Annotated in this window: 55 protein-coding genes (2 of these 55 cut by a window edge); 51 read left to right on the forward strand and 4 right to left on the reverse strand. The window is 44.4% G+C overall.

Annotated features, from left to right (window positions below; all coding sequences use genetic code 11):
• From PGS38_RS09880 to PGS38_RS10010, 27 genes are all read left to right on the forward strand, one after another.
• Positions 1 to 172: the end of a ribonuclease J gene (locus PGS38_RS09880; RefSeq protein WP_055218756.1), read on the forward strand. The gene continues 1,493 nt to the left of window position 1, outside the view; only the last 172 of its 1,665 coding nucleotides appear in the window; its start codon lies off the left edge, out of view; it ends in the stop codon at positions 170 to 172.
• Positions 173 to 177: 5 nt separating this feature from the next.
• Positions 178 to 513, forward strand: coding sequence for a YlbF/YmcA family competence regulator (locus PGS38_RS09885; RefSeq protein WP_158568317.1), 336 nt, complete (start codon positions 178 to 180; stop codon positions 511 to 513).
• 26 nt (positions 514 to 539) lie between these two features.
• Complete coding sequence (locus tag PGS38_RS09890) at positions 540 to 953, forward strand: hypothetical protein (protein WP_022461074.1); 414 nt, start codon at positions 540 to 542, stop codon at positions 951 to 953.
• 30 nt (positions 954 to 983) lie between these two features.
• Positions 984 to 1,649, forward strand: a complete 666-nt coding sequence (locus PGS38_RS09895; protein ID WP_022461075.1) for an O-methyltransferase — start codon at positions 984 to 986, stop codon at positions 1,647 to 1,649.
• Positions 1,646 to 2,875, forward strand: a complete 1,230-nt coding sequence (locus tag PGS38_RS09900) for a peptidase U32 family protein (protein ID WP_270476207.1) — start codon at positions 1,646 to 1,648, stop codon at positions 2,873 to 2,875. The genes PGS38_RS09895 and PGS38_RS09900 overlap by 4 nt, the downstream gene beginning before the upstream one ends.
• A 915-nt stretch (positions 2,876 to 3,790) precedes the next feature.
• Positions 3,791 to 5,059, forward strand: a complete 1,269-nt coding sequence (locus PGS38_RS09905) for a glycosyltransferase family 4 protein (protein WP_119188668.1) — start codon at positions 3,791 to 3,793, stop codon at positions 5,057 to 5,059.
• Between the two features lie 14 nt (positions 5,060 to 5,073).
• Positions 5,074 to 5,646 carry an acyltransferase gene (locus PGS38_RS09910; RefSeq protein ID WP_270476211.1) on the forward strand — a complete coding sequence of 191 codons (573 nt, stop codon included), beginning with the start codon at positions 5,074 to 5,076 and terminating at the stop codon, positions 5,644 to 5,646.
• Between the two features lie 77 nt (positions 5,647 to 5,723).
• The gene (locus PGS38_RS09915) at positions 5,724 to 6,782 is read left to right on the forward strand and encodes a glycosyltransferase family protein (protein WP_119188666.1); all 1,059 of its coding nucleotides are present in this window, start codon (positions 5,724 to 5,726) and stop codon (positions 6,780 to 6,782) included.
• A 3-nt stretch (positions 6,783 to 6,785) separates the two neighbouring features.
• Positions 6,786 to 8,075 (forward strand): glycosyltransferase family 4 protein, encoded by a 1,290-nt coding sequence (locus tag PGS38_RS09920; protein ID WP_119188665.1) that lies wholly within the window; start codon positions 6,786 to 6,788, stop codon positions 8,073 to 8,075.
• The gene (locus PGS38_RS09925; RefSeq protein ID WP_119188664.1) at positions 8,072 to 8,857 is read left to right on the forward strand and encodes a glycosyltransferase; all 786 of its coding nucleotides are present in this window, start codon (positions 8,072 to 8,074) and stop codon (positions 8,855 to 8,857) included. The genes PGS38_RS09920 and PGS38_RS09925 overlap by 4 nt, the downstream gene beginning before the upstream one ends.
• Before the next feature lie 9 nt (positions 8,858 to 8,866).
• Positions 8,867 to 9,073, forward strand: a complete 207-nt coding sequence (locus PGS38_RS09930) for a PX domain-containing protein (protein ID WP_119188663.1) — start codon at positions 8,867 to 8,869, stop codon at positions 9,071 to 9,073.
• Between the two features lie 134 nt (positions 9,074 to 9,207).
• Entirely contained in the window at positions 9,208 to 9,888 is a 681-nt protein-coding gene (locus PGS38_RS09935; RefSeq protein ID WP_256372469.1) for a polysaccharide pyruvyl transferase family protein, read from the forward strand.
• Positions 9,889 to 11,187, forward strand: coding sequence for a glycosyltransferase family 4 protein (locus tag PGS38_RS09940; protein WP_119188661.1), 1,299 nt, complete (start codon positions 9,889 to 9,891; stop codon positions 11,185 to 11,187).
• The gene (locus tag PGS38_RS09945; protein WP_119188660.1) at positions 11,177 to 12,127 is read left to right on the forward strand and encodes a glycosyltransferase; all 951 of its coding nucleotides are present in this window, start codon (positions 11,177 to 11,179) and stop codon (positions 12,125 to 12,127) included. The genes PGS38_RS09940 and PGS38_RS09945 overlap by 11 nt, the downstream gene beginning before the upstream one ends.
• A 21-nt stretch (positions 12,128 to 12,148) precedes the next feature.
• On the forward strand, positions 12,149 to 13,255 hold the full coding sequence (locus PGS38_RS09950) for a polysaccharide pyruvyl transferase family protein (protein WP_119188659.1): 1,107 nt from the start codon (positions 12,149 to 12,151) through the stop codon (positions 13,253 to 13,255).
• A 2-nt stretch (positions 13,256 to 13,257) separates the two neighbouring features.
• A complete protein-coding gene (locus tag PGS38_RS09955) occupies positions 13,258 to 14,454 on the forward strand; it encodes an O-antigen ligase family protein (protein WP_270476213.1) in 1,197 nt (398 codons plus the stop codon).
• Positions 14,444 to 15,340: a hypothetical protein gene (locus tag PGS38_RS09960; protein WP_119188657.1), complete on the forward strand. Its 897-nt coding sequence runs from the start codon at positions 14,444 to 14,446 to the stop codon at positions 15,338 to 15,340. The genes PGS38_RS09955 and PGS38_RS09960 overlap by 11 nt, the downstream gene beginning before the upstream one ends.
• Positions 15,327 to 16,865 (forward strand): oligosaccharide flippase family protein, encoded by a 1,539-nt coding sequence (locus PGS38_RS09965; protein ID WP_119188656.1) that lies wholly within the window; start codon positions 15,327 to 15,329, stop codon positions 16,863 to 16,865. The genes PGS38_RS09960 and PGS38_RS09965 overlap by 14 nt, the downstream gene beginning before the upstream one ends.
• 43 nt (positions 16,866 to 16,908) lie before the next feature.
• Complete coding sequence (locus tag PGS38_RS09970; RefSeq protein WP_270476214.1) at positions 16,909 to 18,015, forward strand: Coenzyme F420 hydrogenase/dehydrogenase, beta subunit C-terminal domain; 1,107 nt, start codon at positions 16,909 to 16,911, stop codon at positions 18,013 to 18,015.
• A 217-nt stretch (positions 18,016 to 18,232) separates the two neighbouring features.
• The gene (locus PGS38_RS09975) at positions 18,233 to 19,135 is read left to right on the forward strand and encodes a sugar phosphate nucleotidyltransferase (protein ID WP_119188654.1); all 903 of its coding nucleotides are present in this window, start codon (positions 18,233 to 18,235) and stop codon (positions 19,133 to 19,135) included.
• Between the two features lie 66 nt (positions 19,136 to 19,201).
• Positions 19,202 to 19,381, forward strand: coding sequence for a helix-turn-helix domain-containing protein (locus PGS38_RS09980; RefSeq protein ID WP_119188653.1), 180 nt, complete (start codon positions 19,202 to 19,204; stop codon positions 19,379 to 19,381).
• 133 nt (positions 19,382 to 19,514) lie between these two features.
• Complete coding sequence (locus PGS38_RS09985; RefSeq protein ID WP_243110743.1) at positions 19,515 to 20,264, forward strand: AraC family transcriptional regulator; 750 nt, start codon at positions 19,515 to 19,517, stop codon at positions 20,262 to 20,264.
• Positions 20,265 to 20,402: 138 nt separating this feature from the next.
• Positions 20,403 to 20,804, forward strand: a complete 402-nt coding sequence (locus PGS38_RS09990) for a hypothetical protein (protein ID WP_009243735.1) — start codon at positions 20,403 to 20,405, stop codon at positions 20,802 to 20,804.
• Entirely contained in the window at positions 20,794 to 21,162 is a 369-nt protein-coding gene (gene tnpB, locus PGS38_RS09995; RefSeq protein ID WP_009243734.1) for an IS66 family insertion sequence element accessory protein TnpB, read from the forward strand. The genes PGS38_RS09990 and tnpB overlap by 11 nt, the downstream gene beginning before the upstream one ends.
• Positions 21,163 to 21,441: 279 nt before the next feature.
• Positions 21,442 to 23,085: an IS66 family transposase gene (gene tnpC, locus PGS38_RS10000; RefSeq protein WP_270476217.1), complete on the forward strand. Its 1,644-nt coding sequence runs from the start codon at positions 21,442 to 21,444 to the stop codon at positions 23,083 to 23,085.
• A 142-nt stretch (positions 23,086 to 23,227) separates the two neighbouring features.
• Positions 23,228 to 23,791, forward strand: a complete 564-nt coding sequence (locus PGS38_RS10005; RefSeq protein WP_243030617.1) for a glutathione S-transferase family protein — start codon at positions 23,228 to 23,230, stop codon at positions 23,789 to 23,791.
• A 72-nt stretch (positions 23,792 to 23,863) separates the two neighbouring features.
• Entirely contained in the window at positions 23,864 to 24,376 is a 513-nt protein-coding gene (locus PGS38_RS10010) for a glutathione S-transferase C-terminal domain-containing protein (protein ID WP_243030619.1), read from the forward strand.
• A 122-nt stretch (positions 24,377 to 24,498) separates the two neighbouring features.
• Here PGS38_RS10010 and PGS38_RS10015 read toward each other — a convergent pair whose 3' ends face one another.
• Positions 24,499 to 24,753, reverse strand: a complete 255-nt coding sequence (locus PGS38_RS10015; RefSeq protein WP_022461058.1) for a heavy-metal-associated domain-containing protein — start codon at positions 24,751 to 24,753, stop codon at positions 24,499 to 24,501.
• Positions 24,754 to 25,042: 289 nt separating this feature from the next.
• Here PGS38_RS10015 and PGS38_RS10020 point away from each other — a divergent pair, with 289 nt between their 5' ends.
• Entirely contained in the window at positions 25,043 to 25,945 is a 903-nt protein-coding gene (locus tag PGS38_RS10020; RefSeq protein WP_055228413.1) for an AraC family transcriptional regulator, read from the forward strand.
• Positions 25,946 to 25,955: 10 nt separating this feature from the next.
• On the opposite strand, the gene PGS38_RS10025 is transcribed toward PGS38_RS10020, so the two are convergent.
• Complete coding sequence (locus PGS38_RS10025) at positions 25,956 to 27,290, reverse strand: MATE family efflux transporter (RefSeq protein ID WP_022461056.1); 1,335 nt, start codon at positions 27,288 to 27,290, stop codon at positions 25,956 to 25,958.
• Positions 27,291 to 27,604: 314 nt separating this feature from the next.
• Here PGS38_RS10025 and pckA point away from each other — a divergent pair, with 314 nt between their 5' ends.
• The gene (pckA, locus tag PGS38_RS10030; RefSeq protein WP_118641209.1) at positions 27,605 to 29,209 is read left to right on the forward strand and encodes a phosphoenolpyruvate carboxykinase (ATP); all 1,605 of its coding nucleotides are present in this window, start codon (positions 27,605 to 27,607) and stop codon (positions 29,207 to 29,209) included.
• Between the two features lie 240 nt (positions 29,210 to 29,449).
• On the opposite strand, the gene PGS38_RS10035 is transcribed toward pckA, so the two are convergent.
• Positions 29,450 to 30,940 (reverse strand): AAA family ATPase, encoded by a 1,491-nt coding sequence (locus PGS38_RS10035; RefSeq protein ID WP_118641211.1) that lies wholly within the window; start codon positions 30,938 to 30,940, stop codon positions 29,450 to 29,452.
• 303 nt (positions 30,941 to 31,243) lie between these two features.
• Complete coding sequence (locus PGS38_RS10040) at positions 31,244 to 32,170, reverse strand: DMT family transporter (RefSeq protein WP_118641213.1); 927 nt, start codon at positions 32,168 to 32,170, stop codon at positions 31,244 to 31,246.
• Between the two features lie 315 nt (positions 32,171 to 32,485).
• Between PGS38_RS10040 and PGS38_RS10045 the strand changes: the two genes are divergently transcribed.
• From PGS38_RS10045 to PGS38_RS10150, 22 genes are all read left to right on the forward strand, one after another.
• The gene (locus PGS38_RS10045) at positions 32,486 to 34,414 is read left to right on the forward strand and encodes an ABC transporter substrate-binding protein (protein WP_158580993.1); all 1,929 of its coding nucleotides are present in this window, start codon (positions 32,486 to 32,488) and stop codon (positions 34,412 to 34,414) included.
• A gap of 99 nt (positions 34,415 to 34,513) precedes the next feature.
• Complete coding sequence (locus tag PGS38_RS10050; RefSeq protein WP_022462698.1) at positions 34,514 to 35,518, forward strand: ABC transporter permease; 1,005 nt, start codon at positions 34,514 to 34,516, stop codon at positions 35,516 to 35,518.
• Between the two features lie 15 nt (positions 35,519 to 35,533).
• Positions 35,534 to 36,787, forward strand: coding sequence for an ABC transporter permease (locus PGS38_RS10055; RefSeq protein WP_055228407.1), 1,254 nt, complete (start codon positions 35,534 to 35,536; stop codon positions 36,785 to 36,787).
• Between the two features lie 10 nt (positions 36,788 to 36,797).
• Positions 36,798 to 37,805 carry an ABC transporter ATP-binding protein gene (locus tag PGS38_RS10060; protein ID WP_022462700.1) on the forward strand — a complete coding sequence of 336 codons (1,008 nt, stop codon included), beginning with the start codon at positions 36,798 to 36,800 and terminating at the stop codon, positions 37,803 to 37,805.
• On the forward strand, positions 37,798 to 38,616 hold the full coding sequence (locus tag PGS38_RS10065; protein WP_022462701.1) for an ABC transporter ATP-binding protein: 819 nt from the start codon (positions 37,798 to 37,800) through the stop codon (positions 38,614 to 38,616). Before PGS38_RS10060 ends, PGS38_RS10065 begins: the two co-directional genes overlap by 8 nt.
• A gap of 198 nt (positions 38,617 to 38,814) precedes the next feature.
• Positions 38,815 to 40,680, forward strand: coding sequence for a sensor histidine kinase (locus PGS38_RS10070; protein WP_022462702.1), 1,866 nt, complete (start codon positions 38,815 to 38,817; stop codon positions 40,678 to 40,680).
• A complete protein-coding gene (locus PGS38_RS10075; protein ID WP_055218831.1) occupies positions 40,652 to 42,100 on the forward strand; it encodes a response regulator in 1,449 nt (482 codons plus the stop codon). Before PGS38_RS10070 ends, PGS38_RS10075 begins: the two co-directional genes overlap by 29 nt.
• On the forward strand, positions 42,093 to 43,850 hold the full coding sequence (locus tag PGS38_RS10080) for an ABC transporter ATP-binding protein (RefSeq protein ID WP_022462704.1): 1,758 nt from the start codon (positions 42,093 to 42,095) through the stop codon (positions 43,848 to 43,850). Before PGS38_RS10075 ends, PGS38_RS10080 begins: the two co-directional genes overlap by 8 nt.
• A 115-nt stretch (positions 43,851 to 43,965) precedes the next feature.
• Entirely contained in the window at positions 43,966 to 44,235 is a 270-nt protein-coding gene (locus PGS38_RS10085) for a spore coat associated protein CotJA (RefSeq protein WP_022462705.1), read from the forward strand.
• On the forward strand, positions 44,232 to 44,513 hold the full coding sequence (locus PGS38_RS10090; RefSeq protein WP_022462706.1) for a spore coat protein CotJB: 282 nt from the start codon (positions 44,232 to 44,234) through the stop codon (positions 44,511 to 44,513). Before PGS38_RS10085 ends, PGS38_RS10090 begins: the two co-directional genes overlap by 4 nt.
• Positions 44,514 to 44,516: 3 nt before the next feature.
• Positions 44,517 to 45,170, forward strand: a complete 654-nt coding sequence (locus tag PGS38_RS10095) for a manganese catalase family protein (protein ID WP_055218834.1) — start codon at positions 44,517 to 44,519, stop codon at positions 45,168 to 45,170.
• Between the two features lie 165 nt (positions 45,171 to 45,335).
• Positions 45,336 to 45,506, forward strand: coding sequence for a hypothetical protein (locus PGS38_RS10100; RefSeq protein ID WP_156327612.1), 171 nt, complete (start codon positions 45,336 to 45,338; stop codon positions 45,504 to 45,506).
• A gap of 186 nt (positions 45,507 to 45,692) precedes the next feature.
• Positions 45,693 to 47,540 (forward strand): glycerophosphodiester phosphodiesterase, encoded by a 1,848-nt coding sequence (locus PGS38_RS10105; protein WP_118594904.1) that lies wholly within the window; start codon positions 45,693 to 45,695, stop codon positions 47,538 to 47,540.
• 30 nt (positions 47,541 to 47,570) lie between these two features.
• Positions 47,571 to 48,803: an FtsW/RodA/SpoVE family cell cycle protein gene (locus tag PGS38_RS10110; protein WP_226906412.1), complete on the forward strand. Its 1,233-nt coding sequence runs from the start codon at positions 47,571 to 47,573 to the stop codon at positions 48,801 to 48,803.
• A gap of 95 nt (positions 48,804 to 48,898) precedes the next feature.
• Entirely contained in the window at positions 48,899 to 49,132 is a 234-nt protein-coding gene (gene acpP, locus PGS38_RS10115; protein WP_022462712.1) for an acyl carrier protein, read from the forward strand.
• Positions 49,133 to 49,274: 142 nt separating this feature from the next.
• The gene (gltX, locus tag PGS38_RS10120; protein WP_022462713.1) at positions 49,275 to 50,726 is read left to right on the forward strand and encodes a glutamate--tRNA ligase; all 1,452 of its coding nucleotides are present in this window, start codon (positions 49,275 to 49,277) and stop codon (positions 50,724 to 50,726) included.
• Positions 50,723 to 52,543 (forward strand): ATP-dependent helicase, encoded by a 1,821-nt coding sequence (locus PGS38_RS10125; RefSeq protein WP_118594903.1) that lies wholly within the window; start codon positions 50,723 to 50,725, stop codon positions 52,541 to 52,543. The genes gltX and PGS38_RS10125 overlap by 4 nt, the downstream gene beginning before the upstream one ends.
• 150 nt (positions 52,544 to 52,693) lie before the next feature.
• Positions 52,694 to 53,686 carry a 2-hydroxyacid dehydrogenase gene (locus PGS38_RS10130; protein WP_022462715.1) on the forward strand — a complete coding sequence of 331 codons (993 nt, stop codon included), beginning with the start codon at positions 52,694 to 52,696 and terminating at the stop codon, positions 53,684 to 53,686.
• Between the two features lie 163 nt (positions 53,687 to 53,849).
• Entirely contained in the window at positions 53,850 to 54,209 is a 360-nt protein-coding gene (locus PGS38_RS10135) for a zf-HC2 domain-containing protein (RefSeq protein WP_022462716.1), read from the forward strand.
• A complete protein-coding gene (gene polA, locus PGS38_RS10140; protein WP_118594902.1) occupies positions 54,206 to 56,881 on the forward strand; it encodes a DNA polymerase I in 2,676 nt (891 codons plus the stop codon). The genes PGS38_RS10135 and polA overlap by 4 nt, the downstream gene beginning before the upstream one ends.
• A 34-nt stretch (positions 56,882 to 56,915) precedes the next feature.
• Entirely contained in the window at positions 56,916 to 57,515 is a 600-nt protein-coding gene (coaE, locus tag PGS38_RS10145; protein WP_118594901.1) for a dephospho-CoA kinase, read from the forward strand.
• Positions 57,502 to 57,671, forward strand: partial view of an MBL fold metallo-hydrolase gene (locus PGS38_RS10150; RefSeq protein ID WP_055218850.1) — the start only. It continues 628 nt past the right edge of the window; the window shows 170 of its 798 coding nt (coding positions 1-170); the start codon lies at positions 57,502 to 57,504; the stop codon falls past the right edge of the window. Before coaE ends, PGS38_RS10150 begins: the two co-directional genes overlap by 14 nt.

Raw genomic sequence — 57,671 nt, forward strand, 5'->3', positions numbered from 1 at the left:
TTTGATGGGCGAGGCAAGAGAAGTTGTAGAAGAGGCGCTGGATGGCTGCCTTTCCAAAAATATCTCCGACTGGGGCAAGATCAAATCCACGATCAAAGATGCCCTCGGCGATTATGTATGGAAGAAAACAAAGAGAAGACCGATGATCCTTCCGATCATCATGGAGGCATAAATACCATGGACAAAGTAACAGAATGTCTGGATGCGCTCATCGAAGAAATGAGGGAGAGCAGGGCATATCAGAATTACTTGTGGATGGAAGAGGAACTTGAAAAAGACCCGGACTTAAAAAGCCGGGTCGACGACTATCGAATCCGCAACTACCGACTGCAGCAGTCCGAAAACGTAGACCTTTACGATGCGGTAGATTCCCTGGAGCGGGATTCCTACGCACTCCGCAAAAGCGAGAAAGCAAACGCCTATCTTGAAGCGGAACTCGAGGTCTGTAAGATGGTACAGAAGGTGCAGGACTGCATTTCAGAGGCAATCCGCATCGGAGTACCGGAAATCTAAAACCGAAAATCAAAAGGAGAGCGCCCATGTCCGAAAAGAAAAGGGATGCCGGATACCGCGCAGCGCTGACAGGTGCGAAAGGAACCGTGCGCCTGCTCATTTACGTCTGCGTGATTCTTGTGATCATTCTGGCAGCGAAAACTTCATATCAGTTTGGACATGACGTGTTTGCCGAGGAGCCAGTCGCATCCAGAGGAAAAGGAAAGGAAGTCACCGTACAGGTGCGTTCCGGCATGGAGGCGAAAGAACTTGGCGAACTCCTGAAAGACAACGGACTGATCGACGAAAGCCTTCTGGTTTTCGAAGTCCAGTACCGCCTGTCCGGCTACTACGGCGGCATCAAGGACGGTTCCTACGTGCTGAACACCGCACAGACCGTCGATGAAATGCTGGAAATTCTGGCGGGCGTCAACACCGAAGGACAGCCGTCCGCGGAATAACGCACGTTTGCAAAACAAGAGGAATCTTACATGATAATAGACGAACGAATGGTAACCTACATCAATTCCCTGGACACCGGCCACACCCCGTTTCTGGAAAATCTGGAGCGGACGGCCAAACAGACAAAAGTGCCGATCATTCGCCGTGAAATGCAGAGCTTTTTAAAAGTATTCTTAAAGATGAAACAGCCAAAGAGAATCCTGGAGGTAGGAACTGCCGTAGGATTCTCTGCTGTTTTCATGGCACAGTACGGCGAACCGGACGCAGAGATTACCACAATAGAAAATTACGAAAAACGCATCCCGATCGCACGGGAGAACTTCGAAAAATCCGGCTTCGCCGACCGCATCACGCTGATCCCGGGAGACGCTGCAGAAGTCTTAAAAACCCTGGATGGTCCGTACGATTTTATCTTTATGGACGCCGCTAAGGGACAGTACATCCACTTCCTGCCGGAAGTCCTGCGTGTCCTTGATAAGAACGGCGTACTGATCACCGACAACGTGCTGCAGGACGGCGACGTCATCGAATCCCGCTTCGCCGTGGAACGCCGGAACCGCACGATCCACAAACGGATGCGGGAATACTTATTTGAACTGACACACAATGAAGGGCTGCTGACATCGGTCGTGCCGCTGGGAGATGGAATCGCGATCACGATGAAAAGCCATGAGAAGAGAGAGGAAACAACATGAGAAAACCGGAATTACTGGTTCCAGCCAGCAGTCTGGAAGTATTAAAAGTAGCAGTGATCTTCGGCGCAGATGCCGTATATATCGGCGGAGAAGTCTTCGGACTCCGCGCGAAGGCGAAGAACTTTTCGATGGAAGATATGAAAGAAGGCGTGGAGTTTGCGCATGCGCATGGAGTGAAAGTGTATGTCACCGCGAATATTCTGGCACATAATCAGGATCTGGAGGGTGTGCGGGCTTACTTTGCCGAATTGAAAGAGATTGGACCGGATGCACTCATTATTTCGGATCCGGGAGTGTATCGCATCGCCATGGAAGTGTGCCCGGAGATTGAGCGGCATATCAGTACACAGGCGAATAATACGAACTATGGAACGTATCAGTTCTGGTATGAACAGGGGGCGAAGCGCGTCGTGACAGCGCGGGAGCTGTCTCTGGCAGAGATCAAAGAGATTCGGGAGCACATTCCGGAGGAGATGGAGATTGAGACGTTTATTCATGGGGCGATGTGTATTTCGTACTCGGGAAGATGTCTGCTGTCCAATTATTTCACGGGAAGAGATGCGAACCAGGGGGCTTGTACACATCCGTGCCGGTGGAAGTATGCGGTCATGGAAGAGTCCAGACCGGGGGAGTATCTGCCGGTGTATGAGAATGAGAGAGGGACGTATATCTTTAACTCGAAAGATCTTTGTATGATTGAGCATATCCCGGATTTGCTGGATGCGGGGATTGACAGTTATAAGATTGAAGGAAGAATGAAGACGGCGCTGTATGTGGCGACGGTGGCAAGGACGTATCGGAAGGCGATTGATGATTATCTGGAGAGCCCTAAGAAGTATGAGGAGAATATGGAGTGGTATCGGGATCAGATCTCGAACTGTACGTACAGGCAGTTTACTACGGGATTTTTCTATGGGAAGCCGGATCATGAGAGCCAGATTTATGATAGTAATACGTATGTGAAGGAGTATACGTATCTGGGGATTGTTGGGGAGAAGAATGAAAAAAGCAGATATGCGATTGAGCAGAGGAATAAGTTTTCGGTTGGGGAAGAAATTGAAGTGATGAAACCGGATGGGGAGAATGTCCGCGTTACGGTGAAGGGGATCTGGGATGATGAAGGGAACCAGATGGAGAGTGCGCCGCATCCGAAGCAGAAATTGTGGATTGATCTTGGCGTGGAATTGGATAGGTTTGATATTTTGAGAAGGAAAGAAATGGAATAGGATAGGAAAATAAAAGGGGATTAGGAACGTGTCATTTTCGAAAGGTTGCTAATCCTTTTTTGTGCGAATAGATATTATGTAAAATAATGGTAATGATAAAAGAAACAAATAGGAAAAAGTTCGACATTCTGTGAAGAAAGTTGCTTCATAATGTTTACAAACTGGAGCAAATAAGCTAGAATGTACATGATATTGTTGGGCTAAGACTAAATGCTGTTTTAATAGGCCATAAGTCACAAAAATATGTTAAGTATCATTACAAACGGAATGTATATAACTGGCAATGTCTACCTCAAACTTTCAGTGGCGGCATGATGGTCTACGGTGGCGTATAAAACTCATGCAAAATACCCCTACTGCGAGCCTGTTTTATTGCAGAGCAAGGGACGGACATGATACCTTCATTTTTCCGAAGAATTAGAGGTGGAGGTTGAAAGTGTTGAAAAGTCCAAAATCTATTTTTCTGGAAAAGTTTATTGCAGACAAAAGCAGGACATGATAACTGCATTTTTCCGGGGAATTAGAGGTAGTGAGGGGTAGATGATTGTTCATGTTGCAACAAAGATGGAATATGAACTTGTACAGTTTTAACAAAGTAAGTTGATATGAAGGTTATGACAATAAAGGTCAACACTTTGAAAAATGGAAAAGTGCGACTGCGAGTTATGACAATAAGACCTAACACTTTGTTGGTGAGTTGGTATGAAGGTGTCTACCTTAAAGTTTCAGTTGAAGCGAAATGAGTGAGTAGCCCATGGCAGGTCTACATAAAAGATTCAGTGGTGGTCGGATGATACCCACTGTGAGAAAAATGATAGCTACAGTGTGATGAACACACTGTTTGATATAGATAAGGTCCGCCGGTGTACTGCATCGGTGGTTAGATGTAAAAACTTGTGAGAGGAATATAGCGGAATGTCAAATAAGAAGAATCTCCTGATCTACGCTCATTACTATATTCCAGATACTGCGTCAACGGGGCAGATCCTCCGTGAATTGGCGGAGGGTATGCTGGACAAATTCAATATTACGGTCATCTGCGTGGTACCGAGTTACTTAGGAATCATTGAAGATAAGTATAAGACACAGAAATACTACGAAGAAGAAATCAACGGCGTGAAGGTACTGCGAATCCGGGTGCCGGAGTTCAGCAAGACCAATAAGAAGAGCCGTGTGAAGAACATTGTTTCCTATTTCTTTGGAGCAATGGGTGCGACCTTTAAGGTTGGTAAGATGGACTATGTGTTCTCCATTTCTCAGCCTCCGATTCTTGGCGGTTTGTTGGGCGTCTGGGGCAAGTGGGTAAAACATGCCAAGTACATTTATAACATTCAGGACTTCAATCCGGAACAGGTGCTAGCTGTTGGCTACACCAAGAGCAAGTTTATCACCGATGCCATGATGTGGTTCGATAAATTCAGCTGCAAGCGCAGTGATCTTGTGATCACGGTCGGCCGTGATCTGGTGGAGACAGTCGAGAAACGTTTCGAGGGAAAGAAAGTTCCAAAGACCGTTATGATCAACAACTGGATTGATGAGAATGAGATATATCCGCTGGATGAAAACAATGAGAGAGTTGTTGCTTTCAAGAAGAAGTATGGTCTTGATGGCAAATTTGTCATCATGTACTCTGGCAATATTGGTTTGTACTATGACCTTGAGAATTTGATTAAGGTTGTGGAGAAAATCAAGGCTGGAACGAGGACGGCAGATGGTCGGGAGGTCGTATTCGCATTTGTTGGTGCAGGCTCCGTGCTGGACAAGTTGGTGCTCTATGTAAAGCAGCATCACATGGACAATGTGGTTTTCATTCCGTACCAAGATAAGGCTGACCTGATTTATAGCTTGAACGCTGGTGACGTTCACTGGTGTGTGAATGCGAAAGGCATTAAAGGTGTGAGCTGCCCATCGAAGGCATACGGAATAATGGCCGCTTCGAAACCCATTTTAGGGGTCCTAGAGTCTGGCTCAGAGGTTCGTTGCCTGATTGAAGATACACATGGTGGTCTCTGCTGTGAGCCGGGTGAGTATGACAAGGTGGAGGAGAATATCCGCTGGTTTATTGAGAATGCTGGAAACAGTGAGTTGAAGGCAATGGGAGCCAGAGGACGTGAGAATCTGGAGAAGAATCTTACCAGAAATGTGTCGGTGAGAAAGTACGCAGAAGAGATTCTGAAGCTGTAAAGGAGGCGAGAGGTATGAACAGTAACTGGTTTAAGCTGGTTATGAAGATGGCGAAAGTTGAATATGGGAAAAACCTCTTGCTGAAGGGTGTGCCGATCATCTTCAACAAGGACGGTGCCAAGCTAAAGATTGGTGAGAACGTCACAATCAAGAGTAGCTTTCTGAGTAATTTAGTTGGACTTTACAGCCGGACAATCATTGTCACTCGTGCTCCGGGAGCAGAGATTGAAATTGGAGACAATGTCGGGATAAGTGGAGCAACGATTTACGCCCGGAAAAAGATCACGATTGGTGAAAACACTTGCATTGGTGGAAACTGCAAGATTCTGGACAATGACTTTCATCCGATAGAGGTAGAGGCTAGAAACAAGCTCCTGCGAGATGAAAACGGCGGCGATAGCAATCTGGTGCCGAGCAGAGAAATTATGATTGGCAAGAACTGCTTTATCGGATGCAACAGCATAATCCTGAAAGGCACAGTGCTGGGGGATGGCTGTGTTGTCGGTGCCGGTGCAGTTGTGTGCGGTAAGTTTGAGGATAATTGTGTGATTGCTGGAAACCCGGCAAGGATTATTAAGAAGTTATAAAATATCTTGGAAAATCTACAGAGATCAACCATGATGAAACCTCAGTATTGATTTGAGAGAAAGGCCTTTGGGAAAGTATGAATAAAATAGCAATTGTAGGTTTTCATAATTTGCATCTGATGCAATTTCTATATAAATATACTGATATTTTTGACAAAAATAATATTCCATATGACGTATTATACTGGGACCGAGATATGGATTCCAATATTAAATGTAAAACATTTAAGGGTAATAGCATTTCATATCGTTATAAAATGAGCAACTATCAGCCCAAGGCGAAAAAAATTCACGGCTTTGTTGGGTGCATGCGGTATTTTTGCAAGATAATTAAAAAGAACAAGTATGATCATATTATTTTATTGACAACGCAAACAGCATTACCTTTATATATGCTGAGTGGAATCGTCAGAAAATCAAAATTTGTTTTTGATTATCGAGATTTGACATATGAAAAAAATAGCATTTGCAGAAAAATTATAAAAGGTATTATTGAAAAATCTGAATTTACAGCTATTTCCTCGATGGGATTTAAAAAGGTTCTTGGTGAGAGCAATAAATTTGTAATGTCTCACAATGTAAGCAATTTAAAAATGGAATGCTTACCTAAGAAAAGTAGTAGGAACCTCAGAGTCGTTTTTTGGGGAATGATACGGCAAATCGAATGGAATAAAAAAATTTGTGATTTATTTGGAAATGTACCTGGTATAGAACTACGCTATTGTGGGGAAGGCAATACAGAAGAACTCAAACAATATTGTGAGAAGTATCATAATATTGTTTTCACAGGTAGATATACAGTTGACCAAATTCCCTTTTTTGTAGAACAAACAGATGTATTACTCAATCTTTATGAGAATGATGAGCAGCAGAAACTGGCAATGACAGTCAAACTTTATGATGGGATTCGCTATGGCTTGCCGATGCTGATATCAAAAGGATCTTATATGGGAGAGCTGATGCAGACCAATGATTTCGTTTATGTCACAGATGTAGATGAATTTGATATTGAGGCATTTAAGAGCTGGTATCAAAGCTTGAATAAAGAGTGCTATCCATATTCAAGCGAATATCTTAAAATTCAAAAAGATGATGAGCGATTTGAAAGTAGATTGCTTGCTTTTGCAAAGGAATAAAAAATGCATATTGGAATTTATATAAATAATGAAAATATATCAAGTGTTGATTGTAAGAATTTATTGGCGGGAAATCCGGGAATAGGCGGAACGGAATATTGTGTTTTGCTGTTAGCCCAAGTATATAAAATGTATTATTCAAATAATAAGGTTACATTATTTGTGGCTAAACAAGGTATCCTGCCTGAAGTTGATAACTATGTAGTTGTTAATGGTATTGATGACTTACCAGCAAAGGCCCAAAAAGAGGACGTTGATGTCCTTGTTGTTAGTGCAGTTTATAATGGTATTCCGCTTCCACAGAGCTTTTTCGATGATATAAGTGCGAAAAAGATTAAAACAATTCTGTGGGGGCATAACTTTTATTTGAACGATTTCTGTAATAAAATTTGCAAATGCGAATATGCAAAGGCTAATGTATTTGTTGGAAGGCAGCAATATGATCGTTATATTGATCACGCTGTTATTAATAAGTCTACATACATATATAATATGTATCCGGAAACGGACGAATTGCACCGAGATAAGATACAAAACCATGCGGTTACCTATATTGGTTCATTAGTTCCGACAAAAGGGTTCCATGTACTTGCTGCTGTTTGGAAAACTATTCTAAAAGAAGTTCCAGACGCAGCGCTTAATGTTGTAGGAAATGGAAAGTTATATGGCCGAAATTCAAAGTTGGGAAAATACAATATTGCAGAAGATTCTTATGAGAAACAGTTTATGTCTGGCTTAACGGACGATGAAGGAAATATTTTGCCGTCTGTACATTTTTGGGGCGTTCTTGGAGTCGAAAAGAATGATGTGATTCGTAATACTTGTGTAGGTGTCGTTAATCCTACGGGAAGAACTGAGACATTTGGAATTAGTGCACTCGATTTTGAAAGCATGAGTGTGCCAGTGGTTACCATTGCAAAAGGTGGATTTTTAGATACTGTTTTGAATGAAGAAACCGGACTGCTTTATGGACATACAGATGATTTTGCAAAAGACATTATAATGCTATTGAAGAACGATAAACTTAATGAGCAATACGGGAGAGACGGCGTTCAGCTATGCAAAAAATTCACGCCAGATAAGATAATCAAGGAATGGAATCGCTTATTTTTGAAAGTTCTGAACGATGAAAAAATGGAATACATAGAACCTGATAGTTTTATGGAAACAAATCTAAAAAAATATCGATGCCTTAATCGGAAAATCAAAAATGCCATTGGGGTAGAATATCCGATATCTGTAATTGGCGCGGAAAGCTTTGCAAGAAATGTTTTGCGGAGGATGGGGAAATGATTAAATTTAGTATCATAACAGTGTGCCTAAACGCTGGAAATGATTTATTGGAAACTGTTGAGAGTACATTGAAACAGTCATATAGTGAGTTTGAAATCATTGTAAAAGATGGCTTTTCAAAGGATGAATCGATTTGCAAGTTACCACAAGATAAAAGAATTCATCTTGTACAAAAAAAAGACACCGGCATATATGATGCAATGAATCAGGGAATTGAAGTTGCACAAGGGGATTATATGATCTTTATGAATGCCGGTGATAAGTTTTATGATTCCGAGGTTCTTAAGCGTATTGCCGATGGAATTGAGGAGACATCGGGGGATTTGTATTATGGAAGATGCTATAATCAAATATTAGATGTGGTAGATCCCGCTCCCAAAAAGCTGACGAAATATTTTTGCTATAGATCAATGATTTGTCACCAAGCGACAATTTATAAAACTAGTATGCTGAAAAAACGTGGGTATGATGTTTCATACACGGTAAGTGCGGACAGAGAACGAATGTTATATGCTGTTATAAAGGAAAAAGCCAGATGTGTTTACCTTCCGGTTGTTGTTGTTGCTTTTCAAGGCGGAGGATTTTGTACAACGGACAAGGCAAAGAGACTGTTGGCAAATGAGAAAGAAAGACTGACAAAAACATATTTTTCAGCAGCAGAGCGTTTGAAATATGGAATCCAGCACAAGTTGACTTTTCCCGCCCTTAGAAAAAAAGTATTGAATAATGAGTCTGCTGTGCGTATATATCGAAAATTTATCAGCAAAATTTATGGAAATTGAGGAAAATTTATGGGGGTTATTATTATAAATCAAGGCTGGACTGATAACTTAGGAGATGTAGCAATTGGAAAGACGTTAAAGAAAGAACTGAAAGACTTTCACCCACTTGAGTTGCAGTTTGCTCCAATTATGGCAAAACCAGCACAGACTACTGCCTCAAAAATCCTTGAACTGATTAAACTTGACTGTAGATATAGAAGGTGGATAAAGAAGTAGCTAAATGAGATTAGTGAACCTATTAGCGCGGCTATTATTGGAGGCGGAGAGCTTTTAGCTACAAATATGAACTTTAATTCTGCTATGAAAATTTGGATAGAGCAGTTACATAAAAGAAAAATCCCTGTGTTCCTTTGGGGAATCGGGGGGGGTATACGAACCCAATTTATCGCATGAGGTATAAATCAGCACTGGCAAAAGCCGATGAGATTTGCGTGAGGGATGCTTATTCAAAGCAGGTTGTAGAGAAATGTTATGCCAGAACGCCTTTGAGTTATCCGGATGTTGTATTTTTGTATGGAAAAGAGAAAAAAACACACGATAAAAATAGTAAGGGAAAGAAAGTGTGTTGCAATGTTTTATCGTACGATTATTACAAGAATGCAGGCGGCAGCAAATCGAAAGAAGAGTATTTTGATGAGTGGAAAGAAATTCTAGATTCCTATACTGATTCAGATACTATTATTCTGTTTAGTTCAACTACAATAGAAGATAGAAAGACAACAGAAGAATTTTCAAAGAAATATGTCTGGCAGAAAAGTTGTGTATCTTTTCCTGATACTGTGGATGAGTATTGGAGCCAATTAGAAGATGTAGACTATGTCATTTCTGGAAGAATGCATGCTATGATTTTAGCAATGCAACAGGGATGCATTTGCGTGCCATATGAATGGAAAGATAAATTGGAAGTCTTCAAACGGGAGTATTGTGATTCTGGTATAGAGCTGGCAAAAGTTAGAAGAAATGTTGAACTTGGGTTCGCTGCGTTGAAGAAAGGCATAAGTGGATTAGAAGAAGATGAAAGGAAAGCATAAATGAATGTTGTGATTTTTAGTAATGCACCAATAAAAAGAATAACGGATGCATTAAATTTACCGTTTTCGCCTAAGGAAGGTTGGGTAAGTGCAGCGATAGCGATGTTGCAAACTGTAGAATGCAATATATTCTATGTTTTTCCACAAAGAAAAACTAAAGAAGTTATAAAGGGAAAAATTGAAAATATTCAATATTATGGATACCCAAAGACAAAAAGATATGATTGGGAGTTTGAAGAATCACACCAGCGTATCTTTGAAGAAATTTTAAATGAAATCCCACAAATTGATGTTATACACATAATGGGGACAGAGTATGGACACAGTTTGTCAGCAGTTTTGGCGGCAGAAAGCTGTGGCGAAATAAATAAAGTTGTTATTTCAATTCAGGGAATGGTATCTGTATATGCAGAACATACCTATGCAAATCTTCCCATTAGCGTTTTAAAGTCGTGGACCATTCGTGATATTATCCGCATGAATAATCCGATTAAAGCTAAACAAACGATGGAATTACGTGGAACATATGAGGTTCAGGCAATCCAAAAAGTCCATCATATTATGGGAAGAACAGATTGGGATAGAGCTTGTACAATGGAGATTAATCCATCTGCGGAATACCACTTTTGCAATGAAACTCTTCGACCGGAGTTTTACGTAGGAGAATGGAATTATGAAAAATGCAGAAAGCATAGCATTTTCATGAGTCAAGGGTACAACAGTATTAAGGGAATGCATTATATGCTAGAAGCCTTAAATATAATTAAAAGATTCTATCCAGATGTGAAACTATATGTAACAGGGACAAGCCCACTGAGTAGAAATTGGATTGAAAAACAAAAAAGATCTGTATATGTTAATTATTTAGAGAAACTTATAAGACAGTATAGTCTGGAAAATAGCATTGTGTTTTTGGGAAGTTTAAATGCCGAAGAAATGAAGGAACAGTATTTATTGGCAAATGTATTTGCTTCTCCTTCATCAATTGAAAATTCCCCAAATTCTGTAGGGGAAGCAATGATTTTAGGAACTCCTGTTGTCAGTTCTGATGTTGGTGGAGTGAAAAACATGTTGACGCATAATGAAGAAGGGTTTTTGTACCAACATGACGCACCATATATGTTAGCTTTTTATGCGATGGAGCTATTTGAAAATAAGGAAAAATGTTTTGAATTTTCAAAAAATGCAAAACAACATGCAAAAACAACTCATGATGCGAATCAGAATCTGAGAGCTTTAATCGATATTTATAGATCAATTGCGCAAAAAAATAGAGAGGTAGATAAGGATGGAAAATAAGCCGCTGATTAGCGTTATTGTTCCAGTATATAATGTACAGAAATATGTTAGAAAGTCAGTTGAAAGTATTTTACAGCAGACTTATAAAAATCTTGAAATTATATTGGTGGATGATGGCTCGACGGATGAAAGTGGTAAGATTTGTGATATGTTAGCGCGCTCGGATAATCGAGTAACCGTTATACATAAGAAAAATGGTGGACTTTCTGATGCACGAAATGCCGGATTGGATAGAGCAACGGGTGAACTTATAGGTTTTGTTGACAGCGATGATTACATTGAAAAAAATATGTATGAGGTTCTTGAGGAAAGAATGCGCATAAACGAGGCGGATATTTCATGCTGCGGAAGGTACGTGGTTCAAGAAAGTGATGGCACAAAAACGCCATATTTTATCTTGGATAGAGAACAAATATTATCACCTTGTCAAGCGATAGGAAAACTACTTGTATGGGATAGTTGTGATTCGGCAGCGTGGGATAAACTTTATAAGGTGAAACTGTTCAAAGGGCGTAGATATCCATTTGGGGTACTTCATGAAGATTTGAACTTTACGTCTAAACTATTTAGTGAAAGTGATAAGATTGTTCTAACAGGAATGCCTTTATATAATTACTTGATTCGAGAAAATAGTATATGCAATAAACCATTTACTACACAAAAGTTTGATATTTATGAACAGGCAAAATTGAATTGTCAGTTTGTTAGAGATACATACAAGGAACTTGAGGAAAAAGCAAAATATTTTTTATTTAGGTGTACATGTACTTTATTGCGGAGCGCTTCAGATGCTGCACAGATAAGTGAAAAAGATTTAAAACGGGTAAAAGAACTAGCTCGTACGCAGTTAAGTACAGCTATATTAAATAGATTTGTGCCATTGGGAGAAAGAAAATACTATTTTGAATTACTGTATAAGGTGTGTATAAAAAAGAAATAGTTGTATGAAGAGGAGAAAATCATGTTAGTAGGCATCCTTTCAATGCAAAGAATTGTGAATTATGGATCATTTATGCAAGCATATTCACTGAAAAAGATGGTTGAATCGTTAGGTCACAGAGTGGTTTTTGTTGACTATAAACCTAATGTCTTAATTGAAGATCGAAACGATAAAACAAAAAGACAAGAATTACTTTATCAGGAAATTAAAGATGGCATAAAATTCCACATCTTGAAAAAATATGGAGAACAGCAGAAAAAATTTATTGAATGTTATCCTATATTAGGAATTTCAAAGTTTAAAGCATACCATACGAAAGTTGATGTTCTTATAGTAGGAAGCGATGAGGTCTTTAACTGTACTCAAAGAAATCCTAAAGTTGGATTTGCTTTAGACTTTTTTGGTGAGAATAATAGAGCACGTAGACTAATAACATACGCGGCATCTTTTGGAAGTACAACTTATGAAAAACTTTGTTCTTATAAAGTTGACGCACAAATTAAAAAAGACTTGAAAATGTTTGATGCGATATCTGTAAGAGACAATAATTCATACAGTATAGTGGAAAAACTTTGTGGTGTAAAATCTAATATGAATCTTGATCCTGTTTTAGTTTCAGGAATAGAAAATGAACCTTGGAAAGAAGCTAATATAGAGAACTATATTATTGTATACGGCTATGCGGGTCGTTTTGCGGAAGAGGAAAAGCAAGCGATAGTTGAGTTTGCACATAAAAATAAATTAAAAACCATATCTTTGTGCGATTATCAAGATTTTTGTGATCAACATATTGTATGTCGCCCAGATGAAATTTTGGGCTATTTTAAGAAAGCGAATTATATTGTGACAGATACATTTCATGGAACTATTTTTTCTGTCATTTTTCATAAACAGTTTGGAACTTTTTGTAGATCAAAATCCAATACTGGGTCAACTAATCAAGAGAAACTCTTAGATTTACTGCATCGTTTACAATTAGAGAATCAATTAATAAAAGATGTAAGAAACCTTGAAACTGCTTTGACATCTGAAATTGATTACGAATCAGTGGATTTAATTCGCGAACAAGAAAAAGCTAAAAGCATAAACTATTTGCGTGCTAACATATCAATTCCAAAAGAGAGGTAACGATGAAAGTTAAATACATAGATTTGGAAATGGGATTACTAGCAGTAGTTATAGCCTTTACTGCGTTTATAAATATCAGTACATTTCATATTGCTAATTATAGAGAGATGAAAATTTTAATGCTCCTTCTAGGCGGGGTTATCATATTAAAATATGCACACGTGATAATGAAAAAAGAGTATCAGTTAATTAATGCTGGATTACTTTTTTTTGCGTGTGTAGCTGGAATGAGTTCATTCATAAATCGTGGGCTTCAAGGAACTGATTATGTCAGTGTGATCGTTTTTGTATTTACTATTCTTGAAACTTTTTCTTTTGTAGAAATTATTAGAGAAAATGAAAAAGTGCATATGGGATGTAAAATAATATACATCTGCTGTCTTGTGACTTGTATATTGAGTGATTTGTTAATGATTGTTTTTCCGTTTCGATTTTCATTTTTACTTCATAATGATGCGTATTTAGTAGGCAATAAATTTAATGTGTGCTATACACATTTATACTTACTTCTATTTTTTTGTGCAACGCATAATTTAAATCGAAAAAGAAATCGGATAGTTCTAATAGGGTTCTTGGTGGAATCTATTGCAGTTGCGCTTTCTGTAAACTGTACAACTGGTATGATTTCTTTCTTTATTTTTGCACTTTTAATGGTAACAAAGGATAGAATCTATAGCATAGTAGAGAAGCCGGCCTTTTTTGTCTTACTAACAATTGGATTGGATTTACTATTAGTGATCAATAGTGCGGTACTTAGCATACCGGTTATTAGTAACTTTATCACTAATACTTTAGGAAAAGATATAACCTTGACAGGTAGAATGGACGCATATGCGAGATTCTTTTTTATGATGAGTAGACATTATCTGCTAGGTTATGGGCTGGATCACAACTATTGGGTATGCTTGAAAGGATTGACGAGTAATAGTTTATTACCAATTTATAATGCGCAAAATGGTATATTTGATAGTATTGTGTCATATGGACTAATAGGTACTATTGTGATATTCCTTGTGTCGTGTGAAATGATTAAAAAGGGAAGAAAAAAAAGTGACTATGCATTTCTATGTGGAATATATGTTTTTTGCATGCTTTCAATGGTAGAAGTAACATTAAATCTTAAGTTTATTATTTTGCTTGCTTTTGTTGGCTTAGCATGGGAGAAAGAAAAGGTGCAGGACAATAACGATGAATGGTGATGTTTGGAAAACTCTGGATTGGAAAAATTCAGAGTTGCAAGGAAATTATAATAGTGAAACGGACAATATAAAGATTCGCCATGGAAAAAAAGATGGGATAGCATATATTTTTTGCTCATCGAATTCACTTTATAAAAAGGATGATAGACAGGATTTTGTATCTAAAGTAGTAAATAAAGACAAATTTGAATGGGAAAATATAACGCAGGATATAGATCATGAAAAAATAATTTATATAAGCGACATATGGTTGAGTTGGTATGTTGTAGGGGTAAATGCAAAATATAATACGATAGATGCACTTATTAAGAAAATGAGAGAGGAAACGGAAGGAATGCAGGTAATCACGGTTGGTGTTTCCTCTGGTGGGTTTATAGCTGCAATATTAGCTTCATCCCTTAAAGCAAGCTATTGCTTAGATTTTGCAGGTCAATTTTCATTACTGCATCATTGGACACATGTGGATACTAATCCATTTTTGAAGGAACTGTATTCAAAAAATGGACATTGCTTTGGAGAAGCATATATGTATTTGGGGGAGTCTCCAATATATTATTTTGAACCAGCCTTATGTGAGCAAGACATTGAACAGGCTAAATATGCAAAAATGTGCTCTAATGTTAAAATTCTTCGAGTCCGCTCAAAAACGCATGGATGTGCTATATCACCTGTTGCATTAAGGAAGGTGATGTCCTACGACGTGGAACAGATGGAAAAATTGTATCAGTCGTGTGAAAATAAGATGAAATCGTCTTTATGGTTTTCAGTGAAGACAGCGGGTGTTCAAAATACCCTTATTTATTTTGGTAAAAAAATATTGAAAAAATTAGAAGTTAAAATTAATTCTAAGAAAGGACTATTAATGAAAACATATGAAAAGCAATAATCGTGATTTTTTGATTAACCTAGTTGCACAAATGATGGTATTTGCAACAAACCTGATTATCAGTTTTTTCTTTACACCAATTGTACTAAATAAGTTGGGTAATGAAGCGTATGGATTTGTTGGGCTTGTTAATAATTTCGTGAGTTACATATCTGTTATTACGGTTGCACTAAACTCCTTGGCGGGTAGATTTATTACACTCTCGTATCACAGGCATGATGAAAAAAAGGTAAGAGAATATTTTTCATCAGTTTTTTTTGCGGATACAATTCTAGGTGTTCTTGTTCTGGGTGCAGCGGTAATATTGTGTGTTCGGATTGAGTACCTTATAAATATTCCAGATTACTTGGTTTCTGATGTACGAACAACTGTTATCCTCGCTTTTTTTAGCTCAACAATATCTTTAATTGGCGTTGTTTTTGGAGTTGCAGCATTTATAAAGAATAAATTGTACTTGAACTCATTAGCCCAAATGACGGCCAATATTGTTAGAGTGCTTGTTTTGGCGGCTACATTTTGGCTATTTGTACCCCATATGTGGTACTATTCGATCGCAGCAATATGTGCTGGTGGCGTTACAATTGCATTACAATATGTGTTCACCAAAAAGCTAATCCCTGAAATAACAATTAAGAAAGAATACTACAATCCTAAGCGTATTTTAGAAATACTTAAAAGCGGTGTTTGGCTGAGCTTAGAAAGTCTTAATAAAATGTTACAAACGGGACTGGATTTGCTTGTGACCAATCTGTTTGTAAACGCAAGCGCAATGGGACTGTTTTCTATTGCAAAACAGATACCAGTTATTTTGGCACAAATACCGCAGCTAATTGCAAATGTATTTAATCCGGAACTTGCAAAACTATATGCCGAAAATAAGCAAGAGGAACTAATTGAAAAATTTAAATTTACTATTCGCTTTTTAAGTTTTATGATGATAGTTCCGTTAATAGGTTTTGTGGTTTTTGGAAAAGAATTTTATACGTTATGGCTTGGAAATAAAACAGTAAATGAGATTAATACGATTCAGATACTTTCAATTTTAACGGTACTTCCGCTTTTGGTGAACGCTTATGTAGAGGGACTTTATTATGCTAATACACTTGCTAATAAAATCAAAGGATCTGTAATTATTACTACGATTTTCAGCGTTGCAAGTATTGGAACAGAATTTTTGCTTCTGAAAACAACAAATTTTAATCCGTTGATTATTATTGCTGGTACAAGTTCATGTTACATGATTGTTAGACATGCAGTGGTTACCCCTCTGTATTGTGCATATGTTCTTAAATTGCCTAAAATGACGTTTTATCCAGCCTTGGTTAAAAGCGTTGTAATTTCTTGTGTTATCTATGTATTGTTTGAGGGCGTAAGAAGAGTTATAGTCATAGGTTCTTGGTTTAAGTTTTTATTTGTCTGTGCCGGAGTAGGAATCTTAGGGTATGTACTTGTGCTGATATTGTTATTTAATAAGGACGAACGAAAAAAGGTGCTTCAAATGGTTTTGAAAAGAAAGTCAAAATGATTTATGTTTTCATCGTCCTGAGCAAACAAGAGGAGATTAAGCAATGAAAACAGTTTGTAAAATAAATCAATGTGCAGGATGTAAAGCCTGTGTGGATGTCTGTAAAAAAGAAGCTATTTCAGTAGAAGATACTTTGAATGCAATGAATGCAATTATTGATGAAAAACGGTGCATTCAGTGCGGTGCATGCGAAAGAGTTTGCCCGAACAATAGTATTGTTCAAAAGAGAAAACCGCAGGTTTGGTATCAAGGATGGAATAGAAATACCAGAAAAACATCTTCTTCTGGTGGAGCTGCTGCTGGATTAATTGAGGCATTTATACATTCTGGAGGGTATGTTGCGGCGTGCCTTTTTAAGGATGGAGAGTTTGTCTTTGATATTACAAATGATTTAGACTATGCAAAGAATTTTGCTGGGTCAAAGTATGTGAAAAGTAATCCAGTCAATATTTATTCAAAGGTTGCCAAGGAACTTAAAACTGGTAATAAGGTACTGTTTGTTGGGTTGCCTTGTCAAGTGGCGGCAGTAAAGAATTATGTAAAGAATACAGACAATCTATATACAATTGATTTGATTTGCCATGGATCTCCGTCGCCACAACTTTTGGAAAAGTTCTTGGAAGAAAATAAGGTTAATATCCACACAATCGAGAATTTGAAGTTCAGAAATAAAACAGCGTTTGGTTTGGAATCCGGCTATAAGAGAATTTCTTTTGATGCGCAGCAAGATTTGTATACATTCGCTTTTTTGACTTCTTTGGATTATACGGAAAACTGCTATTCGTGTCGTTACGCAACACTGGATAGAGTTTCAGACATTACACTAGGGGATTCTTGGGGAAGTGAACTTAGCAGGGAAGAGCAGAAAAAAGGTATCTCTTTAATACTATGTCAAACAGAGAAAGGAATAGAACTTGTTAAGTCGGCAGGATTTGAATTGGAAGAGGTAGACTTGGATAAAGCTGTAACAGCAAATCACCAGTTGCGTCATCCTTCAGAAATGCCGGATAAAAGAAATACTTTTTTTGAAAATATTGACAGGGGCTTTCATTATGCAATATCAAAGTGCTATCCCAAGATGTATTATAAACGTCGGCTGAAGACCTTCCTGCAGAAGACAAAAATTATTGGGGGGGGGGGCAAACCGTAATAAATGAGTATGACGTGTCTTTTAAAGAGTAAGAGATGTGATATGTGCTTCAGTTGGAAATGAAGAAACGGCCGTGTGAAAAATCACACGGTAGCTGCTCAAAACTTCACATACCTCTTCGTGGTGAGCAGCAGGCAACGATTTGTTATGATCGGCTGAGATGTGAAGAATGAAACCTATGGTAGAAGAATATTATCAGAAAAAGGTATAAAAAATCATGAATACAACATTACTTATCATGGCAGCCGGTATCGGTAGTCGTTTTGGAACAGGAATCAAACAGTTGGAGCCGGTGGATGCTTCAAATCATATCATCATGGATTACTCAATTCATGATGCAATTGAGGCAGGTTTTAACCATGTGGTATTTATTATCCGCAAGGATATTGAGAAAGAGTTCAAAGAGGTGATCGGTGATCGTATCGCAGCTATTTGCTCTGCTAATAATGTAACTGTAGACTATGCTTTCCAGGATATTAAGGATATTCCGGGAACTCTGCCGGAAGGTCGTACAAAGCCGTGGGGAACTGGTCAGGCAGTGCTTGCAGCAAAGAAGGTCATCAAGACTCCTTTTATTGTGATCAATGCAGACGATTATTATGGCAAGGAAGGCTTCAAGGCTGTTCATGAGTATCTGGTAAATGGCGGTAAGTCCTGTATGGCAGGTTTTGTACTGAAGAACACGTTGTCCGATAATGGTGGCGTGACCCGTGGTATCTGCAAGATGGATGAGAATGGGAATCTGACTGAAGTTGTAGAAACCAAGAACATTGTAAAGACGGTGAAGGGAGCCGAGGCAGACGGCGTGGCTGTTGATGTGAATTCTCTGGTTTCCATGAACATGTGGGGCTTGACTCTAGAGTTCTTGGATGTTCTGGATCGGGGCTTCCAAGAGTTTTTCGAGAAGGAAGTACCTGAAAATCCGCTGAAAGCAGAGTATCTGATCCCGATTTTCATTGGGGAACTGCTGAGTGAAGACAAGATGTCTGTGAAAGTTCTGAAGACCAATGACACCTGGTACGGCATGACCTACCACGAAGATGTCGCAGCGGTAAAGGACAGCTTCAGGAAGATGCTGGAGGACGGCGTGTACAAAGCTGATTTATTTGCAGATCTGTAATAGAAGAGTCTTGCTTGAAAGATTAATAGCGTAATATTTGACTGCATAGATTTGAGGACTACATAAATGAGTGAGGCAATAGGAACACGAGAATTTGCTGAAAAATACGGTGTGACACAGGCTACAGTTTCCAAGTGGTGCAGGGAAGGTAAAATTCCAAACTGCAATCAAGATGGAAAAGGATCACCGTGGCATATTCCAAAGGATGCAGTCCCGCCGTTTGGATATAAGCAAAGGAAAAAATGATGTTGGAAAGGAGCAGCTTATGGACCAAGAACTATTCAATCCACAATCTTCTTCCGTAAGTTCCTCCCGAATCATTTACACCCCGTCAACCTTTGCCCGGACATCCTTGCTCCATCTGCAGGAGGTCGGTTCTTTGCAGGCTGTTCACCCACATGTATCCCAGAGAGAGGATTTAGTATCGTTCCTTTGCTTCATCGTTCTGTCTGGCGAAGGAGAACTTTCCTATGAGGAGAAGACATACCAGCTAGGCCAGGGAGACTGCGTGTTCATCGACTGCCGAAAAGCGTACAGTCATTCAACCTCCGACAATCTCTGGTCGCTCCAATGGTGTCACTTTTATGCACCATCCCTTCCGGCTGTGTATGAGAAGTACAAAGAGCGTGGCGGTCGGCCAGTGTGCCATCCAGATGATCTAGCTTCTTTTACATCAATCCTGACAGACCTTTATGACCTCGCTTCTTCGTCTGATTACATACGAGATATGCGAATCAATGAGAAGCTTGGAACTTTGCTCACATTGCTGATGGAGCAGTCCTGGCATCCAGAGAGTGTGACGGTGAGCCGAAAGAGAATGGAACTGGCGGTTGTAAAGGAGTATCTGGACGAGCATTATACGGAGAAGCTTACATTGGATGATTTGGCAGAGAAGTTCTTTATTAACAAGTTCTATCTGTCCAAAATCTTCAAAGAGACTTACGGAACAACGGTCAACAACTATCTGATCTCAAAGCGGATCACCAGAGCCAAGCAGCTGCTTTGCTTCACAGATATGACTGTGGATGAGATCGGCGTTGGCGTTGGCATGGGAGATGCAAACTACTTTAGCCGGATGTTCCGCAAGGTGGAAGGTATCAGTCCAAGGGAGTACAGAAAGCAATGGTGAACACAGGGTAAACGGTAGAATACGAGTACCTTTTTATTCACTTCAAGTTATGCCATAATCATACTCAACAAAATAACATAGTCAAAAAAGTTTAGTACTTAACTTTTTTAACTGACTATGATTCAGAGGAGGAATCTTATGGCTACGCAAACCAGCCTTGTAGCTCAGCAGGTGAGGATCAGACAATGGGCAGAACAGATCCGGAATTGTCAGAACCGTCCCAAAGGGATGGATGTTGAAACCTGGTGTACCCAAAATAATCTTACAAAAGCCAACTATTATTACCGTCTCCGGCGTGTCAGGCAGATATGCCTGGATCAGATGCAGGACACAGAAACCACTGCTTTTGTGGAACTGCCCGCACCTGCACCAGATCCAAAGAAAACAGATACTCCAAAAGAATCCGGTACATGCATTTCGGCAGGAACTCTGCCAATGATCCGTATTAAAAATACCAGGGGACTGTCAGCTGAGATATTTTCCGGTACTTCACCGGAAATGCTCTGCCATCTCATAAAGGCTTTTACCCATGCTGAATGATGCAGATGCTTCCGGATTTAAAAAGGTGTATCTGGCGATGGGATTTACGGATCTCCGTCGTGGGATCGATGGGCTGGCAACGATCGTACGCTTTCAGTTTAAGCTTGATCCTTACGACAAAAATACACTGTTTCTTTTCTGTGGAAGAAGATGTGACCGGATCAAAGCACTGCTCTGGGAAGGCGATGGTTTTCTCCTTATGTACAAGAGACTCGATAATGGTGCATTCCGGTGGCCCCGTTCGGCAGATGAGGCAATGGCGATCACAGACGACCAGTACCGTATGCTGATGCAGGGGCTGGAGATCGTTGCACGCCATCCGATCTCTGAGCTGAAAGAGACACCCCGCATTATGTAGCCTGTGCAAAATGCCGAAAATAAAAAAGTACCAAAACTGTAAAAATGATGTGTATCAACCGGATGAAAAAGGTTATCCACAAACAGTCTTTTCTCATTCCATTTGTTATCGTGTGAATAGAAAAACTGTTGTGGATAATACATCTGAAAAGCTGTAAAACAACGGCTTTCCAGATGTATTATCCACCGTCATTATGACGAAAGCCCATATCTGAAGGATTGGCGGAAATACAAAAATTCTGTTATAATCGGAATCAGTATAAAGACAGGAGTTCTGGTTATGACGATCAAGTACACAAAAGAACAACTGAATAAGTTTGATAAGGATCTGCTGATAGAGCTTTTTCTTGGGATGCAGGGACAGATGGAAGAATTGTCCAGGCAAACGCAGGCCTTAAATGACAGGATGCAGCTGATGATGGAACAGATGGTCCTTTTTCAGAAGAACCGTTTTGGCAGATCCAGCGAAAAAATGGCGGATTCTGAACAGATACGTTTCATGGAAGTGGACGGGACTATCGTATTCTTTAATGAAGCAGAGGCAGTCTGCGACCTGGATGCACCGGAACCTGATGACCTAGAATTGAAAGCACCCAAAAAGAAAAAACAGCCAGGGAAAAAAGCGGCTGATATAGCAGGGCTGACAGTAAAACGTATTGATCACTATCTGAAAGAGGAAGAACTGACGGCTGAGTTTGGTGAAAACGGATGGAAACAGCTTCCGGATGCCATTTCCCGATGTTATCAGTTCATTCCGGCCAGTGTCGTGATAGAGGAACATCATATCGGCGTTTATTCCAGTAAACTGGATGAACACATGATAAAGGCACCCCATCCCAGAAATCTGCTTCATGGAAGCCTTGTATCCCCGTCCCTTGCTGCGGCAGTCATAAATGGTAAGTATGTAAATGCGGTACCTCTCTACCGTCTTGAAAAAGAATTCGAAAGGTACGGGCTTGCCATTACCAGACAGAACATGGCGAACTGGATGATCCGTCTTGGGGAAGAATATCTGGGAACCATGTATGATTATCTGCATAAACTTCTGTATGATTATCATGTGATACAGGCAGATGAGACTCCTGTACTTGTAAATAAGGACGGGCGTCCTGCCGGCAGCCAGAGTTACATGTGGGTGTACCGGTCCGGCTTTATGTACCGGGATCGTCAGATCATCCTTTATGAATACCAGAAAACGCGTAATGCATCCCATCCCCGGGAATTCCTGAGGGATTACACCGGGATCTGTGTTACGGATGGGTACCAGGTATATCATACATTGGAAAAGGAGCGTGAAGATCTGAAGATCGCAGGCTGCTGGGTTCACTGCAGGCGCAGGTTTAACGATACACTGGAAGTGATACCAAAAGCACACCGAAAGGAATCGATCCTGCATCTGATCATGAAACAGATACAGGCCATTTACCGGGAAGAGGGAAAACTGTCTGATTTTTCTACGGAAGACAGGCTCATGCAGCGTCAGCTTGTGGTAAAACCACTGGTGGATGCTTTCTTTGCGTACCTGAAACAGAATGAACCTAAAATTCCAAAGAACGGTAAAATACGGGAAGCATTTACATATGCACTGAACCAGGAAAGCTACCTGAAAGTCTTTCTGGAAGATGGGGATGTTCCAATAGACAACAATGCCAGCGAACGTGCGATCCGTGGATTCTGTATAGGGAAGAAAAACTGGGAGATGATCGATACGGTCAATGGAGCCAATAGTTCAGTGATCATCTACAGTATCGCAGAAACTGCAAAGGCGAATAACCTGAAACCTTTCGATTATTTCGAATATCTGCTTACGGAGATTCCCAAACGTGTAGATGACAAAAACACAGATTTTCTTGCAGAACTTCTGCCATGGTCAGATATGTTGCCCGAAAACATTAGAAAGCCGCAAAAAGCCAGCGGAAAATAAACAGACCGCAAAAGCGGTCTGCTATTTGTCAAGGTACTCGTATTCTACCGTTTACGAAAACATAGCGAAATAATAGGAAAATAAAAGCTTTCTTATTTGAAAATTCATTCGATAGAACATGCGAAAGAGAGGCAGAAAATCAATGGCGAATTATGATTATGAGATTGTAAATGGAAGAAAAATCCGCGTAAGACCAAAAGAAACCGTATCGGAGATCGACAAAAACGGCTATTTCCGCAGACAGCCGAATCACTTCACGACTCCGTTCGGCGACGGTGAAAACGATCTGAAGGCAGAAGGTAATAAGAGATACCGTCTCGTCTGGGCAAAGCTGTGCCACTGGTCCAACCGCGCGGCGATCGTAAGAGAGCTGGAGGGCCTGGAAGATCAGATTTCCGTCAATATGGTAGAACATGCCCCGCATGAGAAAAACCTTGGCTGGGAATACGTTTACAATGAAAACAACATCGACCCGGTGCTCGGTGATCAGTTCCTCTCTGAGGCGTATTACCGTGCTGATGATGATTACCAGGGAAGAACGACCGTTCCGGCGCTGATCGACACAACGACGGGAAAGGTAGTCAACAACGATTACAACTGGCTGACCACTTATTTCGAGGTCAACTTCCGCCCATGGCACAAAAAAGGCGCGCCGGAGCTGTATCCGGTGGAGCTGCGGGAAGAGATTGACAAGATGAATCTCTGACTCTTCGATAATATCAACAACGCGGTATACCGCAGTTCCTTCTCCAGAAGCAACGAAGGCCATTTCGACGGTGTGAACACCTTCTACGCTGCGATGGACCGCCTGGAAAAACGGCTGGAAACCAATCGTTTTCTCTTCGGTGATTACGTAACCGATTCCGATATCCGCCTGTACGTGACACTTGCCCGTCTGGACATCCGCTATACCGCACAGCTCGGCGAGACGAAGCGTCCGCTCTACACTTACAAAAACCTGTGGGGCTACGCAAAAGAGCTGTGGGAGATTCCGGCATTTGCACATCACACAGATTTTGCAGCCATCATCCGCCAGGGAAGAATTGAGGGAGAGGAAGACGGCTTCCGCGCCAGCACACACTACGATCTGGCACTTCCGAAGATTGACTGGGATGCACAGTGGAAGGTTTCGACCGAGCGCGCCTACCTGTCCTCAGACCCGACCCATCCGATCTATCTTGGAAACAACCGCAGATTCGACATCGACCCGACCTGGTACGATCTGGGCGCAGAATCTCCGAAAAAAGAGGAGAAAGAAACGCCGCCGTCCTGCGGATGCTGCTGCGGCTGATCAAATCATAGATAAAAAATAGAAAACACCGTTTCAGAGGCAGATTTCCAAAAGGAAATAAACTTCTGAAACGGTGCTTTTTTCCGACGCACAAACTGCAAAAGGAAAGGCATGAAATCCGCTTATCGTCCGAAATGGAAAAATCCCTTTTTTTCATACGGCTCACTCGTATACGAAACCAGCTCATATCCGATGTCCTTGATCTGCTGTTTCAGATACGGAATATCGAGCGGCGCTTCGCTGATGACAACGGTCTCGCCGTTTTTTGCAGAAGAGTTTACTTTCTTTGGAGAGCAGCTCTTGCGGACTACATCATTCATATGGGATTCGCACATGCCGCACATCATACCATCAATTTTTAAGACTGTTTTAATCATACAATACCTGCTTTCTTCCGGGAATACAGCGAAACGAAAGCGTGCCGGACTGTATTCCTGGGGTTTGATGAAAAATTTGAAATCACATACCCTATCGGGGTATCTAAAATATAGCGTGGATGAAAAGAAATGTCAATAAGCTGATAAAATATGATAATTATTATCATTTAAGAAGGAAAAATACGGTCATGGAAGGGCGATTCGCCGGCAGAACATGGAAACTTGCCGGAATCGCAAAGTTCGTGTTACAATTGGGACCGCAGAGCAAAACAAGAGAGGAGACAAAAATATGCTCTCACAGATGAATTACCGAAAAGAAACACAGCCCCACGGTGATGAGCTTTTTCCGCTGAGCATTCACGTTTTCGAGACAGACCTGCAGAGTACCGTGCGGGTGTACTGCCACTGGCATGAGGAAGTGGAGCTCTTTTATGCAGTAAAGGGCGAAGCTGTTTTTCATATGGATACCGAGACCTTTCTCCTGCGGGAAGGGGAGACCGCCTTTGTCAATGCAAACCGTCTGCATGAGGTAGAGGGAATCGACGGACAGGAATTTACGTTTCTTGCCGTTGTATTCCAGCCGCGTTTTCTGTCCGGCACATCGCTTGACCGGATCCAGCAGCAGTATATCGAACCAGTGCTGTCCTCCGAGATCCGTTTTCCATCCAAGACAGAGCGGGGGACACGCCTTGCAGAAAAAACGGCACAGGCCATGCAGGAGATCCGAAATCTGCAGGAAAGAAAAGAACCGGGCTGGGAGCTGCTGTTAAAAGCGGAACTTCTGAAAATCTGGCAGGGATATTACAGTGCGGCAGAAAAGAACGGCGGAAAAACGGATGCCTCGACGAATTACCGTGTCAGCAGAATGAAAGAGATCCTCACATACATGAATGCTCATTTCTGTGAGGATCTCGAAATCGCGGAACTGGCGAGCCAGTTTCATATGAGTGAGAGCGCTTTCTGCCGCTTCTTTAAGTCGATTATGCATATTTCCGCCGTGACGTATGTCAATAACCTGCGGATTGCCGAGAGCTGCCGGCTGCTGCTTTCCACCGAGGAGGCGATCAGCAAGATTGCGAGCGACTGCGGATTCCGAAATATCAGCTATTTTAACCGCGTCTTCCAGGAACGCATGCACCAGACGCCGGGGCAGTTCCGCAGTTTATCCGCAGAAAACCGTACTGCGATATAAGATTCGGAACTTATGCAGGCTTCTGCGATCGGAATGCACGCCGCAGGAAGAAAAGTCCGGTCATATCAGCCAGTGCCCAGCCGATCGGAATGGCGATCCAGATTCCGGCAACGCCAAGCGCCGTGGCGGAGAAAAGGTATGCCAGCGCCACACGCATGCCAAGCGAAATGACGGTCAGAACAACCGACATCTCGGCGCGTTTGACAGCGCGGTAATACCCGTACAGCAGAAACAGCCATCCGATGCCGAGATAGAACGAGCCTTCCAGCCGCAGGTACTGTACGCCGATCGCGATGACCTCCATTTCTGATGCTTTCACGAAAATCTGCATCAGCGGATGCGCGAACAGATTGACAAGCAGAGAAATGACGATGGAAAAAGCAGCGCTCAGTGCAAAAGCATCTTTCGTGCCGCGCCGGATCCGCTCGTGATTTCCGGCCCCGTAATTCTGTGCGGTGAAAGTGGAGTAGGCATTTCCGAAATCCTGCACCGGCAGATAGGCAAAGGTATCAATTTTCACCGCGGCCGCAAATGCCGCCATGACCGCCGGACCGAAGCTGTTGACGAGCCCCTGTACCATTAGAATGCCGAAATTCATGACCGACTGCTGAATGCAGGTCATCGAAGAAAGATTCAGAATCTCTTTTAAAATGGAATGGCTGAAACGCCATTCTTTTTTTGACGGCAGCCACATGCGGCAGCGGAGCAGCACATAGAGCAGAATACCGACGGCGGACACATACTGCGCAAGAACCGTAGCGAGCGCCGCGCCTGCGATGCCGAACGGCAGTACAGCGACAAAGAGCAGATCCAGTGCAATGTTCAGCACAGCAGAGACAGCGAGAAAAATCAGCGGCACAGAAGAGTTTCCGAGCGCGCGCAGCATACAGGAAAAGAAATTGTATACGGATGTTGCAATAAGGCCGGCAAAGATAATCAGAAGATACGTCCGCATGCCGGGACGGACTTCATCCGGGACGCGAAGAAACGTAAGGATCGGCTCGATGCCTGCATAAACAGCGAGATTCAGCACGAGCGTAACGGCAAGGATCAGCAGAAACGCGTGGAGAATCGAAAGTTTTAAAGAAGAAAGATCTTTTCGTCCCTGATAAATCGAAAAGAGCGCACCGGCGCCCATCGACAGGCCGAGAAAAATGGAAGTCAGAAACGTCATCAGCGTATAGGAGGAGCCGACGGCGGCGAGCGCATTGCTTCCGAGAACGCGTCCGACGATCAGGGTGTCGGCAATGTTGTAAAACTGCTGCAACAGATTTCCTGCGATCATCGGCAGGGCAAACAGGATAAGAGAGCGGGAGATTTTCCCGCGGGTCAGATCGTAATACATAAAGAAACTTCTTTCCGAACATAATTATTAATATTATAACATAAAAAATCAAAAAATGTCAATTTGCAGGATGAAGTGTACAAAAATGCAATTGTCAGAAAACTTCGAAAAATCGAAGTTTATAAAATTTTTACAGATTTTGGGACACGTTCTGTAAAAAAACGGAAGATTTTCAGTTGATTTTTTTGGCCTTTTATGTATAATTAGAGTAGAAGAGGCCGGCTGGTCCGGTTTCTTCTAAAGGATACCTTCAAATTTCTGCATTTTGCAGAATGAAGCAGTATTACTATCAAAGGAAAGAGGTTAATTACAAGATGGCACAGATCGATTTAACAAAGTATGGCATCACCGGTACCACAGAAATTGTGTACAACCCTTCTTATGAGCAGTTATTTGAGGAAGAGACAAAACCAGAGCTGGAAGGCTATGAAAAAGGCCGGGAGACAGAGCTTGGTGCAGTTAACGTTATGACCGGTATCTATACAGGCCGTTCACCGAAAGACAAATACATCGTTGTGGACGAGAACTCGAAAGATACTGTATGGTGGACTTCTGATGAGTACAAAAACGATAACCATCCGGCAACCCAGGAAGCATGGGCAGCAGTAAAAGAGATCGCCAAAAAAGAGCTCTCCAACAAAAGACTGTTCGTTGTAGATGCATTCTGCGGCGCAAATAAAGATACCCGTATGGCTATCCGCTTCATCGTTGAGGTAGCTTGGCAGGCACATTTCGTAACTAACATGTTCATCAAACCTACAGCAGAAGAGCTTGAGAACTTCGAGCCGGATTTCGTTGTTTACAACGCATCCAAAGCAAAAGTTGAGAACTACAAAGAGCTGGGTCTGAACTCTGAGACAGCAGTAGTATTCAACATCACAAGCCGTGAGCAGGTTATCGTCAACACATGGTACGGCGGAGAGATGAAGAAAGGTATGTTCTCCATGATGAACTACTATCTGCCGCTGAAGGGCATCGCTTCCATGCACTGCTCTGCAAACACAGACCTGAACGGTGAGAACACCGCAATCTTCTTCGGACTTTCCGGAACAGGAAAAACAACTCTTTCCACAGACCCGAAACGTCTTCTGATCGGTGATGATGAGCACGGCTGGGACGACAACGGAGTATTCAACTTCGAGGGCGGCTGCTATGCAAAAGTCATCAACCTGGACAAAGAGTCTGAGCCGGACATCTACAATGCAATCAGACGTGACGCTCTGCTTGAGAACGTTACCGTTGATGCAGAAGGCAAGATCGACTTCAATGATAAGAGCGTAACCGAGAATACTCGTGTATCTTATCCGATCAACCACATTGAGAACATCGTTCGCCCGATTTCTTCTGCACCGGCAGCTAAGAATGTTATCTTCCTGTCCGCAGATGCATTCGGCGTACTTCCGCCAGTATCTATTCTGACACCAGAGCAGACTCAGTACTACTTCCTGTCCGGATTTACTGCAAAACTTGCAGGAACCGAGCGCGGAATTACCGAGCCGACTCCTACCTTCTCTGCATGCTTCGGCCAGGCATTCCTGGAGCTGCACCCAACCAAATATGCAGAAGAGCTTGTTAAGAAAATGGAGAAGAGCGGAGCAAAAGCATACCTGGTTAACACAGGCTGGAACGGAACCGGAAAACGTATCTCCATCCGTGATACCCGTGGAATCATCGATGCAATCTTAAGCGGTGCTATCAACGAAGCTCCGACGAAGACTATTCCGTACTTCAACTTCGAAGTTCCGACTGAACTTCCGGGCGTTGATCCGGCTATCCTGGATCCTCGCGATACCTATGCTGATGCTTCCGAGTGGGAGACCAAAGCACTGGATCTGGCTGAAAGATTCATCAAGAACTTTGCAAAATATGAAGGAAACGCTGCTGGTAAAGCACTCGTTTCCGCCGGCCCGCAGAAATAAATTTTCTGAATTGATCGAAAGGAAGCCCCTGACATGAAAGTGTCAGGGGCTTTCTTTTATGAAAATATCTGGAGAAATAAAATAGTTCCCTGCCCGAAAGTACAGACTGATGGGACAGGAAACTATTTTACAGCACACTCTAAAATAATACAAAAAATTTCAGCACCACAGAGCGTGAATTGTTGCGTCACTGGTTTTCGCCGTACCCTGATACGCCTTCAAAATAGAAAATAAGGCAGATCAGCAGGACAAGAGCAGTTCACGTACCATTTCTGCATCAAAGGTAACAGAGGAAACATGGTTGACTTCTATCTGATATAACGCATTTGCTGCGATATGCTCAGCAGCCTGCTCAAGATCACGAATACCGCTTGTGTTTTCGTGGCAGGAGATTACGGCATCGAGTCCTTCCGGTGTCAGAATGCATTCCTTTTCTTTCATACCGATACGTTTTAACACCTTTGGAAGTGCATAGCGGGAGAAAATGATTTTCTTTTCTTCCGGTGTGTAATCCGGAATTTCAATCACAGCGAAGCGGGACATCAGCGGAGCACTGATCTGGTCCTTGTCGTTTGCGGTTGCAATCGGGTATACACCGACGGTCGGGATCATACATTCGATATAGTTATCGGTAAAACCAAGATTATCAAGAAGGGTCAGCAGAACATCTGCCGGGTTTCCGTTTCCTTTGCCGGAGGCAGCCTTGTCGAGCTCATTGATGATAAAGACGAGATTGGATTCACCAGCCATGGAAAAAGCATCCATGATGATTCCCGGTTTTGCGTTTGCGTAGATGCGGGAACTTCCGGTCAGCTGTTCCGGGTCATTAATCGAACTCATATCGAGTGTTGTCCACGGTAATTTTAAGATACGTGCAACGGCATAAGCAATCTGCGATTTTCCGGTTCCGGCAGGACCGATCAGTAACAGACCATAGGCCGGCAGCGTATGAGTCCGGTTAATCTGAATGATGGTTTCGATAATTCTCTGCTTCACACGTTCCATGCCATATAGTTCTTCATCGAGGATCCGGCGTGCTTCCACTGGATCAATGGCTTCAAAATAGTTGCTTTTCCATTGAATATTCATCATCATGGAGAGGGCGCGCTGTGCGTGACGACGTTCTTCGGGAGAGACTTCGTGGGAACGGGCAACAGCGAGGTTTCGACGAGCCCAAAGGCGGATATTGTCCGGCAGCGTTCTTCCGGCACAGTTCATAAAATCAGTGATGGATTGGATGCTGGTGAGCTTCATGCTGTCACCGGTTTCCTCCTGATCCTCATCCTCAACTTCTTCTTCCGGTGCATTGCTGGCGAGGAGACGCTCAATCATAAACTGTAAAAATCCATCCTCAGCCGAAAGCTTTGCGCCGCCACCGAAAGCGATCTCGCGGATTTTGTAAACTGCATAACCGTCGGATGTTTGTGTACCGGAAAGGCGGACATTGATATGGTTTTCACCGAGCCATTTTAAAAGGCTGACAAAACGGGCATCGATCTGAAGAATGTCGGCAATGAAGGATTCTTCTTCATCTTTAAATTCAAACGAGGTCCGTTTGGATGGGTTTGTGAAAATACCGCAGGGATGATGCGGGAAAGCCTTCTCTTTTGTATCCAGAATTAGGATCGGCTGATCCGGAGAAGTAAACGGTGCGTTTGTGCGGAAAACAGTATACGTACATTCGGAAACTTTTGTTTTTTCCGGGGAATTGCTGAAATCAAAAACGGGCATGACAGAACCTCCTAATAAAAATAAGTGCTTATTGGTACAATAAAAACAGTGTAGCACGAATTAAAAAATCCTGCAATCAATATGCAGAATTTTGTATTTTTATGCTATAAAAATGTTAGGCAGGCGGATATTCGCAATGGAAGCCGGGGACTTGCTCGATTCGGTTAAATTTTCGGATGGCGTAAAAAAGCCCTCCGGACAGGATCACGCTGCGGCGGAGGGGAATTATGTCATCAAAGCAAGCTGCCGTAAGAAAGAAGCTCGCAAAACAGAAATCTTTCTTACACTGAAAAAGGAATAACATCAGGAAACAGCATTGGCTTTGTGAAAGTTCGGAAGCTGTACCAGCACGATCGCTGCAAACATCAGAATACAGCCGGAGAGCTCGCGAGCGGAGAGAGCCTGATGAAGGAGAATCCAACCGGCAAGAACAGAAAAAACGGATTCCAGGCTCATAAGCAGAGAAGCTGTGGCAGGATTTAATCCTTTCTGCCCGATGATCTGCAGGGTATAGCCAACACCTGAAGAGAGAATTCCGGCATAGAGAATCGGCATCCAGGCGTGCAGAAGATCGGAGAAGTTTACGGTTTCAAAGAGAACCATACAGACAGCGGACAGGATCGAACAGGTAAAAAACTGAATGCAGGACATTTTGATGCCGCTGACAAGCGGAGAAAAATGATCAATAACCAGAATATGTACGGTAAATCCGAGCGCGCAGGCAAGCACAAGAAAATCTCCCTTCTGCAAAGAGAAGGAGCCGTCTGTCATACAGAGCAGATAGAGACCAGCGACGGCAATAAGAACTGCGAGCCAGACCTTCGGCTGTACACGCTTTCGGAGAAAAAAACCGCAGACCGGAACAAGTACGATGTAAAGTGCGGTGATAAAACCGGCCTTTCCGACGGTTGTGTACTGGATGCCGATCTGCTGCAGAGTTGAGGCGACAAACAGTGCGATGCCGCAGAGAATACCGCCCGCCCAGAGCGTTTTTGGCTGTGTGCCATTTTCTGACGAAGCATCCGGCGGTAGGGTTCGCTTTTTACGCGAGGAGAAAAAGACAATCAGCGGAAGAAGCGTAAGTCCGCCGAGCAGGTTTCGTGCCGCGTTGAACGTAAAAGGTCCGACATAATCCATACCGGTCTGCTGTGCGACAAAGGCAGAACCCCAGATCGCAGCGGTCAGAAGCAGAAGCGCTGACTGTCGGTACTTATGAGAAACAGTATTCATAATAGAAAAAACCTCCTGAAATTGATACGATATTCATCATAGCACAAAGAGATGGAAAAAGCGAACGGAAAAATGTCGGAAAAGACGGAAAAATAGCACAAATAATCATAATGACGAAATAGTGCAGATGTTGCGAAAACGGATATGTGAAAAATGAGCAGAACAAAGGGAGTTAAAAAGAGTAAAATGAGCAATTTAACCAACATAAAACAAAAAAAGAACACCAAAAACAAAAAATAGACACTGTTTTTCTAACAGTCTTTGTGTATAATGAATTCATCAAGCAAGAACGAAAACCTTAAGGAGGTAAAAAGTATGAAAAAGCGTAACATGAAAGTCCTTGCACTGTTAATGACAGTGACAATGGCAGGAACGATGCTTGCCGGATGTGGAGACAGCGGAAGCACAAGCACTAGTTCAAGCGGAGGAGCAACAGCATCCTCCAGCGGAACAGCAGATGCATCAAGCGATACCACAGCAGCATCTTCCAGCACAGCAGATGCTTCCAGCGAAGATACCACAGGTTCAGATGATGTGGTAGGCGAGCTTCCAAGAAATGAAACTCTTTACTTCGCAGGACAGCAGTGGGGTACCGTCAATGATTACAACCCAATGTCAGCAAACTCAAACAATGCAATGGTTATAGCACAGGGCGATGCTTCACGTGTACTTGTTTATGAAACTCTTTATATGTGGAATCCACTGGATGCAAAAATGTATCCGTTGCTTGCAGACGGAGATCCGGTTTGGAACGATGCCCGTACCGAAATTACCGTTAAGATCAAAGCTGATGCAAAATGGAATGACGGCACACCGGTTACTGCAAAAGACGTAGCAGCTACCTATCATGCACATGTAGATTACAATTCTTCTACCGGCGCTGAAATGAAGAGCTACATTGCAGATGTTGTTGCACAGGATGACAGTACCGTAGTATTCAAACTGACAACGGATGACTCCGGCGAAGCAGTTAACCCGGTTCTTGCGGAAAGATATCTGCCGATGCTCTACATCATGCAGGAAAATTATTTAAAGACCGTAGCTGACAGAAACAACAACGATGCTGAAGCAATTAAAATGGATAAGATGGACGATCTGGTAACTTCCGGACCGTACAAAAAATACTTTGACAATGACCAGAACGTAGTTCTGATCCGCGATGATAATTATTGGGGACAGGCAGATTCCATGTGGGGTAAGCTTCCGGTTCCGAAATATATTTCTCACCCGATCTTTAAAGATAACGCAGCAGCTACCACCGCATTCCAGAATGGTGATATTGATGTGGCACAGATATTCATCACAGACCTTCAGAAATTGTGGTTAGAGCAGGATCTTCCGATTTCTACCTATGTTGATGAAGCACCGTATCAGCTGTGTATGACAATGCCTACCCTGTTCTTTAATACAGAAGTAGAAGGACTGGATCAGGTAGCTGTTCGTAAGGCAATCGCTATGGCAGTTGACTACGATCAGGTTATTTCTTCAGCAATGTCCGGACAGTCTCCTACCTTCGCAGATGTTCCGCGTTCTGTCATGAACCCGACCGATGCTGAGCAGGCTATGGTGGATCAGGATGCCTTAAAAGAGTATCAGTGGTCCAATGCCGATGTAGAAGGTGCTAAGAAGCTTCTGGACGATGCCGGAATCGTAGACACCGACGGAGACGGAATCCGTGAGTACAACGGAAAGAACCTTTCCTATAAGGCTGAGTGCCCGACAGGATGGTCTGACTGGAATGCAACCCTTGAAATCGTAGCAGCAGCAGGAAAGAATATTGGTATCAACATTGAGACCTACTTCCCGGAAGCAGCAAACTACAGCACGGATTACAGTACCGGAAACTTCGAAATCACCATGCAGTCCGGCCCTGGTACATCGGTTGCCAACCCGTACATGAGATGCCGTTTCTTCATGAGCTCTGATTACAACGATCTTGAGGTTAACTTCAGTGGTAACTTCGGTCATTATCAGAACGACCGTGTAGATGAAATCCTTGCAGCAATTCCTCATGAGACCGATGATGCAAAACTGAAAGATTACTATACAGAACTTTCCAAGATTATGCTGGAAGATTGCCCGTGTGTACCGCTGATGTACAGACCGCAGGTATTCCACGAAGTAAACGAGTCCGTATGGACCAACTATCCGCAGAAAGACGATGGAACCAATGTTCCTCCGATGGACTGCACCGATGGTTATGGCGTAGCAGCACTGTACAATCTGGAACTGATTGACGGCTGATTTGCCAAACAGAAAGAAAGCACACACTGAATTGTAACAGAGGCGGCCGGAGCCGGGGTGCTCCGGCCGCTTTTACAAAATCAGAAGGAGGGTTCCTCTATGAAAGGAATGAAAAAGTATTATACGCAGAAGATCATGTGGTATCTTTTGACGTTAGTCTTTGCAGTGCTGCTGAACTTCATTCTTCCGCGTCTGATGCCGGGCGATCCGGTTTCAACTATTGCGTCCAAATCGGTAGAAGGTATGACCGATGCGACTGCAATTCAGAAAGTATATGAAGACTATGCAGCGAAATTTGGTATTAACAAACCAATGTATGTCCAGTTTTTTACCTGGGTAAAAAATGCACTTCGCGGTGATTTCGGCATTTCTTTCAGCCAGTATCCGCGTACCGTATCCGATATTATTTCCAGTTCGGTTCTGTGGACCATATGTTTACAGCTTCCGGCCATTATTGTTGGATGGATTCTTGGTAACCTGCTTGGTGCAATTGCAGCTTACATGAAAGGTGTTTTCGACAAGGCAATCCTTCCGGCATTCCTGTTTATCAGTAACGTACCTGCCTTTGGTATGGCAACCGTACTTTTATTTGTTTTCTCACTGAAATTACATATTGCACCTGCAGCAGGCGGCTATGCGAGCAGTATGATTCCGCATATGAGCCTTGCTTTTATGAAATCTGTGCTTTCACATTACCAGTTGCCGTTCTGGTCTATCGTAATCATCACGATCGGCGGCCAGGCTATTGGTATGCGTTCAATGTCAATTTATGAATTGAATGCCGACTATGTAAAATACAGTCGTTTCCTTGGAATCAAGGATCATACGATTGTGAAATATGTGTTCCGTAACGCAATGCTTCCGCAGATCACCGGTCTTGCAATGTCCCTTGGTACCATGATAGGCGGTAACCTGGTAGCTGAGATGGTATTCAGTTATCCGGGACTTGGAACAACGATGCTCTCAGCAGTTACCGGCCAGGATTATCCGTTGCTTTCTGCCTGTACGTTAATCATTACTATCATGGTTCTGCTGGCCAACCTGCTTGTTGAACTTCTGTATGCAGTCATTGACCCACGTGTCAAAGCATCCCAGCAGGATTAGAAAGGAGAATACGCTATGAAAAATACAATCAAACAGATTTTTCATTCAGGAAAATTCGTGACAGGATTTGTAATCTTCTTGGCAATTCTCCTGACTATTATCATCTATCCGCTTGTTGTGGCAAAAGATCCGCTGGCAATGATCGGAAACGGAAACTTTTTCAAACCGGGTACCTATCTTTCGATTCAGGACACCGTAAATTCCGGCAAAACGTATAAGATGAATGTTGATGCAACCGCATCCATCGTTGAAAGCAAACTGACAATGGACAACCGTTCTATGATGGCAGAATGGCTGGAAAAATACGGCGGTGTAGATGCCAGTGAAATCGATGTTACCGATGCAGAAGGTCTGATTGCTCTCTGGGAGGAAAAATATGACCCAAATGCAGAACAGAAAGGCCTTATCGCAGCAAAAAAGAAAAAATATCAGCGTCTTGACAACGAAATCGACGGTATTTTAGAGGATGTTCCAACCATTATTGCCGAGAAAAATGAAGAGACCGGTGAGCTGGAAGAGGTTCAGAGCATCGACAGCAAGCAGTACATCAATGAAAAAGATGTCATTAACCGTCAGAACTTTGTTCTTGGTACAGATAACTTTGGTCGTGATGTTTTGACTGAGCTGATCTCTGCAACAGGTTCATCCCTGAAAATTGGTCTGGTTGCGGGAATCATTGCAACTGTGATCGGACTGTTCCTCGGACTTCTTGCAGGTTACCTTGGAGGTTTTGTGGACAACCTGATTCTGTTCTTTACCAACTTGTTCACCGTTATCCCATCCTTCGTTCTCCTGATCCTCATCTCCTACAGCGTAGGTGAGTCTCAGAGGGGAATCATGATGGTGGCACTCCTGATCGGAATTACCGCATGGCCGTGGACAACACGTTCTGTACGTTCCCAGGTTATTTCTCTTCGAAACCGTGACCATGTAAACCTTTCCAAACTGTCCGGCCACAGCATGCTGCGGATTGTCCTTACCGACATCCTTCCGTACGTTGCATCCTACGTTGTTATGGCCTTCATTCTCCAGATTTCCTCCGGAATTCTGGCAGAGGCACAGCTTTCTATGATCGGACTTGGACCGGCAACCACAAAGACTGCAACACTTGGTCTTATGATGCAATGGGCAACCCAGTACAATGCACACTTAAACGGTGCATGGTGGGCATATTTCCCGGTTATTCTTGTAATCGCACTTATTTCATTCTCTCTTAACCTGATGAACACCGGTCTTGACCAGGTATTCAACCCGCAGTTAAGAGACTAAGGAGGCAGCTATGGGAAAAGTAATGCTGGAAGTAAACAATCTGAAAACGAAATATGTAACTCGTTTTCATGAAGATGTATACGCCGTAGACGGAGTCTCCCTGAAGATTGAGGAGGGAAAATCCCTCGGTGTAGCAGGTGAGTCCGGCTGTGGTAAATCGACGCTGGCACTGTCCCTGATGGGCTATTATTTCGCACCGCTTCACTACATCAGCGGCGATATTATCGTAGATGGAAGAAAAATTTCCGGAATGAAACCAGACGATGTCCGGAAAAATATTCTGGGCAATGAGATCGCCTACATTCCGCAGGCAGCAATGAATGCTCTGAACCCGACACAGAAAATCATCCGATTTGTAGAAGACGTTATTCATGCGCATGATCCGAAAATGCCGAGAAAGGATATTTATGATCTGGCAAAAGAACGTTTTCAGATCTTAGGCCTGCCGGAGGAGGTACTGCAGAAGCATGCGGTTGAGCTTTCCGGAGGTATGAAACAGAGAACCGTTATCGCAATTTCGACCATTCTTTCTCCGAAGGTACTGATCGCCGATGAGCCATCGTCCGCGCTGGATGTAACTTCCCAGAAAATGGTTATTAAAATGATGCGTGATCTGATGGAAAAAGGATTTATCAAATCCATGATCTTCATCACACACGAGCTGCCGCTTCTTTACAACGTAACCGATGATATTATGGTTATGTATGCTGGACAGATTGTAGAAAAAGGTACCGCAAAAGAAATGGTATTCGATCCGCTGCATCCATATTCCAAAGGTCTGATGGGATCGATCATCGTTCCGGAGGAAGGTGTAAGAGAACAGAAGCTGACTGCAATTCCGGGAACTCCGCCAAACCTGAAGCATCCGCCGGAGGGCTGCCGTTTCGCAGACCGCTGTCCTTATGCACAGCCAACCTGCCGCGGTATGAAACCAGAGGTCATCGAACTGCCGAACGGAAGAGAGTACCGCTGCCTGATGTCTGAGAGAAAGGTTCGGGAGGTGTATGCAAATGCGTGATGGTAAAGAATTAAAACCATGCCTCTCCGGAAGAGGCGTAACGAAAGTGTTTGGCTTTGGCGATGCAAAAACGGTCGCTGTAGACCATGTTGATTTCGATTTTCATGAAGGTGAATTTGTTTCTATCGTAGGAGAATCCGGATCCGGAAAAACAACCCTTTCGAAGATGTTGCTCGGGCTGATCAGCGTAACGGAAGGTGAAATTGATTTCCAGGGTAAACCAAGAGACATCTCGAACGGAAAGAAGAAAAAAGAGTACTGGAAGGGAATTCAGGCGATTTTCCAGGATCCGTTTGCTTCCTACAATATGTTTAAACGTGTAGATTCTGTTCTGCTGGATTGCATTAATATGCGCGGTGACAAGAATCTGCCGAAAGAAGAAAAAGAACGTCTGATGACAGAGGCCTGCAGCTTTGTAAACTTAAAATACGCAGAACTGACAAACAAATATCCATTTGAGCTGTCAGGAGGCCAGATGCAGCGACTGATGATTGCACGTATTTTCCTTCTGAAACCAAAGATTCTGCTTGCCGATGAGCCGACGTCTATGATTGATGCCTGCTCACGTGCAACGATCCTGGATATGCTGCTGAAGCTGCGTGATGAGATCAATATGACGATTATCTTCATCACCCACGATATTGGTCTTGCTTACTATGTATCCGATAATGTTTATATTATGGAGCATGGAAAATTTGTGGAATCGGGACCGGCAGAAGAAGTAATTCTTCACCCGACAGCAGCGTATACCAAACGTCTGATCAGCGATGTTCCAAAGATTTATGAACCGTGGGATCTGACAACAGTATAACAATGGTACGAAAGCTGTTTCCCTGGAATCATGCTTTGCGTCATATATGAGTCTTGCGAAAAGAGAGACGGTGCACGGAAAAAAAGTGTACCGTCTTCTCTTTTTGTCAATAATTTTTCTGAAAAAATTGCTTTTTAAAGAAAAAACTGGTAAAATTAGTAAGGTTACAGAACCGAAAAGAAAACTGGGGGATGAAAAATGCGAAACTGGTTTCGCGGACTGAAACTGAACCAAAAATTTACCGTAACAACGTTGATCTTTATTTTTATTCCGCTTTTTGGCATGATGTGCTTTGGGTTTAGGAGTATCAAAAAGAATGCCATAGATCATGGGGTAAATGAAGCAGTAACGGCAATAGATCTTACCTGTGCGGAGGTGAATGCAAAAGCGAATGCCTGCTCAATGGTTGTAGATACGCTGCAGGAGTATGAACCGTTGGAAAAATATCTTCTTCATCTCAGGAGGGGAGAGGAGATCTCGGAGAGCTATTATCAGCAATTTCGAAACAACAGCATCAGCATAATCGATAAAATGCAGGAGGCAATGCCAGATCTGTACCAGATCCATATTTTTGCCATGGCAGATGGTTTTCTGGAGCAGCAGCCGATCCTGTATCAGAAGGAAAAGATGAAAAACTGCGCCTGGTACCGAAGCTATCAGGGCGGTGGACAGTGGTTTTTTGACATACAGGAAAAAAATATTATCTCCGGTACAAAAAAAGAAGGTTCCCATTTGATGACTTATGTACGGGAACTGCGGGATCAAAGCGGAGGAAGGCTTGGCGTGATCGAGGTATCCATGCGTATGGCAGACATATTTCCCGAAATTTATCGATCCGGTGACAGCAGCTGGGCCTGCTTTGTTGATGAAAATTGGAATTTATATGACTGCGGAAAAACAGCGGCAGCCTGCAAATGGCAGTCCTATCGGGGGCTGATTCTGTTCCGGGCAGGAATCCGTGACAGAAAAGAGAGTCAGCAGAGCGCGGTGATTGACCGGAAAAACGTTGCAATTGTGCTTCGGAAAGTCGATAAACTCAATGGAATGTTTGTAACACTGACCAATTTGGATGATGCAACCGGAAACATGATCAAACAGCAGCAGAGAATGCTGCTTGAATTTGCCGGCTTCGGGCTGCTTCTGATTGTGGTGGTCAATCTGATTGTGCGTGGCCTGCTGAAGGAGTTTTATGACGTCCTGTGTGAGATGCGTCAGATTGACAATGGAACAACAAAGATAAAGGTTTGTTACAGCGCAGAAGAGATGCGGGAAATGAGCTATGGTATCAACGGAATGCTGGAGAGAATTCAGAAACAGAACGAGGAAAGCATCAAAAGGGAGGCAGCGCTGAAAGATACGGCAATCCGGGCAATGCAGAACCAGATTAACGCTCATTTTATTTATAATGTTCTGGAATCCATTAAGATGATGGCTGAGATTAATGAAGAGTATACGATTTCCGATGCGGTAACAGCACTTGGTGAAATGCTGCACTACAATATGCGCTGGAATAAATTTCTGGTAACCGTTCAGGATGAGATGAATTATATTCAGAACTATGTGGAACTGATGAATCTGCGGTATGATTTCACAATTACATTATCTGTTCAGATACCGGAAAATTTGTATCGGCAGGATATCCCCAAGATGTCTCTTCAGCCGATTGTGGAAAATGCAATCACACATGGAATTGAGGAGCTGGATGCAGACGCCGTCATTGAAATCAAAGGAATAGAGCATGAAAAGAGCTTTGAGATTGAAATCACAGATTCCGGAATAGGCATGTCAGAAAAGCAGCTTGCAATTCTGAGACGTAAACTAAGAATGCGCCTGAATTCAGATACACAGCCGAAACATGGAATCGGGCTTCGGAATGTACAGGACAGAATCCACATTCAATTTGGAACAGAGTATGGACTGTCAGTTTATACAAAAGAGCATTGCTATACGAAGGTGAGCATTCATCTTCCCATCACGAGGGGGAAATATTCTCCGATGGATCAAGAGGGTGACGAGAAAGAGGAAGAAAAAGAAAATGAATACACTGCTGGTTGTAGAAGATGAAAAATTGATTCGACAGGGAATCGTGGCGATGATCCGGCGAAGCAGCGTGCCGGTGGAGGAGATTCTGGAGTGTCGAAACGGAGAAGAGGCATTGGAGATTTTGAGAAAACAGAGGGTGGACGTCATGTTCACTGATATCCGTATGCCCAAAATGGACGGTCTGACACTGGTCAACAAAATGGAGGAGCTGTCACAGAAACCTGTTGTTATTGTTTTAAGTGGCTATGATGAATTTTCCTATGCGGTTGAAATGATGAAACATGGAGTTCGGGACTATATTTTAAAACCGATCAAGCGGGAGACGATAGAACAGCTTCTGGAAAATCTGGAACGAGAGCTTTCGGAGACCCGGGAAACGGAAGAAGAGGAAGAACGGTGCTTTTTAAATCAGCTCCGTTATCTGATGATGAATGCAGAAATGGCCGAAGAAAAAGAATGGATGGATATGGAAAGCAGGATCCGGCGCCACATCGGAAACGACAGCTTCCGGATCCTGCTGACCAGCAAGGCAAATGGGGAACGGTTTTCGAAATGCAGCGGAATTCTGCTGGAAGGCGTAGAAGGAGGAGTTCTGTATCTTCTGCCGGAACCGGAGGCAGAGCGGATCATGAAAGAAAAAGATGAGAGATTTTGTCTCGGAGTGGGAAAAGAACATCGTTCTGTGATGGAAATTCCAGAGGCATACCAGGAAGCACTGCTGGCCCGGGAAATGGCATTTATACAGAAAAATCCTGTGGAAGAATATCAGAAAAAATGTTTTGAGGAAAAGCCGGAGCTGGCACAGTTTCAGGAAAAATTTATTCTGCAGGTGCCAACGGACCGGGCAGATACTGTGCTGCGAAAAATGCGGAACTGGTATTTTGAGGCGGCGCATCAGAGGGTCTCCCCCTATCAGCTTCTGACAGTGACGGAAGCAATCTGCAAAGAACTGGATCTTTTTTACCGCATGCCGGAAAAACAGGAAAAATGTCCGCGTCCTCTGCAGTACCGTGATGCAGATCTGTTTCTGGATGCGTTTGAAGAATGGATACACGTTTACAGGGAAAGCCTGAAAAGTCAGACAGCCGGAAAAGAAAAAATGGAAGAGGCAATTTCATATATTCGGGAAAATTATGCAAAAGATCTGAATATGGCGATGGTATCTAACCATATTTGCATGAATTATTCGCTGTTTTCAGCAGCGTTTAAAGAACATACCGGTGTGAATTTTGTGAACTATCTGAAGGAGATCCGCATTGCGGAGGCAAAGCGTCTGTTGATTCAAACAGAAGATAAAATTACGGAAATTGCCAAACAGGTTGGATTTGAAAATGATAAGCATTTCATGAAATCATTTAAAACGGCATGCGGCGTATCACCGTCTGAGTTCCGAAAAGATTACAAAATGGTTTCCAACGGAAAGGGAGGACAGGATGAGTAAAGAAAAAGAAACCGGAAAAGAGAAGGGAAGAATCCGCCAGCTGGCGCGGTATTACATTCCATATAAGGGATTGTTTTTTACCGACATGTTTTTTGCAATGCTTGGAGCAGCCATTACACTGGTGATTCCACTGATTGTACGGTATATTACGAGTACGGTTGTGGAAAAGCCGCTGGAGCAGGCAACGGGTGAGATTATCCGCCTAGGTATTCTGATGATTGCTATGGTTCTGGTTGAAATGTACTGTAACTTTTATATTGCCTATTACGGCCATGTGATGGGGGCGCGGATTGAGCATGATATGCGGAACGAGATCTTCGGCCATTATCAGAAGCTTTCGTTTGCTTTTTTCGATAACCAGAAGGTCGGCCATCTGTTGTCACGCATCACAAGCGATCTGTTCGATATCAGTGAGCTTTTACATCATGGGCCGGAGAATATTGTCATTTCGTTTATCAAACTGATCGGCGCGATGATTATTCTGTTTGTGGTAAATCCGATGCTGGCATGTGTGCCGCTTGTGGTTATTGTGGTGATGCTGCTGTTTGCGTTAGTGATGAACAGCCGCATGAAGAGTGCATTCAAGGAAAACCGCCGCAGAATTGCGGATATCAACAGTCAGATCGAGGACAGCCTTTCGGGGATCCGTGTTGTCAAATCGTTTGGAAATGAGACAGAGGAGATGCGAAAGTTCAATGCGGGAAATGACCGTTTTGTCGATTCGAAGAAGGTCAGCTACCGCTATATGGGAATTTACAATTCGGGAATGGGAGCCTTTTCGACGCTGATTACCGTTATTTCGCTGATTGTCGGCGCATTGCTGATGACAGGTGGGAAGCTTGGGGCGGCCGATCTGGTTACCTTTCTTCTGTACATCAACAACTGCACAGATCCGGTGAAAAAGCTGGTGAACTTTACGGAGCAGTTCCAGAATGGTTATTCCGGTTACGAACGTTTCCTGGAAATTATGAGCATCGCACCGGACATCCAGGACAAGCCGGATGCACTGCCACTGAAGAATGTGCAAGGAGAAGTAACCTTTGAAAACGTTTCGTTCCATTATGAGGAGTCGAAGGAGAATGTGTTAAGCAATGTGAATCTGCATGTCCCGGCAGGAGACTATGTGGCGCTGGTGGGCAGCTCCGGCGCCGGAAAGACGACACTCTGTTCTCTGCTTCCGCGTTTTTACGATGTGACAGAAGGAAGGATTCTACTGGATGGAAAGGATATCCGCGATGTGAAATTGAAGGATCTGCGCGATGAAATCGGTATTGTGCAGCAGGATGTGTACCTGTTTGCGGGAACGATCATCGATAACATTCGCTATGGCAGACCGGATGCGACCGACGAGGAGGTCATCCGCGCAGCGAAAGCGGCCAATGCACATGAATTTATCATGGAGCTGGCGGACGGCTACGACACCGATATCGGCCAGCGCGGCGTAAAACTTTCCGGTGGCCAGAAACAACGGCTTTCCATCGCCCGCGTATTCCTCAAAAACCCGCCGATCCTGATTTTCGACGAGGCAACCTCAGCGCTCGACAACGAAAGCGAAAAAGTCGTCCAGAAATCTTTGGAACTTCTGGCGAAAGACAGGACAACCTTCGTGATTGCGCACCGGCTGTCCACAATCCGGAATGCAAAGCGGATTCTGGTGCTGACGGAGAATGGAATTGCGGAGGAAGGCACACATAAGGAACTGCTCGCGAAAGGCGGGATTTATGCGCATTTGTATGAGATGCAGTTTTGATGAAAATTTCATTAGTATGACAGAAAGGCAGCGGAAGAGAAACCGCTGCCTTTTTTGACACTTTCTTATTTTCTTCATACTCTATAAAGAACAGAAAATGAAAGAGGAACATGGTATGGATTCATCCCGTATGAATCGCGGCTGCTGCGGTGCGAACAATATGCAGAACCGCCGCGCCGCTTCAAACAATATGGAACTGAAGATGGAACCAAGGAATTTCCCGCGGAAAATGCAGCATGTAGATCATATGATACCTGCAATGGCGTACGTTCCGATGCAGCGGTTTGAACAGATCTATGATCTTTCCACTGCATTAAAAAATGGAACCTTATTTCCGGAACTCTGTAAACCATTCTGTGGAAAGGGAGGAGGAGAGTGCCTATGATGCCGCAGATGCCATCCCGTGAAAAGCTGCTCGCCTGGATTGATCAGGTCAGCTTTGCTGTTGTTGAAATGAACCTTTACCTCGACACCCACCCGGAGGATGAAGATGCACTTGCCTTTTTCCGGGAAAAAGTGGAGCTTCGAAAAGAAGCACTGAAACAGTACGCCGAACAGTACGGTCCGCTCACGATCGATACCGCCAACGACCGCATGAGCCGTTCTTTCGAATGGGTTATGCAGCCATGGCCGTGGGAAGTCAACCGGAAAGGAGGGTGCTGACGGATGTGGAATTATGAAAAACGCCTCGAGTATCCTGTAAACATCACGACACCAAACCCCAAAATCGCCCAAATTATCATGAGTCAGTACGGTGGACCGGATGGAGAGATGGGCGCATCCATGCGGTATCTCTCTCAGCGTTTCACAGCACCGAACCGAATTGTAGCAGGGGTGTTGAATGATGTTGGGACAGAAGAACTCGCACACCTTGAGATGGTTTCAACGATCGTTCATCAGCTCACCTGCAATCTTTCTCTGGAAGAAATTCAGAACTCTGGTTTTGCCAATTACTATGTAGACCACACAGCCGGAATCTGGCCGCAGGCGGCTGGCGGAGTTCCGTTTAATTCTTGTGAGTTCCAGTCGAAAGGTGATCCTTTGACAGATTTGTTCGAAGACCTCGCTGCGGAGCAGAAAGCCCGGTCAACGTATGATAACATCCTTCGTTTGGTAAAAGATCCTGAAGTTGCAGATCCGATTCGTTTCCTGCGGGCGCGTGAAGTTGTGCATTTCCAGCGTTTTGGTGAAGCACTGCGTTCTGTACAGGATGAATTGAATTCGAAGAACTTTTATGCGTTTAATCCGTCGTTTGATGCAAAGACTTTCTGTGCGGCACCGCAGCCAGGGGCAGGTCAGGGGAATTGCTGCACAAGATAGTAAATTAAAAATCAAAGAACAGCACACCACTGGAAAATCCCATCTGAAAAACAGGTGGGATTTTTTGGGTTTACAGTAAGAAAATCTTATCCAGTCGTAAATCATTATCCCATCATAATATAGAAAAAAGACTTTCAAAAACAGAAAAGTCAGAAAGGATGTTCCATGGAAGCAATGAATTATGTAAAGCCCGAACTCATCGTCGTTGCGTTCGTGCTGTATTTTTTCGGTGTTGCTTTGCGGCAGGCACCGGATGCGGACAGCAGGATGGAAAAATCAGTAAGCAGCCCATCCGCCATGGTAAAAAAACTGCAGAAGTGGTGCAACCAGAAATAGAAAAAAGAATACTCAAAGACCCGGTTTTGTGTTATACTGGAAGATAGTTTAAAATGAACAGAAAGAAAAGAGCTTCAAAAAAGACTCGAAGTGTCAAATGTAAAATACAAAAGAGAAAAAATAAAGGTAATTTTTGCATACAGATTCATCGGGGGAATTGCGGCTGACAGGAGAGAACAACAGCAGATGAGAAAAAAGGCAGTAAAAAATGCAGGAATGATACGAATTTATCTGAATATGGCATGGAAACTTTTGCAGAAAAACCTGCTTAGCATCGTGATATTTGAGACGGTCTACCGCCTGTTTTCCAGCCAGCTGGTTTCAAGACTCGCCAATGCGGCGATCAACTTTTCCTTAAAACAGCTGGGAACGAGTTATATGACATCGGAAAACTTCAACAAGATCATGTTGCATCCGCTGACCCTTCTGTTGATTTTTGGAATTCTGCTTGTTTTCTTTTTCTGTATGCTGTTTGAAATCTATGCTGTCATGGCGGCTCTGGAGGCCTCCTGGAAACGAAAACGGATTTCCGTTCCTGTCATGATGCTTGCCGGCGGAAGAGGAGCCGCACAGTTTGTGCGTGCCCGCCCGTGGACCTGGTTTTTCTACATGGCAGCGAGCTTCCCGTACCTTTGGCTGCACAGCAGCTACAGCGCCATCCGCAGTATGAAACTGCTTCAGGTTTCCCTGACGAAGATTTTCAATGCCTTCCCGGCATACTGGATCCCTGTGGTGCTGACGATTCTGCTTGTCGCGTTCTCGTTTGTGTTTTCCTACACCATCCCGTTCCGGTGCATGATGACGGAAAAAGAGAAAAATACCCATCTGCGGGTGCGCCAGACACTGGAAAAACGCGTGCTGCGTGAGCTTGGCATCAACGTCTTTTTCCAGGTGATGATTTTTCTGATTACGTGGGTTTTGTATCTGATTTTCGGAACGGCTGTCGTTGCCTATGCAAAGCTGGTGAAAACGCCGTCTACCGTTGTCAGTACCGTCATCGTCTATGGTGACTGGGTCAAATCGACGATGAGCCTGATCGGCGGAGCGTTCGGCCTTGTCGGAAGCATTACGTATCTGTATCTGATTTTTATCCGTTCCTCCCGAAAGGGCTACCAGAAGAGCCGGACAACGAAAAAGCCGAGCTCGAAGCTGGTACGCACCTTCTGCGGTCCGGTAACGGCGGTGGTTCTCACGATCGCCATGCTGGCGGGAGAAACGGTTTATCTTGTATATGCCATGCGCGCAACACGTGCAGAGGCAACGGCTTCCTCCCAGTATATTTCGGTGTCAGCGCACCGGGGCGGAGCCAGAAAAGCACCGGAAAATACGATGAGCGCGATCAAATATGCAGTGGACAGCATGTCGGATTATGCGGAGATCGATGTACAGGAGACGAGTGATGGTGAGATTGTCCTTCTGCACGACACAAATCTGAAGCGGACAACCGGTCTGAATGCCAGCATCTGGACCCTGACCTACGATGAAATCAGCCAGCTTGATGCCGGTGTACGATTCAACAAAAAATTCCGCGGCGAGCAGATTCCGAAGCTGGAAGAAGTCATCGCGTACGCGAAAGGAAAAATCAACCTGAATATCGAAGTAAAATACAACGGCCACAACCAGAATATTGTCAAAAAAGTGGTGAAAATCATCGAGGACAATGACTTTGTGGATCAGTGTGTGCTGACTTCCATGAACTACAATTTCCTCAGGCAGGCAAAGAAAATCAATCCGGATATCAAGACCGGGTATACGATGAAAATGTCGTACGGAGGCCTGGAGGATATGGACGCGGCGGACTTCTTTTCTGTAAAATATACGTACATCACAGAAAGCTTTGTAGAGCATGCGCACAGTCTTGGTAAAGAAGTCTGTGCCTGGACGCTGAATTATCAGGGAGATATGCAGCGGATGGTCAACTGCGGCGTGGACAACATTATCACGGACGATCCGGAGCTGGTGCGTAAGGTTATCCTCGGAACGACCGACCGAAATCCGGGCTTTGTCAGCCTGCTTGGCTATGCACTGAAATAAATGGAGGAAAACAATGGAGGTGGAAACTTCATGGCAGAGAAAGTAAACATGCCATCCCAGAAGAAAGAAAAGAAGAAAAAGAGGAAGAAAAAACTTCCTTCGGATTTTTATGATTATAACCTGCTGGCCTGCACTATTTTGCTGGTCAGCTTCGGACTGATTATGCTGTACAGCGCGAGTGCCTACGAGGCGGCCAGTACATTCAAGGGAAATGATATGTATTATTTCACGCATCAGGCGGGGCTTTCTGCTATTGTTCTGGTGGGGATTGTGATATTGTCGAAGTTTGTAGATTATCATAGTGTATGGTTCCAGCGGATTGCAGCACTGGTATACTGGGGAAGTCTCCTTCTGATGGCGGCGGTAAGGTTTACGCCGCTTGGTTATGAAGCCTACGGGGCGAGAAGATGGCTCCGGATCGGCGGTGTCAGTCTTCAGCCTGCGGAGATTGGAAAGCTGGGGCTGATTCTGTATTTGCCATACATTATCCTGAAGATGGGAAAAAATATGCGTACCATCCGCGCAAAAGCGATTGTCCTCGGACTTGGCGTGCTGCAGGCGCTGGCTGCGTGGATTCTGACGGACAACCTGAGTACCGCCATTATTCTTGGACTCATCGCCTGCGTCATTTTGTTTCTGGCGGACCCGGAGGTAAAATTTTATGCGCGTGTGATTCCGGGCGCGGCAGTAATTGGCGTTTTTGCGATTATCATTTTAAAAAATAATCTGCAGATCTTTGAAAGAATAGGCGGTGACTTCCGGTCGAACCGTATCTATGAATGGCTTTCCGGAGGCAGCTATCAGATTCTGCAGGGACTTTATGCGATTGGATCCGGTGGATTTCTCGGAAAAGGACTTGGCAACAGTACGCAGAAGATTACAACAATTCCGGAAGCACAGAACGATATGATCTTCTCGATCATCTGCGAGGAGCTTGGAATATTTGGCGCGCTTCTTGTATTGCTGCTGTTTGGCTACCTGCTGTACCGTCTGTTTGTGGTTGCACAGAATGCGCCGGACGCGTATGGAATGCTGATGGTGAGCGGCGTTTTTGCACATATTTCCATTCAGGTTATTCTGAACCTGTGCGTTGTTCTGAAACTGATGCCGGCAACGGGAATTACCCTTCCATTTATCAGTTACGGAGGAACATCGGTGCTCTTTATCCTGACGGAAATCGGCATTGCCCTGTGCGTCTCCCGCTTTATTGTGTTCCAGGATGGAAAGAGCGGAGAAGGAGAGGCACAGGCGGAAGAACAGTAAAAGTAGAAAAATCTATTGACAAATGCCGGAATAACAGATACACTTTTTTCGAAAGAAATACTGGCTGCCGGGTAGAGGCAGGAAGGAGCAGAATAATGTTAGAAAAGATAAAAGAAATTTTAGTAGAACAGCTCAACTGTGATGCAGACAGCATCAACGAAGATACCTCTTTTAAAGATGACCTGGGTGCAGATTCCCTGGATCTTTACGAGATGGTTATGGCATTAGAAGACGAGTACGGAATTGAAATCGACACCGACGAACTGACAGACCTTTCTACCGTCGGCGACTTTATGGAATATTTGAAACAGCACGGCGTAGAGGTCTGAAAAAGAGCATTGCCGCTGGCAAAAGTGGAAGGATGGTGCAGCTCGGAAGAAACGCCGGGCTGTTTTCCATTCTAAATAAATGGTGGAAGGGAACAGACAAAAGGATTGTTCCAGAAAAACCAGAAATCAGGAGAAAAGAAAAATGAGCAATGTAAAAACAAGATTTGCACCGAGCCCGACAGGCCGGATGCATGTAGGAAACCTGCGTACTGCCCTGTATGCGTATCTGATCGCAAAACACGATGACGGAACCTTTATGCTCCGTATCGAGGATACCGACCAGGAGCGTTTCCAGGAAGGCGCACTTGATATCATCTACCGTACCTTAAAAGAGACCGGCCTGGTACACGACGAGGGACCGGACAAAGACGGCGGCTGCGGCCCGTACGTACAGAGCGAGCGTAATGCAGCAGGTCTGTACCTGAAATACGCAAAACAGCTGGTAGAGCAGGGTGACGCTTATTACTGCTTCTGTGACGCAGAGCGCCTGAGCCAGTGCAAGCGTAACGTAGGCGGAAAAGAAATCTCGATCTACGACAAACACTGCCTTGGTCTTTCCAAAGAGGAAGTAGAGGCCAATCTGGCAGCCGGCAAACCGTACGTCATCCGTTTCAATATGCCGACCGAAGGAACCACAACCTTCCATGATGAGATCTACGGAGATATCACCGTAAACAACGAGGAGCTGGAAGACCTGATCCTGATCAAATCCGACGGATATCCGACCTACAACTTCGCAAACGTCATCGACGACCATCTGATGGGTGTAACCCACGTTGTCCGCGGTAATGAGTATCTGTCCTCATCCCCGAAATACAACCGTATTTACGAGGCATTCGGCTGGGAAGTTCCGGTTTACGTACACTGTCCGCTGATCACCAACGAGGAGCATCAGAAGCTGTCCAAACGCTGCGGCCATTCTTCTTATGAAGACCTGATCGATCAGGGCTTCTTAAAAGATGCCATTGTCAACTTCGTAGCCCTTCTTGGATGGAGCCCGGAAGGAAACCGCGAGATCTATTCTCTCGAGGAGCTGGTAAAAATCTTCGATTACCACCACATCAGCAAATCTCCGGCCGTTTTCGATATGACAAAACTCCGCTGGATGAACGGCGAGTACATGAAGGCAATGGACGACGAGAAGTTCTATGAGATGGCGCTTCCGTATATCCAGAAGACAATCCACCGTCCGCTCGATTTTAAGAAAATTGCAGCCATGGTAAAAACAAGAATCGAAGTATTCCCGGATATTGCAGACCTCATCGACTTCTTCGAGGAAGTTCCGGAATACGACGCTTCGATGTACACTCACAAAAAGATGAAGACAAACGAGGAGACCTCCCTTGCACTTCTTCAGGAAGTAAAACCGCTGCTGGCAGCGCAGGAAGATTTCAGCAATGATGCTCTCTTTGAGATGCTCAGCGCATTCGGAAAAGAAAAAGGATACAAGACCGGTTATATTATGTGGCCGATCCGTACCGCTCTTTCCGGAAAACAGATGACACCGGCCGGCGCAACGGAAATCCTTGAGGTTCTGGGAAAAGAGGAGTCTCTTGCCCGCATCGACAAAGCGATTGAGAAATTATCCAAATGATATATAATAATTCACAGAAAAAAGCGGTGATGCATACCACCGGCCCCATGATGGTCCTTGCCGGACCGGGGTCGGGGAAAACCGCAGTGATTACGGGGCGGACCTGCCAGCTTGTAACGAGCGGCATTTCCGCCTCTCGTATTCTTGTCGTAACATTTACGCGTGCGGCGGCAAAAGAGATGAAGGAGCGGTATTTGAAGGCGATGGGAAAGACGAGTACCCAGGTCACCTTTGGAACGTTCCACGGGGTATTCTACGCGATTCTGCGCCATACGTATCGCATGTCCGGCAACAATATTTTAAGCGAGGAAGAGAAAAAGCGGCTGATGCGCGAGCTGGTCAACCACTATGCCAGAGACCTGGAGGAAGAGGATCTCGAGGAAAATCTGGCGCGCGAAATCAGCACTGTGAAGAACAATCAGATCCCGCTGGAACATTACTATTCCGCCTGTATGCCGCAGGAAAAATTTCGCGAAATCTATGAGGCGTATGAGAAATGGCGGAAGGAGAACAAAAAACTCGATTTCGACGATCTGATGGTGCAGTGCAAACGTCTCTTTCTGGAGCGGCCGGAGGTCCTCCGCGCCTGGCAGCAGAAATTTCAGTATATCCTGATTGACGAGTTTCAGGACATCAGCCCCGTGCAGTATGAGATTGTGCGGATGCTGGCGCTGCCGGAAAATAACCTCTTTATTGTCGGTGATGACGATCAGTCGATTTATCAGTTCCGCGGGGCCAAGCCGGAGATCATGCTGAATTTTCCGAAAGATTACCCGGGCGCGGCGCAGGTAGTGCTCGATAAAAATTACCGTAGTACGGAATTTATCGTGAAGCGGTCCCAATGCCTGATCCACCACAACAAAAAGCGGTATGAAAAGGCGATTTCCACCGACAACGAGAAAGGCGCTCCGGTTGCAATCCGGGGATATAAGAACCCGCGCGAGGAGATGCGTGCCGTTGCCGAGGAGCTGCGGGAGGCGGAGAAAAACGGCTGTCCGTATGAAGAGATGGCGCTTTTGTTCCGCACGAATCTTGGCTGCCGGACAGCAGTAGAGGAACTGATGGAAGCACAGATCCCGTTCCAGATGCGGGATACCCTGCCGGATCTCTATGACCACTGGATTGCGAAAGATCTGCTGACGTATCTGAATCTTGCGATGGGAAGCCGGAAGCGCGGCGAGTTTTTAAAGATTGCCAACCGCCCGAACCGTTATCTGTCGCGGGATGCCTTTGAGGAGGCGACTGTTTCGTTCGATGCACTTCTGGAATATTACGAAGAAAAAGACTGGATGTGCCAGCGGATCCGCAAACTGGAGCAGGATATCACGACACTGACGCATTTATCGCCGTTCGGCGCGGTCAATTACATCCGCTATGCGATCGGCTATGAACAGTATGTGAAGGAATATGCTGCATACCGCCATCTGAAAGAGGATGATCTGATTTCCGTTTTGGACGAGCTGCAGGAGGCGGCAAAGACCCAGAAAAGCATCGAGGGCTGGTTTGCACATATTGAGGAATACCAGCAGAAGATGAAGGAAAAACAGAAGCAGCGCGCAGAGAGTGCGGAAGGAGTTATGGTTTCCACCCTGCACAGCGTCAAGGGACTCGAGTACGACAAGGTCTATCTTCTTGACGTCAACGAGGGTGTAATGCCGTATCAGAAAGCAGTCCTTGCGGAGGCGATCGAGGAGGAGCGGCGGATGTTCTACGTCGGAATGACGCGCGCCCGGAAAGAGCTGACGCTCTGTTACGTGGAGGAACGGTTTGAAAAGAAAGTCGAGCCGTCCCGGTTCCTGGACGAGGTGATCCAGTAAATTTGTACTGTTGTGAAAGATGTTGAAAATAAATTTACTAATTGATAAAATTTTAACAAATAATACATTGACAAAGTTTTAACAATGAAGTATAGTAATACCTGTAAGCGGGAACAATAAGATGACCGCAAAGCGAGGAGGAAAAACATTATGAAAATTTTATTTTACGATACCCAGAGCTACGACAGAGAATCTTTCGACCGAACCAAAGAGCAGTTTCCAGAAATTGAAGTGGAATATTTAAAAACCGGCCTTGCTGCAAGAACCGCTTCCCTGGCAAAGGGCTACGATGCCGTGTGCGCCTTCGTAAACTCCGATGTCGGAACAAAAACCGTAGAAGCACTGCATGAGGCAGGTGTCAAGCTGATCCTGATGCGTTGCGCAGGCTTCAACAACGTAGATTTAAAGACAGCTGCAAAATACGGCATTGATGTACGCCGTGTACCGGGTTACTCCCCGGAGGCTGTAGCTGAGCATGCGATGACACTGGCCATGACGGTCAACCGCCACATGCACAAAGCATATACGAAAGTAAGAGAAAACGACTTCAGCCTGGGCGGACTGATGGGATTTAACTTCTATCAGAAGACCGCCGGAATCGTCGGAACCGGAAAAATCGGTGCGGCTATGGCAAGAATCTGCCGCGGTTTCGGCATGAAAGTTATTGCTTACGATGTATACCAGAATGAATCCTTAAAAGATTTTGTTACGTACGTAACTCTTGATGAACTGCTGGCACAGAGTGATCTGATCTCCCTGCACTGCCCGCTGATGGACAGCACATACCACATGATCAACCGCGAGAGCATCAAAAAGATGAAAGACGGCGTGATCCTGGTCAATACGTCCCGCGGAGGTCTGGTAAAGACAGACGACCTGATCGAGGGAATCCGTGCAAGAAAATTCTTCGGCGTCGGCCTTGACGTATACGAGGAGGAAACCCCGAACGTATTCGAGGACCGTTCCGATGAGATTCTGGAGCACTCCACCACAGCACGTCTCCTGTCCTTCCCGAACGTTATGATCACTTCACATCAGGGATTCTTCACCGAGGAAGCACTGCGTGCGATTGCAGAGACCACACTGCAGAATGCACTGGATTTCGAGGCAGGAAAAGAGACCCCGAACATTGTCCGTGCATAATGGAAATCCACTAGAAAACAGTTATCTTATAAGAGAACAAGAGACAACCCATTTTCGGCGGGTTGTCTCTTTTAAATTATGAGAAAATAGTGTATGATGGTAGATAGCAGAAAAAACGGCCAGAGGAAAACACTGGCCGGATACAAAAGGAGAGCAGGATTTTATGGACTGTAAAGAAGCAGAAAAATTAATACAGCCATACGTGCAGGGAAATATGCCGGAGAAAGAGATGGAACCGTTTATTTCCCATATCCGGAAATGCCATACATGCCACGAGGAACTGGAGACATATTTTATTGTGAACCGTGCGATGGCATATTTCGAGGATGACGCGCCCGATTCCTACAATCTGACAGGACTTCTGGAACGCGATCTGGAGAAAAAAGAGGAAGAAGCGAGACACCGCCGGTACAAAGATACGTTTTTCCGGGTGCTGATGCTGATTCTCGTTCTGTTTCTGGTGCTCCTGGCTCTGCACTATTTTGAAGTGATAGAATTACCCTGGCTGAAAGGATTATTATGAGTGATAAAATCGTATTACTGGACGGACACAGTATTCTGAACCGGGCTTTTTACGGCGTACCGGATCTGTCCAATGCAGAAGGACTGCACACGAACGCCGTATATGGATTCCTGAATATTCTGTTTAAAATTCTCGATGAGGAGCAGCCGCAGTATCTTGCCGTGGCGTTTGACCTCCATGCGCCGACATTCCGCCACAAAATGTATGACCAGTACAAGGAAACGAGAAAGCCGATGCCGCAGGAATTGCGCGAACAGGTCCCGGTGATCCAGGAAGTGCTCGCAGCAATGGACATTGAGATTGTCACAAAAGAGGGCTATGAGGCGGATGATATCTTAGGAACGCTCGGCCGCAAATGCGAGGCGGAAGGGATGGAAGTTACGATCGTATCCGGAGACCGCGACCTGCTGCAGCTTGCAACGGACCACATTCTGATCCGGATTCCAAAGACCGTAAAGCGTGTGACGACGATTGAAAATTACCACACGGCAGAGGTGCTGGAAAAATACAGTCTTCTCCCGAAACAGATCATCGATCTGAAAGCGCTGATGGGCGATACCGCAGACAATATCCCGGGTCTGCCGGGTGTCGGCGAGAAAACCGCGACGAAAATCCTGCTGCAGTACGAGACACTGGAAAATGCGCATGCACATTTCGAGGAGATCAAACCGAACAAGGCAAAAGAGGCGATGCGTGATCATTATGATCTGGCGGAATTAAGCAAAAAACTTGCAACGATTGATACCGATGCGCCGGTGGAGCTCGACCGTGAAAAAGCGGCACTCTCGAATTTTTATACATCAAAAGCGTATGAGATGTTCAAACGTCTGGAGTTTAAAAACCTGCTGGGCCGCTTCGAGGAGACGAATGCAGAACCAGAGGATGCCGTCTTTCTGCGCACCGTAACGGATTTTTCCGAGGCGGAAGAACTCTTTGGAACCATCGCGAAGGAGGAGAAGGCAGGAGCCGCTCTTCTGACAGAAGAAACCCCGAAGGACGGACCGATGGCAGATCGGAGCCGTTCACTTGTCGGTATGGCAGTTGCGTATGGAAGCGGAGAGCCGGATGTTGTTTACTTCCCAGCAGAAGGTTTCCTGACCGGAGATTATTTAAAAGAAAAATTGACTGAGTTGCAGAAGCAGATTCCGGTTTTCTGCGTCATGGACGGAAAAGAATTTCTGAAGGATATGCCGGACGCCGATGAAGCCCATCTGTTTGATGCCGGAATTGCCGCGTATTTATTAAATCCATTGAAATCACAGTATTCGTACGATGATATCGTAAAAGAGTACGTACACCGCTATGTGCCGGCAGTGGAAGAGATCTTCGGCGGAAGCAAGATTCCGGCCGCAGGAAAGATGACGCCGGAACAGCAGGAGTCGTATGCAGGTCATCAGGCGTATGCTGTATTTGCCGCACAGGAAAACATGGAAAAGCTGCTGAAGGAGCAGGGCATGTGGGATCTGTACCGGAATGTGGAGATTCCGCTGGTGTTTACGCTCCGTCAGATGGAAGCGGATGGAATCGCCGCAGAAAAAGAAGCACTTTCCGTTTACGGAGCTGAGCTGGCGGAGCGGATCGGAGAGCTGGAGGCACAGATCTACGAGGAGGCCGGCGAGGAGTTCAACATCAATTCCCCGAAGCAGCTCGGCGTGATTCTGTTTGAAAAGCTGCAGCTTCCGGGCGGCAAAAAGACCAAGACGGGTTATTCCACCGCCGCCGATGTGCTCGAAAAGCTCGCACCGGATCACAAACTCGTTGCCGATATTCTGGAGTACCGCCAGCTTGCCAAACTGAAATCGACGTACGCCGACGGTCTGCAGGCCGTGATCGGGAAAGATGGAAGAATCCATTCGACATTTAACCAGACCATCACCGCGACCGGCCGCATCAGCAGTACCGATCCGAATCTGCAGAACATTCCAGTGCGGATGGAGCTTGGCCGTCTGATCCGGAAAGCCTTCGTGCCAAAGCCTGGCTGTGTCTTTCTGGATGCCGACTATTCCCAGATTGAGCTCCGCGTGCTGGCCCACATGTCGGGCGATGAAAACCTGATCGAGGCGTACCGCGAGGCGGAGGATATCCACCGCATGACGGCATCGAAAGTGTTCCATGTGCCGCTTGAAGAGGTAACACCGCTGCAGAGAAGAAATGCGAAGGCGGTCAACTTCGGTATCGTATACGGCATCAGTTCGTTCGGTCTGGGCCAGGATCTCGGCATCAGCCGGAAAGAGGCAGAGGCCTATATCCAGCAGTATTTCGAGACGTATCCGGGTATCCATGAGTTTTTGAACCGCTGCGTAGAGGATGCCAAAGAGAAAGGCTATTCCGTGACGATGTTCGGACGCAGACGGCCGATGCCGGAGCTGAAATCGAGCAACTTTATGCAGCGGTCATTCGGCGAGCGCGTTGCGATGAATGCGCCGATCCAGGGAACGGCGGCGGATATTATTAAAATAGCGATGATCCGCGTGGCGAAACGGCTGAAAGAGGAGCAGTTAAAGACCAGACTTCTTCTTCAGGTACACGATGAGCTGCTGCTGGAAGTGCCGGAAGACGAGCTCGAAAAGGCAGAACAGATCCTGGAAGAGGAGATGACCGGGGCAGCACATCTGGCTGTCAAACTCGAGATCGATATGCACACAGGAAACAACTGGTACGAGGCGAAATAGCGCACTCATACCAGGAGCGAAAGGATACAAAAGAATGAAAGTTTTTGGAATTACAGGCGGCGTTGGCGCCGGAAAAAGCGAAGTGCTCACGTACCTTGGACAGAATTATGATGCAACGGTGATCCAGGCGGACGAGGCAGGTTACCTTGTGATGCTGCCGGGCGGCGAATGCTATGGAGAGATTGTGAAGCTGTTCGGCAGACAGATCACCACAGAGACCGGCGAACTTGACCGGAAACGGATTGCTGAGATCGTTTTTCAGGACGAAGAAAAGTTAAAAGCCCTGAATGCGATCATTCATCCGGCGGTAAAACGGTATATCAAAAAAGCCATTGCAGCCGCGGAAAAAGCAGGGACGGAATACGTCTTTGTGGAGGCCGCACTCTTAATCGAAGAAAAATATGATGAAATTTGTGATGAACTGTGGTATATTTATGCGGATGAAGAAGTCCGGAAGGAGCGATTGATCGAAGGACGCGGCTATTCCGAGAAGAAAGTTCGCGAAATCATGGCAAATCAGCTTTCCGAGGATGAATTCAGCAGCCACTGCGATTTTGAAATCGACAACAGCGGCGATTTTGAGGAAACAAAAAAACAGTTAGACCATAGGATGAAAAGATATGAAACTTTGTAGTATTGCAAGTGGTTCGAGCGGAAACTGCATTTTCGCGGGAAGCGAGACCACAAGCCTTCTGATCGATGCGGGCATCAGCGGAAAGCGCGTGGAGGCGGGACTGGCTGTTCTCGACCGCAGCGCGAAGGAGCTGGACGGCATTCTCGTGACACATGA

This window comes from Fusicatenibacter saccharivorans (assembly GCF_027667425.1).
Taxonomy (GTDB): Bacteria; Bacillota; Clostridia; order Lachnospirales; family Lachnospiraceae; genus Fusicatenibacter; species Fusicatenibacter saccharivorans.

Coding starts and splice junctions, on each gene's coding strand:
- PGS38_RS09885 (WP_158568317.1), top strand. CDS start 178: ATGGACAAAGTAACAGAATGTCTGGATGCGCTCATCGAAGAAATGAGG.
- PGS38_RS09890 (WP_022461074.1), top strand. CDS start 540: ATGTCCGAAAAGAAAAGGGATGCCGGATACCGCGCAGCGCTGACAGGT.
- PGS38_RS09895 (WP_022461075.1), top strand. CDS start 984: ATGATAATAGACGAACGAATGGTAACCTACATCAATTCCCTGGACACC.
- PGS38_RS09900 (WP_270476207.1), top strand. CDS start 1,646: ATGAGAAAACCGGAATTACTGGTTCCAGCCAGCAGTCTGGAAGTATTA.
- PGS38_RS09905 (WP_119188668.1), top strand. CDS start 3,791: ATGTCAAATAAGAAGAATCTCCTGATCTACGCTCATTACTATATTCCA.
- PGS38_RS09910 (WP_270476211.1), top strand. CDS start 5,074: ATGAACAGTAACTGGTTTAAGCTGGTTATGAAGATGGCGAAAGTTGAA.
- PGS38_RS09915 (WP_119188666.1), top strand. CDS start 5,724: ATGAATAAAATAGCAATTGTAGGTTTTCATAATTTGCATCTGATGCAA.
- PGS38_RS09920 (WP_119188665.1), top strand. CDS start 6,786: ATGCATATTGGAATTTATATAAATAATGAAAATATATCAAGTGTTGAT.
- PGS38_RS09925 (WP_119188664.1), top strand. CDS start 8,072: ATGATTAAATTTAGTATCATAACAGTGTGCCTAAACGCTGGAAATGAT.
- PGS38_RS09930 (WP_119188663.1), top strand. CDS start 8,867: ATGGGGGTTATTATTATAAATCAAGGCTGGACTGATAACTTAGGAGAT.
- PGS38_RS09940 (WP_119188661.1), top strand. CDS start 9,889: ATGAATGTTGTGATTTTTAGTAATGCACCAATAAAAAGAATAACGGAT.
- PGS38_RS09945 (WP_119188660.1), top strand. CDS start 11,177: ATGGAAAATAAGCCGCTGATTAGCGTTATTGTTCCAGTATATAATGTA.
- PGS38_RS09950 (WP_119188659.1), top strand. CDS start 12,149: ATGTTAGTAGGCATCCTTTCAATGCAAAGAATTGTGAATTATGGATCA.
- PGS38_RS09955 (WP_270476213.1), top strand. CDS start 13,258: ATGAAAGTTAAATACATAGATTTGGAAATGGGATTACTAGCAGTAGTT.
- PGS38_RS09960 (WP_119188657.1), top strand. CDS start 14,444: ATGAATGGTGATGTTTGGAAAACTCTGGATTGGAAAAATTCAGAGTTG.
- PGS38_RS09965 (WP_119188656.1), top strand. CDS start 15,327: ATGAAAAGCAATAATCGTGATTTTTTGATTAACCTAGTTGCACAAATG.
- PGS38_RS09970 (WP_270476214.1), top strand. CDS start 16,909: ATGAAAACAGTTTGTAAAATAAATCAATGTGCAGGATGTAAAGCCTGT.
- PGS38_RS09975 (WP_119188654.1), top strand. CDS start 18,233: ATGAATACAACATTACTTATCATGGCAGCCGGTATCGGTAGTCGTTTT.
- PGS38_RS09980 (WP_119188653.1), top strand. CDS start 19,202: ATGAGTGAGGCAATAGGAACACGAGAATTTGCTGAAAAATACGGTGTG.
- PGS38_RS09990 (WP_009243735.1), top strand. CDS start 20,403: ATGGCTACGCAAACCAGCCTTGTAGCTCAGCAGGTGAGGATCAGACAA.
- tnpB (WP_009243734.1), top strand. CDS start 20,794: ATGCTGAATGATGCAGATGCTTCCGGATTTAAAAAGGTGTATCTGGCG.
- tnpC (WP_270476217.1), top strand. CDS start 21,442: ATGACGATCAAGTACACAAAAGAACAACTGAATAAGTTTGATAAGGAT.
- PGS38_RS10005 (WP_243030617.1), top strand. CDS start 23,228: ATGGCGAATTATGATTATGAGATTGTAAATGGAAGAAAAATCCGCGTA.
- PGS38_RS10015 (WP_022461058.1), bottom strand. CDS start 24,753: ATGATTAAAACAGTCTTAAAAATTGATGGTATGATGTGCGGCATGTGC.
- PGS38_RS10020 (WP_055228413.1), top strand. CDS start 25,043: ATGCTCTCACAGATGAATTACCGAAAAGAAACACAGCCCCACGGTGAT.
- PGS38_RS10025 (WP_022461056.1), bottom strand. CDS start 27,290: ATGTATTACGATCTGACCCGCGGGAAAATCTCCCGCTCTCTTATCCTG.
- pckA (WP_118641209.1), top strand. CDS start 27,605: ATGGCACAGATCGATTTAACAAAGTATGGCATCACCGGTACCACAGAA.
- PGS38_RS10035 (WP_118641211.1), bottom strand. CDS start 30,940: ATGCCCGTTTTTGATTTCAGCAATTCCCCGGAAAAAACAAAAGTTTCC.
- PGS38_RS10040 (WP_118641213.1), bottom strand. CDS start 32,170: ATGAATACTGTTTCTCATAAGTACCGACAGTCAGCGCTTCTGCTTCTG.
- PGS38_RS10045 (WP_158580993.1), top strand. CDS start 32,486: ATGAAAAAGCGTAACATGAAAGTCCTTGCACTGTTAATGACAGTGACA.
- PGS38_RS10050 (WP_022462698.1), top strand. CDS start 34,514: ATGAAAGGAATGAAAAAGTATTATACGCAGAAGATCATGTGGTATCTT.
- PGS38_RS10055 (WP_055228407.1), top strand. CDS start 35,534: ATGAAAAATACAATCAAACAGATTTTTCATTCAGGAAAATTCGTGACA.
- PGS38_RS10060 (WP_022462700.1), top strand. CDS start 36,798: ATGGGAAAAGTAATGCTGGAAGTAAACAATCTGAAAACGAAATATGTA.
- PGS38_RS10065 (WP_022462701.1), top strand. CDS start 37,798: ATGCGTGATGGTAAAGAATTAAAACCATGCCTCTCCGGAAGAGGCGTA.
- PGS38_RS10070 (WP_022462702.1), top strand. CDS start 38,815: ATGCGAAACTGGTTTCGCGGACTGAAACTGAACCAAAAATTTACCGTA.
- PGS38_RS10075 (WP_055218831.1), top strand. CDS start 40,652: ATGAATACACTGCTGGTTGTAGAAGATGAAAAATTGATTCGACAGGGA.
- PGS38_RS10080 (WP_022462704.1), top strand. CDS start 42,093: ATGAGTAAAGAAAAAGAAACCGGAAAAGAGAAGGGAAGAATCCGCCAG.
- PGS38_RS10085 (WP_022462705.1), top strand. CDS start 43,966: ATGGATTCATCCCGTATGAATCGCGGCTGCTGCGGTGCGAACAATATG.
- PGS38_RS10090 (WP_022462706.1), top strand. CDS start 44,232: ATGATGCCGCAGATGCCATCCCGTGAAAAGCTGCTCGCCTGGATTGAT.
- PGS38_RS10095 (WP_055218834.1), top strand. CDS start 44,517: ATGTGGAATTATGAAAAACGCCTCGAGTATCCTGTAAACATCACGACA.
- PGS38_RS10100 (WP_156327612.1), top strand. CDS start 45,336: ATGGAAGCAATGAATTATGTAAAGCCCGAACTCATCGTCGTTGCGTTC.
- PGS38_RS10105 (WP_118594904.1), top strand. CDS start 45,693: ATGAGAAAAAAGGCAGTAAAAAATGCAGGAATGATACGAATTTATCTG.
- PGS38_RS10110 (WP_226906412.1), top strand. CDS start 47,571: ATGGCAGAGAAAGTAAACATGCCATCCCAGAAGAAAGAAAAGAAGAAA.
- acpP (WP_022462712.1), top strand. CDS start 48,899: ATGTTAGAAAAGATAAAAGAAATTTTAGTAGAACAGCTCAACTGTGAT.
- gltX (WP_022462713.1), top strand. CDS start 49,275: ATGAGCAATGTAAAAACAAGATTTGCACCGAGCCCGACAGGCCGGATG.
- PGS38_RS10125 (WP_118594903.1), top strand. CDS start 50,723: ATGATATATAATAATTCACAGAAAAAAGCGGTGATGCATACCACCGGC.
- PGS38_RS10130 (WP_022462715.1), top strand. CDS start 52,694: ATGAAAATTTTATTTTACGATACCCAGAGCTACGACAGAGAATCTTTC.
- PGS38_RS10135 (WP_022462716.1), top strand. CDS start 53,850: ATGGACTGTAAAGAAGCAGAAAAATTAATACAGCCATACGTGCAGGGA.
- polA (WP_118594902.1), top strand. CDS start 54,206: ATGAGTGATAAAATCGTATTACTGGACGGACACAGTATTCTGAACCGG.
- coaE (WP_118594901.1), top strand. CDS start 56,916: ATGAAAGTTTTTGGAATTACAGGCGGCGTTGGCGCCGGAAAAAGCGAA.